The 45,234-nt window shown below is 65.0% G+C and carries 48 protein-coding genes; 18 read left to right on the plus strand and 30 right to left on the minus strand.

The window, feature by feature from the left end:
• Both G474_RS23710 and G474_RS0118615 read left to right on the plus strand, forming a co-directional pair.
• A partial coding sequence (locus tag G474_RS23710; protein ID WP_211228163.1) for a transposase occupies positions 1 to 161 on the plus strand: 161 nt, incomplete at its 5' end.
• A gap of 281 nt (positions 162 to 442) precedes the next feature.
• Positions 443 to 826 (plus strand): nuclear transport factor 2 family protein, encoded by a 384-nt coding sequence (locus G474_RS0118615; RefSeq protein WP_043465380.1) that lies wholly within the window; start codon positions 443 to 445, stop codon positions 824 to 826.
• Between the two features lie 218 nt (positions 827 to 1,044).
• Here the strand turns inward: G474_RS0118615 and G474_RS23715 are convergent, their stop codons facing one another.
• The 11 genes from G474_RS23715 to G474_RS21685 all read right to left on the minus strand — a co-directional run bounded on the left by G474_RS23715 (position 1,045) and on the right by G474_RS21685 (position 8,225).
• A complete protein-coding gene (locus tag G474_RS23715) occupies positions 1,045 to 1,257 on the minus strand; it encodes a hypothetical protein (protein WP_156919352.1) in 213 nt (70 codons plus the stop codon).
• A gap of 115 nt (positions 1,258 to 1,372) precedes the next feature.
• Positions 1,373 to 1,657: a hypothetical protein gene (locus tag G474_RS0118620; protein WP_026688257.1), complete on the minus strand. Its 285-nt coding sequence runs from the start codon at positions 1,655 to 1,657 to the stop codon at positions 1,373 to 1,375.
• A gap of 65 nt (positions 1,658 to 1,722) precedes the next feature.
• Entirely contained in the window at positions 1,723 to 2,316 is a 594-nt protein-coding gene (locus tag G474_RS0118625; protein WP_026688258.1) for a hypothetical protein, read from the minus strand.
• A 53-nt stretch (positions 2,317 to 2,369) separates the two neighbouring features.
• Positions 2,370 to 2,822, minus strand: a complete 453-nt coding sequence (locus G474_RS0118630; protein ID WP_026688259.1) for a hypothetical protein — start codon at positions 2,820 to 2,822, stop codon at positions 2,370 to 2,372.
• Between the two features lie 91 nt (positions 2,823 to 2,913).
• Positions 2,914 to 3,429 carry an ureidoglycolate lyase gene (locus G474_RS0118635; protein WP_026688260.1) on the minus strand — a complete coding sequence of 172 codons (516 nt, stop codon included), beginning with the start codon at positions 3,427 to 3,429 and terminating at the stop codon, positions 2,914 to 2,916.
• On the minus strand, positions 3,426 to 4,451 hold the full coding sequence (gene alc / locus G474_RS0118640) for an allantoicase (protein ID WP_026688261.1): 1,026 nt from the start codon (positions 4,449 to 4,451) through the stop codon (positions 3,426 to 3,428). Before alc ends, G474_RS0118635 begins: the two co-directional genes overlap by 4 nt.
• A gap of 130 nt (positions 4,452 to 4,581) precedes the next feature.
• Positions 4,582 to 5,319, minus strand: a complete 738-nt coding sequence (locus G474_RS0118645) for an amino acid ABC transporter ATP-binding protein (RefSeq protein ID WP_026688262.1) — start codon at positions 5,317 to 5,319, stop codon at positions 4,582 to 4,584.
• Entirely contained in the window at positions 5,306 to 5,959 is a 654-nt protein-coding gene (locus G474_RS0118650; protein WP_026688263.1) for an amino acid ABC transporter permease, read from the minus strand. The genes G474_RS0118645 and G474_RS0118650 overlap by 14 nt, the downstream gene beginning before the upstream one ends.
• Positions 5,959 to 6,645, minus strand: coding sequence for an amino acid ABC transporter permease (locus G474_RS21680; RefSeq protein ID WP_043465384.1), 687 nt, complete (start codon positions 6,643 to 6,645; stop codon positions 5,959 to 5,961). The genes G474_RS0118650 and G474_RS21680 overlap by 1 nt, the downstream gene beginning before the upstream one ends.
• Before the next feature lie 50 nt (positions 6,646 to 6,695).
• Positions 6,696 to 7,496: a transporter substrate-binding domain-containing protein gene (locus G474_RS0118660; RefSeq protein WP_043465387.1), complete on the minus strand. Its 801-nt coding sequence runs from the start codon at positions 7,494 to 7,496 to the stop codon at positions 6,696 to 6,698.
• A gap of 24 nt (positions 7,497 to 7,520) precedes the next feature.
• A complete protein-coding gene (locus tag G474_RS21685) occupies positions 7,521 to 8,225 on the minus strand; it encodes a FadR/GntR family transcriptional regulator (protein ID WP_043465390.1) in 705 nt (234 codons plus the stop codon).
• A 431-nt stretch (positions 8,226 to 8,656) separates the two neighbouring features.
• On the opposite strand from G474_RS21685, the gene G474_RS0118670 reads away from it, so the two are divergent.
• From G474_RS0118670 to G474_RS0118680, 3 genes are all read left to right on the plus strand, one after another.
• Entirely contained in the window at positions 8,657 to 9,481 is an 825-nt protein-coding gene (locus G474_RS0118670; RefSeq protein WP_026688265.1) for a DUF3592 domain-containing protein, read from the plus strand.
• Positions 9,482 to 9,529: 48 nt separating this feature from the next.
• The gene (locus G474_RS0118675) at positions 9,530 to 10,240 is read left to right on the plus strand and encodes a hypothetical protein (RefSeq protein ID WP_026688266.1); all 711 of its coding nucleotides are present in this window, start codon (positions 9,530 to 9,532) and stop codon (positions 10,238 to 10,240) included.
• 104 nt (positions 10,241 to 10,344) lie between these two features.
• Positions 10,345 to 10,764 (plus strand): hypothetical protein, encoded by a 420-nt coding sequence (locus tag G474_RS0118680; RefSeq protein ID WP_169729558.1) that lies wholly within the window; start codon positions 10,345 to 10,347, stop codon positions 10,762 to 10,764.
• Positions 10,765 to 10,789: 25 nt separating this feature from the next.
• Here G474_RS0118680 and G474_RS23720 read toward each other — a convergent pair whose 3' ends face one another.
• The 3 genes from G474_RS23720 to G474_RS21690 all read right to left on the minus strand — a co-directional run bounded on the left by G474_RS23720 (position 10,790) and on the right by G474_RS21690 (position 12,326).
• Positions 10,790 to 11,272 carry a hypothetical protein gene (locus G474_RS23720; protein ID WP_156919354.1) on the minus strand — a complete coding sequence of 161 codons (483 nt, stop codon included), beginning with the start codon at positions 11,270 to 11,272 and terminating at the stop codon, positions 10,790 to 10,792.
• A gap of 257 nt (positions 11,273 to 11,529) precedes the next feature.
• Positions 11,530 to 11,700: a hypothetical protein gene (locus G474_RS23725; RefSeq protein ID WP_156919355.1), complete on the minus strand. Its 171-nt coding sequence runs from the start codon at positions 11,698 to 11,700 to the stop codon at positions 11,530 to 11,532.
• Between the two features lie 80 nt (positions 11,701 to 11,780).
• Entirely contained in the window at positions 11,781 to 12,326 is a 546-nt protein-coding gene (locus G474_RS21690; RefSeq protein ID WP_043465393.1) for a DUF2059 domain-containing protein, read from the minus strand.
• A 226-nt stretch (positions 12,327 to 12,552) separates the two neighbouring features.
• Between G474_RS21690 and G474_RS0118695 the strand changes: the two genes are divergently transcribed.
• The 6 genes from G474_RS0118695 to ureE all read left to right on the plus strand — a co-directional run bounded on the left by G474_RS0118695 (position 12,553) and on the right by ureE (position 17,032).
• A complete protein-coding gene (locus G474_RS0118695) occupies positions 12,553 to 13,428 on the plus strand; it encodes an urease accessory protein UreD (RefSeq protein ID WP_026688268.1) in 876 nt (291 codons plus the stop codon).
• A 10-nt stretch (positions 13,429 to 13,438) separates the two neighbouring features.
• The gene (gene ureA / locus G474_RS0118700) at positions 13,439 to 13,741 is read left to right on the plus strand and encodes an urease subunit gamma (protein ID WP_026688269.1); all 303 of its coding nucleotides are present in this window, start codon (positions 13,439 to 13,441) and stop codon (positions 13,739 to 13,741) included.
• 134 nt (positions 13,742 to 13,875) lie between these two features.
• The gene (locus G474_RS0118705) at positions 13,876 to 14,181 is read left to right on the plus strand and encodes an urease subunit beta (RefSeq protein WP_026688270.1); all 306 of its coding nucleotides are present in this window, start codon (positions 13,876 to 13,878) and stop codon (positions 14,179 to 14,181) included.
• Positions 14,181 to 15,887, plus strand: coding sequence for an urease subunit alpha (gene ureC / locus G474_RS0118710; protein WP_026688271.1), 1,707 nt, complete (start codon positions 14,181 to 14,183; stop codon positions 15,885 to 15,887). The genes G474_RS0118705 and ureC overlap by 1 nt, the downstream gene beginning before the upstream one ends.
• Before the next feature lie 2 nt (positions 15,888 to 15,889).
• On the plus strand, positions 15,890 to 16,480 hold the full coding sequence (locus G474_RS0118715; RefSeq protein WP_051282442.1) for a hypothetical protein: 591 nt from the start codon (positions 15,890 to 15,892) through the stop codon (positions 16,478 to 16,480).
• Positions 16,481 to 16,483: 3 nt separating this feature from the next.
• On the plus strand, positions 16,484 to 17,032 hold the full coding sequence (gene ureE / locus G474_RS0118720) for an urease accessory protein UreE (RefSeq protein WP_026688273.1): 549 nt from the start codon (positions 16,484 to 16,486) through the stop codon (positions 17,030 to 17,032).
• A gap of 15 nt (positions 17,033 to 17,047) precedes the next feature.
• Here ureE and G474_RS21695 read toward each other — a convergent pair whose 3' ends face one another.
• The 11 genes from G474_RS21695 to G474_RS0118775 form a co-directional block, all read right to left on the minus strand.
• Positions 17,048 to 19,153, minus strand: coding sequence for a TonB-dependent receptor plug domain-containing protein (locus G474_RS21695; RefSeq protein ID WP_084513862.1), 2,106 nt, complete (start codon positions 19,151 to 19,153; stop codon positions 17,048 to 17,050).
• Between the two features lie 19 nt (positions 19,154 to 19,172).
• Entirely contained in the window at positions 19,173 to 19,874 is a 702-nt protein-coding gene (locus G474_RS0118730) for an urease accessory protein UreH domain-containing protein (protein ID WP_026688274.1), read from the minus strand.
• A gap of 2 nt (positions 19,875 to 19,876) precedes the next feature.
• Positions 19,877 to 20,689, minus strand: a complete 813-nt coding sequence (locus tag G474_RS0118735; protein ID WP_026688275.1) for an acyl-CoA dehydratase activase — start codon at positions 20,687 to 20,689, stop codon at positions 19,877 to 19,879.
• Positions 20,686 to 21,969, minus strand: coding sequence for a double-cubane-cluster-containing anaerobic reductase (locus G474_RS0118740; protein WP_043465396.1), 1,284 nt, complete (start codon positions 21,967 to 21,969; stop codon positions 20,686 to 20,688). The genes G474_RS0118735 and G474_RS0118740 overlap by 4 nt, the downstream gene beginning before the upstream one ends.
• Entirely contained in the window at positions 21,966 to 22,937 is a 972-nt protein-coding gene (locus G474_RS0118745; RefSeq protein WP_026688277.1) for a 4Fe-4S binding protein, read from the minus strand. Before G474_RS0118745 ends, G474_RS0118740 begins: the two co-directional genes overlap by 4 nt.
• Positions 22,930 to 24,279: a hypothetical protein gene (locus G474_RS23730; RefSeq protein ID WP_156919356.1), complete on the minus strand. Its 1,350-nt coding sequence runs from the start codon at positions 24,277 to 24,279 to the stop codon at positions 22,930 to 22,932. The genes G474_RS0118745 and G474_RS23730 overlap by 8 nt, the downstream gene beginning before the upstream one ends.
• 18 nt (positions 24,280 to 24,297) lie before the next feature.
• The gene (locus G474_RS0118755) at positions 24,298 to 26,397 is read right to left on the minus strand and encodes a TonB-dependent receptor (RefSeq protein WP_084513864.1); all 2,100 of its coding nucleotides are present in this window, start codon (positions 26,395 to 26,397) and stop codon (positions 24,298 to 24,300) included.
• A 111-nt stretch (positions 26,398 to 26,508) separates the two neighbouring features.
• Positions 26,509 to 28,584 (minus strand): TonB-dependent receptor, encoded by a 2,076-nt coding sequence (locus G474_RS0118760; protein WP_084513865.1) that lies wholly within the window; start codon positions 28,582 to 28,584, stop codon positions 26,509 to 26,511.
• 42 nt (positions 28,585 to 28,626) lie between these two features.
• Complete coding sequence (locus G474_RS0118765) at positions 28,627 to 29,043, minus strand: ExbD/TolR family protein (RefSeq protein ID WP_026688281.1); 417 nt, start codon at positions 29,041 to 29,043, stop codon at positions 28,627 to 28,629.
• Between the two features lie 10 nt (positions 29,044 to 29,053).
• Positions 29,054 to 29,740: a MotA/TolQ/ExbB proton channel family protein gene (locus G474_RS0118770; RefSeq protein ID WP_043465399.1), complete on the minus strand. Its 687-nt coding sequence runs from the start codon at positions 29,738 to 29,740 to the stop codon at positions 29,054 to 29,056.
• Between the two features lie 16 nt (positions 29,741 to 29,756).
• A complete protein-coding gene (locus G474_RS0118775; protein ID WP_084513868.1) occupies positions 29,757 to 30,368 on the minus strand; it encodes an energy transducer TonB in 612 nt (203 codons plus the stop codon).
• Positions 30,369 to 30,690: 322 nt separating this feature from the next.
• Between G474_RS0118775 and G474_RS0118780 the strand changes: the two genes are divergently transcribed.
• From G474_RS0118780 to G474_RS0118795, 4 genes are read left to right on the plus strand one after another with little or no spacing between them, the layout of a single operon-like run.
• Positions 30,691 to 31,386: an urease accessory protein UreF gene (locus G474_RS0118780; protein ID WP_043465402.1), complete on the plus strand. Its 696-nt coding sequence runs from the start codon at positions 30,691 to 30,693 to the stop codon at positions 31,384 to 31,386.
• A gap of 1 nt (position 31,387) precedes the next feature.
• Positions 31,388 to 31,885 (plus strand): endonuclease domain-containing protein, encoded by a 498-nt coding sequence (locus G474_RS0118785; RefSeq protein ID WP_084513866.1) that lies wholly within the window; start codon positions 31,388 to 31,390, stop codon positions 31,883 to 31,885.
• Positions 31,882 to 32,529 carry an urease accessory protein UreG gene (gene ureG, locus G474_RS0118790; protein WP_043465405.1) on the plus strand — a complete coding sequence of 216 codons (648 nt, stop codon included), beginning with the start codon at positions 31,882 to 31,884 and terminating at the stop codon, positions 32,527 to 32,529. The genes G474_RS0118785 and ureG overlap by 4 nt, the downstream gene beginning before the upstream one ends.
• 9 nt (positions 32,530 to 32,538) lie before the next feature.
• Complete coding sequence (locus tag G474_RS0118795; protein ID WP_043465408.1) at positions 32,539 to 33,420, plus strand: spermine/spermidine synthase domain-containing protein; 882 nt, start codon at positions 32,539 to 32,541, stop codon at positions 33,418 to 33,420.
• Here G474_RS0118795 and G474_RS0118800 read toward each other — a convergent pair.
• Positions 33,417 to 34,739 carry an MFS transporter gene (locus G474_RS0118800; RefSeq protein WP_026688288.1) on the minus strand — a complete coding sequence of 441 codons (1,323 nt, stop codon included), beginning with the start codon at positions 34,737 to 34,739 and terminating at the stop codon, positions 33,417 to 33,419. The two genes, G474_RS0118795 and G474_RS0118800, sit on opposite strands and share 4 nt — an antisense overlap.
• Before the next feature lie 128 nt (positions 34,740 to 34,867).
• Between G474_RS0118800 and G474_RS21700 the strand changes: the two genes are divergently transcribed.
• Positions 34,868 to 35,188, plus strand: a complete 321-nt coding sequence (locus G474_RS21700) for a hypothetical protein (protein ID WP_043465410.1) — start codon at positions 34,868 to 34,870, stop codon at positions 35,186 to 35,188.
• A 24-nt stretch (positions 35,189 to 35,212) separates the two neighbouring features.
• On the opposite strand, the gene G474_RS0118810 is transcribed toward G474_RS21700, so the two are convergent.
• The 4 genes from G474_RS0118810 to G474_RS0118825 form a co-directional block, all read right to left on the minus strand.
• A complete protein-coding gene (locus G474_RS0118810) occupies positions 35,213 to 36,052 on the minus strand; it encodes a M48 family metallopeptidase (RefSeq protein WP_051282444.1) in 840 nt (279 codons plus the stop codon).
• 55 nt (positions 36,053 to 36,107) lie between these two features.
• Positions 36,108 to 37,970, minus strand: a complete 1,863-nt coding sequence (locus tag G474_RS0118815; protein ID WP_026688290.1) for a GGDEF domain-containing protein — start codon at positions 37,968 to 37,970, stop codon at positions 36,108 to 36,110.
• Between the two features lie 125 nt (positions 37,971 to 38,095).
• On the minus strand, positions 38,096 to 38,827 hold the full coding sequence (locus G474_RS0118820) for an LrgB family protein (RefSeq protein ID WP_026688291.1): 732 nt from the start codon (positions 38,825 to 38,827) through the stop codon (positions 38,096 to 38,098).
• Entirely contained in the window at positions 38,824 to 39,201 is a 378-nt protein-coding gene (locus G474_RS0118825; RefSeq protein WP_026688292.1) for a CidA/LrgA family protein, read from the minus strand. Before G474_RS0118825 ends, G474_RS0118820 begins: the two co-directional genes overlap by 4 nt.
• Positions 39,202 to 39,556: 355 nt before the next feature.
• On the opposite strand from G474_RS0118825, the gene G474_RS21705 reads away from it, so the two are divergent.
• Together G474_RS21705 and G474_RS22330 are read left to right on the plus strand one after the other, a co-directional pair.
• The gene (locus G474_RS21705) at positions 39,557 to 42,502 is read left to right on the plus strand and encodes a type VI secretion system Vgr family protein (protein WP_211228161.1); all 2,946 of its coding nucleotides are present in this window, start codon (positions 39,557 to 39,559) and stop codon (positions 42,500 to 42,502) included.
• 2 nt (positions 42,503 to 42,504) lie between these two features.
• Complete coding sequence (locus tag G474_RS22330; protein WP_026688293.1) at positions 42,505 to 45,027, plus strand: phospholipase D-like domain-containing protein; 2,523 nt, start codon at positions 42,505 to 42,507, stop codon at positions 45,025 to 45,027.
• Positions 45,028 to 45,234: the final 207 nt, after the last annotated feature.

Here is a 45,234-nt window from a genome sequence, read left to right on the forward strand (position 1 = left end):
AAGAGGCGTTTGGCTGGATCAAGACCGTGGGCGGCTTGCGGAAGACCCGCCACAAGGGCGTGGCCAAACTTGCCGGCCAGGCGCTTCTCTGCTTTGCCGCCTACAACCTGACCCGGCTGCAAACCCTGCTGGCGCCGAGGATGAAATTGCTGCCCACATAGGGCGAGGTGCGCCCGCTGCCGGCCCGGTGGCGGGGAAATGGGGCCGAAAGCCCCGTGACAAAGGGCGAAAAGGCCCGAAAAACCGGGCCGTCGGGGCTGCCGCCCCGTAAAAAATCTCGGCAGGGAAAGAAAATCGGGAATCACGATGAGTTTCTCACCAGCCTGCTAGCATTACGGTCGAGAGGGACAGTCTGCAAGCTGCGCTTCTCGGTTCCCCTTCGGCTTCGCCGCCGGGCGGCCCTTCAAGCTAGACGTTATGCAGCATTTCACGGAGGTAGCAATTGAGCCCCACTGATATTCGCGCACTTGTCGACCACTACATCGACGCTTACAACCGCAAAGACATTGACGATATGCTCAAGGGCGTTCATCCGCAGGTAGAGTTCAAGAACATTTCTGCTGGGGTGGTGAACGCAAGCACAAATGGAGTCGCGGAACTTAGAGCACTTGCGCAGCAGTCGTTATCGCTGTTCTCGGAACGGCATCAGGAAATTGAGTCCTTCGAGCTTCAAGATCATGTAGCGGTCGCCACTATCGCTTTTCGTGCCGTCGTTGCTGCCGATCTGCCAAACGGCCTGAAAAAGGGGCAGGTTCTGAATTTCTCTGGCCGCTCCGAGTTCGAGTTCAAAAACGGTGCTATCTCCAAGATCACGGACATTAGTTGAGTGTCCCCATGCTGCATAGCCCGGCGCTTAACCTTTCTCCCTTCTGTCACTGGGCGCTGCGCGATAAAGCCATGCATCGTGGCGGGCGCTGAATACATTCAACTTCTACCTGGACAATCGCAGCCAGGGGGCGAGGCGAAGACTCTATTTCGCGTCCACCACGGCAAACCCAAAACCTTCAGTGCTTACACCACTCGGCGGGGCACGATCCAGGAAGTCTATGCACCATTTCCTTTTCCGCTTTCAGTCTTAGATCCGGGAGTCTCGCGAAACAGGAAATTCAGCAGCAACAGCATGATAGGGACGCCAAGCACCACACCCCACGAAACGCTTTGTAGATCAAATACATATTTCAAGAGGGCTCCAACGAGAGCGGCTGTCAAAGCGCGAAGCACCATCCCGGCGGTGTTTTTGTTCGAATACCAGCGCATGTTTTCCCTCTGTATCCAATGTCCGTAGGCGAGCTGCCCGAGTGAGGTTGTGACCTCCCAAGGGCGGAAGCCAGGGGCTGCTGACCAGGGAAGTCTCGGCGAACCGAGGGCTTAGCTACAGGTCCGCCGGGTTTCCATCCTTGAGTGTTCTGCCGACCAGCCGCAGGGCGAGGGCGATGCTCCGGAACGGCAGTTCGATGATGATGTCCAGGATATCCCAGATGTACAGGCCCTCATCCTGGTGGCTGGGGCCGGGATTGAGGTAGTGGGTCAGCACGAAGCAGCCCACGGCCGTCAGCAGGACCACCAGGTTGAAGCCGGATACGAACAGGTCAAAGACCAGGTAGGCCCCCAGGCAGAACAGGGTAAGGGCGCCGAACCGGCGCAGGGCGTCAAGCATGGGGACTCCTGGAAAGATGGACGGGCGGCCGGGTTTCACGGGGTACGGCTGGGCCAGGACGACCCTCAGCAGTGCTGAAGGATGTTTGTACATTTCCCCTCCGCCGGATCATGGAATACGTAAGCGGCTGCTTTGTCATGGAGATAGCCGTCTACCGGGAGCTGCCCCAGGAACACCAGGGGGCCGCTGGGCCCAATCGGCCAAGCTGGAGCCTGCAGCCAGCGTGGTGGCTGCCGGATGTAGCGGAACGCGCTCAGGAGTGCGTCCTTCAGCCATTTCTTTTTCTCCCTGAGATTACTGTCCGGGGGAGCATTTAGCAGGAGCGAAGCCGCATAGCTCAGGTCCACATCCAGCCATTTCGGCTGGGCTGTACTCAATAGCGCCATAAGCTCGGTGGTACCGGCGGATATCTCGGCGTGGATGCCAAGGGTTAGCAGGAAATCGGACAGGGTGCTTTGGGCGTTGAGGATGTCCCCCGGATTCCGGTAATCCAGATTGATCAGGTAGTGGTAGAGCGTAGGCCAATGGGCGTGTCTGGGGGCTTGCTGCTCGCTCAGGAGCTGCTCCAGGGCTGCATCCTGATAGAGCTTTTCTTCGAATGCGCTGATGTCCAGGCGACCTTCGGTGAAATCGGCAAGTAGCTGTAGCAGTGGGTTCATGGCTGTGTCGCTCGACGGGGACAGTGATGACGAAGGGCTGGAGCAGGTGGCCGTCACGGCACATCGATGCATTCCAGGCTGGCCGGCAGGATGTGGCGGTTGGCGCTGTCGTACTGGAAGTGCAGGGAGCGTTGCCAGCTTTCTTCGCCATGGCCTTCCCCGAACATCCAGGTGCAGGTCTTGATGGGGTTGCCTGTGCAGGAAAAGCTGCTGTAGGACTGAGCCCGGGGATTGAGGGACCAGAGCAGATGGCTGGCGATGACGTGTTCCACCCGGGTGGGTGGAAGCCGCGCTGTTTCCTCATCCATGTACGGGCCGGCGGCTTCGCAGTGCACCTGGTCCTGGGGAATGGGCAGCCGGGCAGCCTGCACCAGGGCCTGCAGGATGGGCCCGGCTTCAGCTTCCGTGGGCTCGTGGGGCTGCGGTTGGGCCAGGTGATGGCCCCCCAGGCCGCCCAGCAGGAAGGCGGTGCTGGCGGCGAGGAGGACGGCGGTGCCTTGTTTCATGAATCTTCCGGTGGCGGGGGAGGGGGCCAGAAATACCGGAATGTCATGGATGTGGCAAGGGGGATGCCGGTGTTCCCGGAATCCGGTCGGCTCAAGCCCTTCCGGCGGCAATGGCGCAGGGTTGGTCCAGGGCCCTTTCTTCGCAGTTGTTGCCGGGGCCTTCCCGGTCGATGACGAGGAAGTCGCTGGGACCTTCCAGGGCCAGGAGGGGGTGGTGCCAGGTGCCCGGGTTGAAATTCACGCCCTGACCGGGGGCCGCCAGAAAAAGCTGCAGGCTGGCGGCGCGCAACTCCTCGCCGGGAGCGGCCACCAGGACCAGATAGGGGCGGCCGGACAGGGGCATGAAGGCCTGGCTGGCCAGGGGGTGGCGCTCCATCAGGGTGACCAGCAGGGGAAGCTGCCGGGGCTCGGCCTGGAAGATGGAGACCAGGACCCGCCCCTCCGGACCCGGTTCGATGCGGGCCAGGTCGTGGAAGCGGCGGGCGGTGCCGCCATTGATCTCCAGGACCCGACGGGCCGCGCCCGGTTCGATCACCTGCCCGTAGGGCGCGAAGGCGGCGGCTTCCAGGGGCCGGGGGGAGAGCAGCAGGGGCGCCGGACCGTTCATGCAGCCACCTTGCCCCACAGGCGCAGGCGGGAGACGCCTCCGTCCGGCAGGATGTTGAAGCGCACATGGGTCACGGGTCCCAGAGCGGCCAGGCCGTCGAAACGCTGGATGCAGTCCATGGCCAGGGGCTGTTCTCCCATGAGGATGGGCCAGAACATGCTTTGGGCGACGATGGAGCCCTCGGTGGCACCCTCCACACGGGCGGCCTGGAGGGAGCAGCGATCCGGGAAATTGCCCTTGAAATGGGCGGTATCCACTTCCACCGCCTCGATGATTCCCGGCGCTCCCAGGGCCAGGATGCACCAGTCGTGCCCCGGCTCCCGGCGGCGGCGGGTTTCCCAGCCGTCGCCCATGTCCACGCCCCGGCCGGGCAGGATCAGGTTGGCGGCGGCGCCGAAGTGGGCGTCGTTCCAGGCCAGGGCCCGGCCGCCGTTTTCCAGGGCCACCAGATCGTAGGTCTGGGCCGGATCGGCCAACGCGCCCAGGGGCCGGCCGTACACCCGCAGGCGGGCGATGCCGCCATCCGGGTAGATGTGCAGGCGCAGGTGGGTCCAGCCCTGCCGGCCGGCGGCCAGGGCGGGCAGCAGGTGGTGCCGGTTGCCCTGGAGGTCGGTGGCCGGCAGCAGAGGGGTCCAGGCGGCCTGCTCCAGGGCGGCCGGATCATCGCTGGCCGCATCCGTGGCCTCGATGGCGATGGCCGGCGCATAGTTGCCGGTGAAATGGCTGGTATCCACGTCGAAACCCAGGATTTCCCCCCGGCGTCCCAGGCGGATCAGGCTCCAGTCGTGGCCGGCCACCCGCTTGCGGCGGGTTTCCCAGCCGTCCATCCATTTGCCGTTGGCGTCGTAGCGGCCGGGGATGAAGCGGGCGGGGGCCGGGTCCAGCAGGCGCTCCAGGGGCGCAAAGAACTGGTCCGAGGCGGCCAGGGCCCGGGCCCCGAGCCGGGGGTCGGCGAGATTGGTGGCCTGCCGGGCCCAGTCGGGCAGTTCGGCGGGCGGGGCGATGATGATGTTCTGCTGCATGTCGAAATCCTGTCGCTGGCCGGCACGGGCGTGCCGGCGAAAAAACTGTCTGCAAAGGTAATGGCCTGAGGGGCACCTGCCAACCCGGCCAGCCGAATAAGCGCTATTCAGATCCCTGATAGTTCCGGTCTCACATGACGCTGCTGATGAAGCTGGCCAGTTCCGGCGTCCGGGGCTGGGCGAACAGTTCCCTGGGGTCTCCGTATTCATGCACCAGGCCCTGGTACATGAACACCAGCTTGTCGCCCACTTCCCGGGCAAAGCGCATTTCGTGGGTGACCATGATCAGGGTCATGCCCTCGGCGGCCAGCTGTTTCACCACTGCCAGGACTTCATTGACCAGTTCCGGGTCCAGGGCCGAGGTGATCTCGTCGCAGAGCAGCACCCGGGGCGACATGGCCAGGGCCCGGGCGATGGCCACCCGCTGCTGCTGACCACCGGAAAGCTGGTCCGGATAGGCGTCAAACTTGTCCTGCAGGCCCACCTTGAGGAGCATGGCCTTGGCCGTGTCCCGGGCGCTTTCCTGGTCCATGCCCTGGACCACCGTGGTGGCCAGCATGATGTTCTCGCCGGCGCTCAGGTGGGGGAACAGGTTGAACTGCTGGAATACCATGCCCACCTTGAGGCGCAGGGAACGGAGCTGTTCGGCGCTGTCCTGGTGCGCTTTCAGGGCCGTGCCATCCACCTCAATCTCCCCGGCGTCTATGCTTTCCAGCCCGTTCAGGGTGCGCAGCAGGGTGCTTTTGCCGGAGCCGCTGCGGCCGATGATGGCGACCACTTCGCCGGGTTCGACGGCCAGGTCTATGCCCTTCAGCACATGGTTGCTGCCGAAATGCTTGTGTACGCCGCGGATATCAACGAGAGACATGGAGCTTCCTTTCCAGGTATTGCGCGTAGAGGGAGAGGGGATAGCAGAGGAGGAAATAGCTGGCCGCCACCAGGCCGTAGATCAGGAAGGGCTGGAAAGTGGCATTGGCCAGCATGGAGCCGGTTTTGGTGAGTTCGATGAAGCCGATGATGGAGGCCACGGCCGTGCCCTTGATCACCTGTACCGAGAAACCCACGGTGGGGGCGATGGCCAGGCGCAGGGCCTGGGGCAGGATCACGTGGCGCATCTGTTCCAGGTAGCTCATGGCCAGGCTGGAGGAGGCTTCCCACTGGCCCCGGGGCACGGCTTCGACGCAGCCGCGCCAGATTTCCGCCAGATAGGCGCTGGAAAACAGGGTGAGGCCCACGGCGGCCGCCAGCCAGGGGGAAACCTCCAGCCCCGCAAGGGAAAGGCCGAAGAAGATCAGGAACAGCTGCATCAGCAGCGGGGTGCCCTGGAACACCTCGATGTAGACCCGGGTGGCCTGGCGCAGCAGGCGGGAGCGGGACATCCGGGCAAACAGGATCAATAGCCCCGTGGCGCCGCCGAAGAGGAAGGCCAGGGCAGACAGGGCCACGGTCCACTTGGCGCCATCCGCCAGGCTTTGCAGCAGGGCCCAGAGGGAGAATTCGACGGTCATCAGCGCACCTCCGGGGAGCAGGGGCGGCGGGGCGCCACGAAGCGGCGTCCCACCCAGTTGAGCAGCTGGCGGGTGAGCAGGGCCAGCAGGAAGTAGAGGAAGGTGACCACCAGGTAGGTTTCAAAGGCGCGGAAGTTCCGGGACTGGATGAAGTTGGCGGCAAAGGTCAGGTCTTCCGTGGCGATCTGGGAGCAGACCGCAGAGCCCAGCATGACGATGATCACCTGGCTGCTCAGGGCCGGCCAGACCCGCTGCAAGGAGGGGCGCAGCACCACATGACGGAAGGTCTGCCAGCGGTTCATGGCCAGGGACTGGGCTGCCTCGATCTGGCCCCGGGGCGTGGCTTCGATGCCGGCCCGGATGATTTCCGTGGTGTAGGCTCCCAGGTTCACCACCATGGTCAGGATGCTGGCCTGCCATTCGTTGATCTGCACCCCCAGGGAGGGCAGGCCGAAAAAGATGAACAGCAGCTGGACCAGGAAGGGGGTGTTGCGGATCACCTCCACGTACAGGCGGAAGGCCCAGTCCAGGGGATGAATCCGCCAGGCCCGGACCACGCCCCCCAGGGTGCCCAGGGCGCCACCGAGGAGCGCCCCCACCAGGGTCAGGCCCAGGGTCACCCCGGCGCCCGTGACGAGGGCGTCGGTGTAATCGAAGACGGCGGGAAAATCGAATTGATAAGCCATGGCTGGCCTCTCCTGCTGGGGCCCCCGGCCTGGCCGGGGGCGGGTCGGAATCAGAGGTTCTTGGGCAGCGGGCTTTGCAGCCAGCGCAGGGAAAACTCGTTGAGCCGGCCATCCGCCTTGGCCTTGGCCACGATCTCGTTCATCTTCGCCAGCAGGGCCGGTTCACCCTTGGCCACGCCGATGTAGCAGGGGGTGTCTTCCACCGGGAACTTGGCCGACAGGCGGCGCAGCTTGGTCATGGCATTCACCGAGTTGGCGACGATGTTGCCCAGGGTCACCAGCTGCACCTGGCCGGTGAGGTAGGAGGAAATGGTGGCGTTGTTGTCCTCGTAGCGCTTGATGATGGTGCCGGCGGGGGCCAGCTTGGTGAGGGAAAGGTCCTCGGTGGAACCTCGGGTGACGCCTACCACCTTGCCGGTCAGATCCGCCGGTCCGGCGATCTTCGCGTCCTCGGGACCGAAGACGCTCTTCACGAAGGGCACGTAGGGGGCGGAAAAGTCGATGACCTTGGCCCGCTCGGCGTTCTTGCCCAGGCTGGAAATCACCAGGTCAGCCTTGCCGGTGGTCAGGTAGGGAATGCGGTTGGTGCTGGTGACCGGGATCAGTTCCACCTTCACGCCCAGCTCCTGGCCCACCAGGTTGGCCATGTCGATGTCGTAGCCACGCAGCTTCAGGTCGGGCCCCAGGGAGCCGAAGGGAGGAAAGTCCTGGGGAATGGCGATCCGGACCACGCCATTCTTGTGGATGTTGTCCAGCACATCGGCACGGGCGACCAGGGGCTGGGACAGGACGGCACCGGCCATGAGGCCGAAGGCAAGTTGCTGCAGGAAGGAACGGCGAGGGGTTTTCATGATGACTCCTGGGGTTGGGGTAGGTCAGAGGGCAAAGGAAGGCAGGCGGGCGGGCAACTCCAGCCCGACACGGTGCGCGGCGGAAAGCAGGTGGGCCTGCATGGCCCGGGCGGCGGCCTGGGGATCGGCGGCGGCCAGGGCCTGGAGAATCAGCTGGTGTTCGTCGGCGGGGGCCCAGACCTGGCGGGAGTTGGAAAAGGGCAGGCGCAGGCTGTGGGCGATCTGCCCCCGGTACTGGGCGGCGATGGCGACCAGGCCGGGGTTGCCGGAGAGCTCGGCGATCCGCAGGTGAAACTGGAGGTCCCATTCGGAGGCCATGACCAGGTCTCCGCTCTGCAGGGACTGCTGCATGCTGGACTGGATTTCCTGCAGTGAAGCCAGGGCGGCCTGATCCACCCGTTGGGCTGCCAGGGCGGTCCAGGTGGGCTCCAGGGCCAGGCGGAATTCGATCAGGGCCGCCGGGGACATGCTGCCCCCGGTGGTGTGGGATTCCGGCAGGGAGGCGGGGTCCGGGGTTGCGCCCACGGTGACGAACACTCCTTTGCCGGGTTGGGAACGGACCAGGCCCAGGGCTTCGAGCATGGAAATGGCCTCCCGCAGGGAAGCGCGGCTGATCCCCAGGGATTCGGACAGTTCCCGCTGGGGCGGCAGGGTGTCTCCCTGACGGAATTCACCGCCGACGATCCTGCGTTGCAGGGATTGGGCAGCGATACTGGAAAGGCTGGGCATCTTCGGGCTCCTGGTGGTCTAACTGGTCTGACCGGTACGAACACTTAGGCAACAGCCGTGCCAGCTGCTGAAGGGTTTCTCTAAGGCATTGATTTGAATGTTTTTGTGCGCTGAAAACGGCGGCGGGGCCCGTTTCCGGTGTGGGGCGGGCGCGGCGCAACAAGCACCAGGGCGGTGCCCTCTGGCACTTGCCATGCGCCAAACTGGCGCGCGGGAGCTCAGGGGCGAAATGCTGCTCCCGGCGGCGGCGGGGATATCGGCGGGGCGCCGGGCCCGGCTAGGGGCACTGGGCGGCGAGGCTTACCTCCAAGGCATTCTTTTTCGGGTGATGAGCGCCGCTTGCCAAGACCTGGCAAGGCTTGATCCCATTGGATTATTCCTTCGGAATGGTGCAGAATTTAGCCCCTTTGCATACTCATGGTGGATTGAACATGGAGCTGTTTCCCGCATCGCGCCCCCTCAAGCTGGATGCCCGCGGGCTGGGCAAGGAGGGCCGCAAAATCCTGCTCGCGATTGTGCTCACCCTGATCGTGGGGCTGGCCGTCCTGGGTTTTGCCGGTTTTCTGGGCAAGACGCTCCTGCAGGAGCGGGACCTGTGGAAACGGGGTGAGGCCGGAATCATCACCAGCCTGTCCGGCGAGGTGAAGGAGACCCGGCGCCTGATTCCCGATTACGACTACAAGCTCAACGTCGGCTACAAGGACGCCGAGGGCAAGGCCCATCGGGGTACGGCGAAGTTCGACTACCTGATCGTGAAGCTGGACGAGGATAGCGACGTGGAGCTGCGCTACGATCCCCAGTCACCCGATCAGTTCGTGCTCAACTGGCAGGCCGAAGGAGGGCTGCCCCGCTGGGGCATGTTCCTGCTCATCGCCGCCGTGGGCCTGTTTTTCGTGGGTTCCGTGCCTTTTACCCTGGGCAAGCGCCGCAAGCGCAAGGCCCTTTTGCAGCAGGTGGCCCGGGATGGCCGGGAGCTCTGGCTGGAAGTGCTGAAGCTGGAAAAGCAGTACGGCAGCTTCATCCTCACCTATCTGCAGCCCGCGGGCGGGGAACAGGCGGGCAAGAAGAAGCAGGAGTCGCTCCAGGTGGCGCCCCTGATCGTCCAGCGGGAAGGCAAGGACTACGCCCTGGCCCTCAGTTCCCCCCAGGCGCCCGGCAAGTGCTTCTTCGTGTACGAGGACCTGGGCCCCTTCTCCTTCAGCGACGCAGAGCGGACCGCCATCGCCCAGAAGCTGGCGGCGAATCGGGGCAACTAACCCGGTTCCGCCCATCCTTTCCTTGAACCTCCACCAGGAACACATGCCATGGTCGCCTACGTGATAGAAGAGGTGGTGGCTGCCCGGGAAAGCCAGCCGGAGCTGATCTGTCCGCACTGCAAGACCCAGGGAAAGCTGGAAATCATCCTGCTGCGGATCCAGGTCACCATGGCCTTCATTCCCATGATGGGGCTGATCAAGGGCGGTTGGGCCAGCTGCGCCCACTGCGGCCTGCCGATTCGGGTCGATGCGGAGGATGGCCCCATCCGGCAGGCTTACCGGGCCTTCCGGCGCCGGACCTGGACGCCCCTGCGTTACCAGAGCGGCATGATCGGCCTGCTCCTGGTGCTGTTCCTGATCTTTGCCCAAATGTTCTACCAGACGCATCACAACCCCTGGGACCAGCGGCCCGACCCGGCGATCCTGGCCAATCCCCAGGTCGGCGACATCTACCAGGTCGCTATCACGAGGATCGTGCATGAGCCTGGCGCTGACAGGGTGGATACCCTGGGCTACACCCTGGCCCGGGTGGAAGCCGTCGGAGAAAAGGTGGTGACCCTGCGTTTCCGGGACAATCCCGCACCCGGCTCAAGCCCGCCCATGCTCGACGATCTCCTGGACCGGCCCGGCAATTACGCCGGAGAGCCTGTCCTGGTGAAGCGCGGGGCGCTACGGAGCAAATCCCTGGACATTCCCGGCACCACCTATCGGGACGAGCATAGGTCCCTGGGTTCCATCTTCGCGGCCCGGCGGCCGTGAGCCTGGGGGCGGGGCTGTCCTGGCGGCAAGCCGTCCCGTTTTCTGGACATGCGCCGGCCCGCGCCTGGCGCCGTCTCTGCCACCTGTCGGGCTTGCCGGGGCTGTTGCTCGCTGTGTTGGCAGTCCCACCGGCTCTGGCCCAGACCGGAGTGCACTGCGCTCCCGATCTCATCAAGGCCCATGGCCTCAAGCTGCCCCAGGCGGTACTGCTCCGAAGCCGGAGCCAGGAGGACATGGCGCAACCCAGCCAGCTGCTTTGTGAGACGACTTACGTGGTTCCGGGGCCGCAGGCCCGGGCGATGGAGGCCCTGTTGAGGCGCCGGTACGGCATGGGCAAGCTGGTCTTCGAGTGCTGCGGCTGGGCGCCGGAAAAAGGCAGGAGCGGATATTTCCGCCGCTCCCATCCCATGGCGGATGGGGCCGAGGCGGTGTACGCGATCACCCTGTCTTCGGAAGAAACCCTGGAACGGCGCTGGGACAGGATAGGGAAGTTCTACCTGACCCTGAGCATTTACGCCCTTTGAGTCGAGGCAGCGCCTGGCGCGAGGCTCAGGGCTGCTGCGAGCTTTTCTGATAAGCGGACTCGAAGTCCTCTCCATCATTTAGCCTCGCTATGAGAGCAAGAAGCCCTGGGCTGCCCACTTCCGCTAGCCAATGTCGTAACTCGTGCCCCGCCGCTGAATAGACCGGCCGAATTTCAGGTTCCCCTTTGGCTTTGCGTTGAACATTCTTGTCCTCACCATATCGGTGAACTGCGTCGAGCCATTGCCTCAATGATTTGAACGTATGTAGTTCTTCACGCGTTGGGCGTGGAACATTGGCTGCTACGAGAAATTGCCAGTGACTTTCAGAATGCTCTGGCGCCTCGCTTATCGCGACTGCCACGCCTTCATCAAACCACTGCGGCAAATGCCATCCTGCGTGAAGGGTTAGCCGGGAGCGCATTTCAGCGTGCGACCATTCGTGAGCCAGAAAATGCCAGTTCAGACCACGCGGCGAAAGCAGGATCCGATCACCGTAGACCTTCGCCACAGAACCTCTCCCTCCGAATGCTTCGTAGCATTCCTCTGTGATACAGGCATGGACTACGGGATGTGAGTTCACAGTACCGTATGCTAGGCGTATGGCCTCTTCCGCTTTATTCACTGCCGCACGGAGATTGCTACCTGCCGTTTTGTCTGCGCCAGCCTCTACGTAGATGCTGGGGGCGACCTGGGTAAAACCAAAACTCTCTGGTGCGAGGAGTTTGCCTCCTTGAAGAACGCTGCACCCACAGAGGAGACTTACGGCTAGAAGAGCAATGATCCAAGACTGACGCATGATTGGCTCAGCCAGAAGACGGGTAACTCGGCGGTATAGGGCGGGATGCTCTCGATCCTGTCGTTCAGGTCGATGAAAGCGGCCCAGGCGGGCCAGGGCAGAAGGAGCAGGGCCAGCCAGGTGGCGCAGCGGCGTTTCATCCTGAAAACCTCACTTCAAGTCCGGGGGAAAACCAGGTCTGGCATCGGCCAGCGGTCTCCCCCTGCTCAAGCCAACCGGATCAGGGACGCGCTTGTCCGGCAGCAGGGGCCGGATCGGTCGTTTCCAGGGCGGCCTTGAGCTCGGCCATCAGTTGCCCGATGGAAGCATCCAGGCGGCGTTGCATCTCGAGGCCCATGACCTGGGAGAAGCCAAGCATTGCCGCCTGGGCTGCCGCCACATCCTTTTTGCCGGTGGGCGAGCGGTAGTAGGCGAGTATCTTGTCCAGTTCGGCATCGGTGAGCTGTTTGCCGTAGAAGCCGGCCCAGATATCCACCAGCTCCCTGGCGGTGAACATGCTGGAGCAGCGTTCCAGGTAGCGGGTGAATACCTGTTCCAGCTTCTGGTGTTGTGCGCCTTCCGGCATGCCGCTCTCGGCAATCATCTTCTGATACAGGCTTTGTCCCAGTTCGCTGGCCTGGGCCCTGGACTGGTCGAGCTGTTGCTGGAACATTTGTTCCAGGCCCTGGGCTTCGATGATCCTGGCGACCTTTGCCTGTCGGGCCGATGTATCGGCCCAGGCATGGGCGGAAACCAGGAAGGTCAGGGCAATGAGCAGATATTTCATGGGGGGCCTCGTGGAGTGGGGAGATTCGGCGGAGCGGGATTGGCGGAGCGCGGATCAAGCCCGGTCTGCCTGGGCCGGTCCGGGACTGTGCTGCAGGGGCCCAGACCTTATGCCAGGGGGGATGCCGTTGTCAATGAAGAGGCCGGGTGCGGTTGGCGTCTGGCGGCCGGGTACGTCATCCTGCGTATGGTCAGGGAGCGGACAAAACGGCTACAGTAGCCGCGCCATGGATCGCCTGCCTGATTCCTCCTCCCCGGCTTGCCCCGTTGCCGCGCCCACCTGGCACGCCGAGTTGCATCTCGGCTTCGCCCATCGCGCCGGCCGCACGGTGCTGCGCGAAAACCGCCACCGCGGTCCGCTGCGCGTGCAGAAGGCGCTCTACCCGGAAGGCGACGGAGTCTGCCAGGCGCTGCTGCTGCATCCGCCCTCGGGCATTGCCGGCGGCGATCATCTGGCGATCGACATTGCCGTCGACGACAACAGCCACGCCCAGATCACCACGCCGGGCGCCGGCAAGTGGTATCGCTCGGGCGGCGCGGCGGCGTCGCAGACGGTAACGCTGAACGTCGCTGCCGGCGCGACGCTGGAATGGCTGCCGCAGGAGAGCATCGTCTTCGACGGCGCGATTGCCCGCATGGATACCCACGTCACGCTTGCCGCCGACAGCCGCTACCTCGGCTGGGACATCCTCTGCCTGGGCCGGGCGGCGGCTGGTGAGCGCTTCGACCACGGCCGTTTCGACCTGCACTGCCGCATCGAGCGCGCCGGCAAGCCGCTGTGGATCGAGCGCGGCAGCGTCGCCGGCGGCGACGCCATGCTGCACAGCCCCGCCGGCTGGGCCGGCGCGACGGTATGCGGCACGCTGCTATGCAGCTTTCCGGAACTGCCGCAACAGGCCGCCGCCCTGCTCGAAGCGCTGCGTACATTGACGCCCGGCGATGGTGCCCGCCACGGCATCACCGCCCCGCCCGGCTTGCTGATCGCCCGTTACCTCGGCGACAACAGCGAAGCCGCCCGGCTGTGGTTCGCCGAACTGTGGAAAATCCTGCGTCCGGCCTGCTGCGGCCGGCCGGCCGTGCTGCCCCGAATCTGGAATACCTGAAGGAGTCGTTATGGAACTGACACCGCGTGAGAAAGACAAGCTCTTGATCTTCACCGCCGGCCTGCTCGCCGAGCGGCGACTGGCCAAGGGCCTGAAGCTGAACTACCCGGAAGCCGTCGCGCTGATCACCTGCGCCATCATGGAAGGCGCCCGCGAAGGCAGGACGGTGGCCGAGCTGATGCACGCCGGCACCCAGGTGCTGACCCGCGCCGATGTGATGGACGGCATCGCCGAGCTGATCCCGGAAATCCAGGTCGAGGCCACCTTCCCGGATGGCACCAAGCTGGTCACGGTCCATAACCCGATTGTTTGAGGAGTGGAGAGTGGGGAAGTGGTGAGTGGAGAGTTTTCGGCGGCGCGACAGCCTCACCTCCGCCCCCCTCCCACTCCACTCTCGACTCCCGACTCTCAACTCTCAACTCTCCTCCCCCCTTTCGGAGCTACGCCATGATCCCCGGAGAACTCCTCGCCGAACCCGGCGAACTCGAATTGAACGTCGGCCGGCCGACCATCACACTGGTCGTCGCCAATACCGGCGACCGGCCGATCCAGGTCGGCTCGCACTACCACTTCTTTGAAACCAACGCCGGTCTCAGCTTCGACCGCGACGCCGCCCGCGGCTACCGCCTCGACATCGCCGCCGGCACCGCCGTGCGCTTCGAGCCGGGCCAGAGCCGCACCGTGCAACTGGTCGCGCTGGCCGGCGAACGCAAGGTCTATGGTTTCCGCGGCCTCGTTCAGGGAGCACTGTGATGGCGAACAAGATTACCCGTCAGGCTTATGCCGAAATGTTCGGCCCGACGACCGGCGACCGCCTGCGCCTGGCCGATACCGAGTTGATCATCGAGGTCGAGAAGGACTACACGATCTACGGCGAGGAAGTGAAATTCGGCGGCGGCAAGGTCATCCGCGACGGCATGGGCCAGAGCCAGCGGGTTTCCGCCGAGACCGTCGATACCGTGATCACCAACGCGCTGATCGTCGATGCCGTCACCGGCATCGTCAAGGCCGACATCGGTCTCAAGGACGGCCGCATCGCCGCCATCGGCAAGGCCGGCAACCCGGACATCCAGCCTGGCGTGACTATCGTGGTCGGCCCCGGCACCGAGGTCATCGCCGGCGAAGGCATGATCGTCACCGCCGGCGGCATCGACAGCCACATCCATTTCATCTGCCCGCAGCAGATCGAGGAAGCGCTCAATTCCGGTGTCACGACGATGATCGGCGGCGGCACCGGGCCGGCCACCGGCACCTTTGCCACCACCTGCACGCCGGGGCCGTGGCACATCCACCGCATGCTCGAAGCCGCCGAAGCCTTCCCGATGAACCTCGGTTTCCTCGGCAAGGGCAACGCCAGCCTGCCGGAAGCCCTGCGCGAGCAGGTCGAAGCCGGCGTCATCGGGCTGAAACTGCACGAGGACTGGGGCACGACGCCCGCTGCCATTGACTGCTGCCTGTCGGTGGCCGACGAGATGGACATCCAGGTCGCCATCCACACCGACACGCTGAACGAATCGGGCTTCGTCGAAGCGACGATTGACGCCTTCAAGGGCCGCACCATCCACACCTTCCACACCGAGGGCGCGGGCGGCGGCCACGCGCCGGACATCATCAAGGCAGCTGGCCTGCCCAATGTCCTACCCAGCTCGACCAACCCGACCATGCCCTACACGGTGAACACCATCGACGAGCATCTCGACATGCTGATGGTCTGCCACCACCTTGACCCGAGCATCGCCGAGGACGTGGCCTTCGCCGAAAGCCGCATCCGCCGCGAAACCATCGCTGCCGAGGACATCCTGCACGACCTCGGCGTCTTCTCGATGATGTCTTCCGATTCGCAAGCCATGGGCCGCGTCGGCGAAGTCATCATTCGCACCTGGCAGGCAGCGCACAAGATGAAGCTGCAGCGCGGCGCGCTGCCTGAGGACAACGCGCGCCACGACAATTTCCGGGTCAAGCGCTACATCGCCAAATACACGATCAACCCGGCGCTGACGCACGGCATCGCGCACACCGTCGGCTCCATCGAAGTCGGCAAGCTGGCCGACCTCGTGCTGTGGAAACCCGCCTTTTTCGGCGTCAAACCGAGCCTGATCCTGAAGGGCGGCATGATCGCCGCCGCTGCCATGGGCGACCCCAACGCCTCGATCCCGACGCCGCAACCGGTGCATTACCGGCCGATGTTCGGCAGCTTCGGCAAGGCGCTGAAGACTTCGGTCACCTTCGTTTCGCAGGCGGCGCTGGAGAATCCCGCCGTCGCCGCGCTCGGACTGTCGAAGCCGTTGGTCGCCGTCTCCGGTTGCCGTGGCGTGCAAAAATCCGACATGGTGCACAACGGCGCCACCCCGGAAATCACCGTAGATCCCGAAACCTACGTGGTCAAGGCCGATGGCGTGCATCTGGTCTGCGAACCGGCGACCGAACTGCCGCTGGCGCAACGTTACTTCCTGTTCTGATCATGGCACGCCATTTCCGACACCTTGTTTCAGGCCTGTGCGCAGCACTCGCCGCCTGCATGACCCATGCCGCCCCGAGCGAAACACCAGAGGAACTCGTACCGTTGATTCCTGCCCGCTCGACACTGTTTTTTCATGATTACGCCGATCTCAATGGCGACGGCAGGGAGGATGCGCTGCTGGTCGTCGAATCGGCCACGGGCAAGGAGGATGACGACGGTCAGCGCACGTTGTTGATCGCCGTTCGACAGTCGGACGGCAAGCTCAAGATCGTCAAGCGCAACGAAAAAGTGGTGTATTGCCGGACCTGCGGCGGCACCATGGGTGACCCGCTGACCGAAATCTCAGTCAAAGCGCGGACAATCACCGTCGAGCATTACGGCGGGAGCGGCTGGCGCTGGGGAAACAGCTTCAAATTCGCCTATTCGCGCCGCGATGACACCTGGCAACTCGTCCGGGTCGAAGAGTATTCGTTTCACTTTTCCCAGCCCGACAATGTCAAATCCCACAGCTACAAACCGCCGCGCGACTTCGGCAAGATCGACATCGCGGATTTCGACCCCGACAAATTCCAGGGCGTTGGCCCCAAATAATTCATGCTGATACTCAACCAACGCAGCACCTCCGCCGCCACCGACTCGGTGGCGCTCGCCTACGACGAACGCAAGCGCAGCCGCCTCAAGGTGACGCTGGCTTCCGGCAGCGAGGCCGGCATTTTTCTTGAGCGCGGCGACCACCTGCACGGCGGCGACAGGCTGGCGGCAGAAGACGGTTCGGCCGTCGTCGAAATCCTCGCTGCCCCGGAAAAGCTGATCGAGGCCGTCGCCGACAGCCCGCTGCTGTTCGCCCGCGCCGCCTACCACCTGGGCAACCGGCACGTGCCGGTGCAGATCCTGCCGACCGACAACGGCGGCAAGCTGCGCTTCCAGACCGACCACGTGCTGGCCGACATGGCGCGCGGCCTGGGTTGCGCGATCAGCGAGACGGAAGCGCCCTTCCAGCCGGAGTCCGGGGCCTATGGGGCCCACGGCGGCCACCATCACCATGGCGACGATGACCACGGGCACGAGCATGGCGACCTGCACGACCCCGGCCACGGCCCGCACCGTTCCGTGCCGAAAATCCACGAGTTCAAGCCGCGCTAAGTCCGGCGGACGGGCTTACAGGCTCCCTTCCAGCGTCAGCATGTAGCTGGGAACGTTGCGGCTGCAGGTTTCCAGTTGCCAGGCGTCGGCCGCCGCGCTGGCGCGGGCGAGCTTGCAGGTGTCGGCGCGCAGCAGGTTGTTGGCATTGAAGCGCAGGTTGAGGCCGGGCTGCAGGCGGTAGACGGCGAACAGGTCGAGGACGGTGCGGTCTTCGGTACGCTCCTGGCGCTCGCCCGGGATGCTGGTCTTCACTTCGGCGAAATGCTGGACATCGAAGCCGGCCGTGACGCGCTCACCGAACGGCCGCTCGTAGCCGAGGCTGAGCTGGTAGCGCGGCGATTCGCGGGCTTCCCGGGTCAGGTCGAGGCGCTCGTCGTGTACCCGGCTGCGCGGCACGGTCAGGTGGCCCTTGAGGGTGCCCGGCACCACGCCGAGCTTGGCGAGGTTGAGCTTGGCGTCGAGTTCGGCGCCCCAGTGCTCGGCGTCGCCTTCGTTGTACGGCCGGTCGACCCAGCGCGCGCCTTCGAGCGCCACCCGGCGTTCGACGAAATCGCTGGTCTGGCGGGCGTAGAGATTGAAGCCGACCACACCGGCGTCGGCCGGCAGGTAGTGTTCGAGCACCACTTCGAAGTTGGTGCTGCGCTCCGGCCGCAGGTCCGGATTGCCGCGCTGGTCGGCTTCGAGCGGCGTGTTGGCGCTCAGGCTGAGGACCGGCCGGTTGCTCAGTTCGTCGAGGCGCGGCAGCTTCAGGCCGCGGCCGATGGAACTCCTGAACACCCAGCGCTCGGCCGGCTCCCAGCGTAGTGCCAGCGACGGGGCGACGATGCCGTGACGGCGGCTGTCGCCCTCCACGTCGAGGCGGAACTGCTCGCCACGCAGGCCGAGGGTCAGGGTGGTACGCGGATCGAGGGCGAATTCGTCCTGGACCCAGGCAATCGTCTGCCGCTCGCCGGTCTGGTAGCGGCTGGTGGCGCCGGAGAGGTCCTGGCGGTCTTCCCGTTCGAGGCGGGCGCCTTCCAGCGCCAGGGAAAGGAAGTGACTGCCCAGGCCCCGGTCCAGGCGGACCATGCCGTTCAATTCATCCTCGTCGCGCGCCAGGTTTTCGTCGGCCTGGGTCAGGACGCCGCTGGCACTGCGATAGTCGCGCCGGGTATCGGTGTCGCGCTGCCCTTTCATCCAGGCCAGGCGTGAACTCAGCTTGCCGCCGTCGAGCTTGCGCTCGCCTTCGAGGCGCAGGCGGTAGAGGCGGGTCTTGCCGCTTTCCCGGTCGGCGCGGCTGCCGTCGGCGGCGAGGCCGGTGCCGGCCAGCGGGTCGGCGTAGCTGGAGCGGTCCATGTTGCCCCAGCGTCGGGTGTCGCCGCGAAACAGGGTTGGCCAGATCGAGAAACTATCCCCGTCGCGCCGCCAGTTGAGGCGTGGGCTGAACACCAGCTCGTTCATGGTGAAGCGGCCGTCGTTCTCGTCCCGTGACCAGGCGTTGCGGGCGCCGCCGGTAAAGGCCTGGCGGTCGCTGTCGCTGCCGGAGACCATGACGTGATGGTTGATGGTCAGCGGCAGCACCCAGGAGAACTCGCCAGCATTGCCGCGCCGGGTCACCGTGCTCTGGCCGAAGACCCGGCCGTCGCGGGTGCCGGTGGCGAGCTTGACGGTCGTGTCGGACTTCTTCGCCGTCTTCTTCATCACCAGATTGACGGTGACCGAGGCGCCGCCGCCAAACTCGGCCGACGAACCGCGCAGAATCTCGACCCGCTCCAGCTCGCCGGACGGCAGGCGGCCGACCGAGGCCGCCGCCATGCGCGAATTGCTGCCGACCCGTTCGCCGTCGATCAGCAGTTGCACCGAGTCGCGCACCATGCCCCGGGCCCGCATCGACTGGCCGCCGTGGGCATCCTGGCTGCCGGCGTCGATGCCGGGCAGCTTGCTGATCACTTCGCTGACCGTCGTCGCGCCGAGGTTGGCGATTTCCGCCTGATTGAGGATCACCTTCTGCGTCACCGCCTGGCGCCGCTCCTCCAGCGCATCGGCCCCCGCCGTCACGGTTACCGTGGACAGCACCTGCTCTTCGGCTGCCGCCTGCCCCCCCAGCACGGCCAGCAGGCCGGCCATCCAAAGCTTGTTCATGTTGTTCTCTTCTCCCGTTTCATACGATGCCGCTGGCGCTGGCCCCTTGCCAGAGCTGGACGAGGCCCGTTCCCAGCAACAGGAACGCGCTCAATGCTTCGATGCGCGGTTGCCAGCGCCCCAGTTGTTCGCGCAGTTGCTGGCCGACGTAGGCAACGACGGTGCCATACACCAGCCAGGGCGCGGCGATGGCGCCGAGGCCGAAACTGAGGCCGAGCGCGGCGCCGCTCCACGCCGTGCCGCTGGCCGCCGCCGCGACCAGTACCGCGCCCTGCGGCGCGCAGGGCGTCAGCGCCATGCCGACGCCCATCAGGTAGAGCCCGGACGGCATCGCCTGGGCTGCCGCCTGGCGCGGTCGCCAGCTGATTTTCTGTTCATTCTTTGGCGCGCAACTGCCGCAAGCCGGACGCCGCCGGCCGAGCAGCGCAACGCCGACCAGCACCAGGGCGACGCCAACCGTCAGATGGACGACCCAGCCATTCACCCCGCCAACGTAGCGGCCGCCCCACCAGCCGCTGACCGCGCCGAAGCCGCCATAGACGGTGAGCCGGCCAAGCGAGACCGGCAGCAGGATACGCCAGGAACGGGCGATGCCCTGATCGGCGTTGACGAAGAGCGGCCCGAGGTAGGGCAGGCAACTGAGCAGACAGGGGCCGAGCCCATAGACCAGCCCCAGCCCGAGCGCCATCGGCAGGCCGATGGCCACCGCCTCGACTGGCATCGTCAGTGGCCTTCCTGCTGTTCGGCGAGGAACTCGCTGCGCGCCAGCACGGCGGCGCCGTAAGCGGTGGTCGTCTGCGGGTACTGCGGCACCACCAGCTCGCGCTGCAGCTCGTCCTGGATCGCCGCCACCAGCCCCTTGTTGAGCGCCGGGCCGCCGTCCATGTACACGCGGTCCTCGATGCCGACCCGCTTGGCCAGGCGCACCGTGCGTTTGGCGATGGAATAGTGGATGCCGGCGACGATTTCGGCCTTGCCGTGGCCGTTGGCGAGCAGGCCGATGATCTCGGATTCGGCGAAGACGGTGCAGGTACTGTTGATCGACAGCGGCGCGCCGCTGCCGGTGAAGTGGATGTCGCCCAGGTCTTCCAGGTCGAGGTCGAGGTTGCGCGCGGCGACGTCGAGGAAGCGGCCGGTGCCGGCGGCGCATTTGTCGTTCATCACGAAGTTGCTGACGTTGCCGCTGTCGTCGATCTGGATCGCCTTCGAATCCTGGCCGCCGATGTTGATGATGGTGCGCACGCCGCCGTAGGCCTTGCCGGTCTCGTGGGCGCCGATGGCGTTGGCGGTGATCTCGGAAATCGAATCGTCGGCTTCCTTGAACAGCTTGCGGCCGTAGCCGGTGGCGATCAGGTATTTCAGTTGCGCCCGGTCCACGCCGGATTTCTCCAGCAGCACGCGCAGCGCTTCCTTGGCGTTTTTGTGGAAGAGGCTGCCGGAGTCGGTGACGTGGATGCCGACGATCTCGCCGCCCGCGTTGATCAGTACGGTCTTGATGGCGGTGGAGCCGATGTCGATGCCTGCGAAGTAAGTCATGCGCGAGCCTGTCTTTTACGGGTCTTGATGGATTCGAGGAAGGCCTCGACGCGGGTCGACAGCTGGCCCATGTCGTCCGGGCTGTAGTCGGTTTCGATGTAGAGCATCGGGATGCCGGCCTTGTTCAGCGCTTCGGCGACGCTGCGCTGCTCCATCTCGTACACCTGGCAGCCGGCGAAGGACTGGTAGACGACGCCGTCGGCGTTGAAGGTGGAAACGAGGTCGAGCAGGCGCCGGATGCGGTCGTCGTTGCGGGTGAAGATCGGGCAGGTGCAGGGCTTCAGGTACTTGTCGGCAATGCTCTCGATCATGTGGCTGAGCAGCCATTCGTCGACCGCCGTCATGTCGTAGAGCATGCGGTTGGCCGAGCAGGTTTCGTCGGCGACGACGACGCCACCCGCCTCCTCGATCAGCAGCGGCAGCTTGATGTTGGGGAAGATCGGCGGCGAGCCGGTGAACACGATGCGCGGCGCCTTCTTCTGCACGGCGCTGAACGCCTCGGCCTCGCGCTGCGCGAGTTCGGCGTTGAGCGCCTCGACGGCGGCGCTCCAGCGCTCGATATCGTCGAAGAAATAGGCGTTGGTGACGAGGAAGACGTCCTTGCCGAGGATCAGCGACGGCGCCTTGCGGCGGAAGTTGTGCAAGGTGCGGAAGGCGGCCTGGGCGCGCGAGGTCTTGGCCATCGCCTCGCGCAGGCGCTGCCGGGTCAGCTTCTTGCCGGTGACTTTCTGCAGGCGCGCCGCCAGTTGCTTGACCACCCGCCGCCAGTATTCGCGCGCCGCCTCGTTGTCCTTGGCGCTCGGCAGGTCCAGGTCGTAGACCTGGTAGCCCATGCCTTCCATCATCTGGGCGGCTTTCTTCTTCTGGTCGCAGGTCGTCGGATTGACGATCAGCTCCAGCTTGCCGACGTCGGGCACGGCCTTTTCCGAATGCAGGCGGCCGAGCGTCGCCTTGACCAGCGAGCAGGACTTGGCCGGCATGAAGTCGGCGCCGACCTGATCGTAATGGTAGGCCCCGTTGCACAGGCGGACCGGCGTGCCGCCAGCGGCGTAGATCAGCTCTTCCGGCACCTGGATGCAGGTGGTGCCGATGCCCGGCCCTTCCCGGTCGAGCGCTTTGCCCTCGATGAAGGCGTGGCGGAAGAGGTCGTAGAAATAGGTCATCGCCGCCGGGTTGTCGATGAAATCGTCGACGATGTGGTTGAGCATGACCTCGGCTTCGCGCGCCTGGCGGCTCTGGTTGAACGCCGGCTTGAGCGGCACTTCGCGGATTTCACTCACTTGCGGATTCCCTTGTTCATGCGCTTGATGAAACCTTCCTCGGTCGATTCGAAGAAGGTGATGTTGGCGAAATCGACCTTCAGCGCGCCCTTTTCCGGGCAGGCGGCGACGCACTTCAAACACAGCGTGCAGTCGTCGGTCATGATTTCCTTGCGCGTCACGTCATCGGCGATCTCGCGGATTTCCATGTCGCAGGCGGTGTAGCAGTCGCCGCAGCGGGTGCATTTGCTGCCGTCCTTGCGCAGGCGCAGCAGCGCCGGCTTGGAAAGCAGGTAATGCAGCGCGCTCATCGGGCAGAAGAAGCAGAAGAAGCGCTTCTTGACGAAGGCGCCGACGATGAACAGGCCGGTGATGCCCATGCCCAGCGCGGTGAGGACGATCTTGCCGGGGCTGGAGAAATCGATCGTCCACTGCGAGAAGTCGCCGACGAACAGCGGCAGCACCATCCGCCCCGGGCAGATCTGGCAGAACGGCGCGCCGACCTCGTGCGACCACAGGCCGCCGCCGATGCCGAGCGGAATCAGCAGCAGCAAGGCGAGCAGCACGTACTTGATCCAGGTCAGCCGGCGGAACTGTTCGTGCGTATAGCCCGACTGGCGGATGCCCAGCTTCTGGCGCAGGCTGGTCAGCCAGTCCTGCAAGGTGCCGAGCGGGCAGACGAAGCCGCACCAGCCCTTGTTGAGGACGATGAACCACAGCGCAAAAATGGCGAAGCCGGTGAGCACGGCGACCCCGGCATAGCTGAACAGTTGCGGCCAGGGCCGCGCCAGCTGGTGCTGCAGCGGCAGCAGGTAACAGACGCCAGCGCGGCCGTCGCGGATGTAGCCGCAGCTGAACATCGGCAGGCTGTTGCCGAGGTTGATCGCCAGATAGCCGCCATAGACGAAGAGGACGAAGGCGGCGAGCTGGAACCAGAAGCGGAAACGCTTCAGGTCGACGTTGTTGACCGCGTCGCGCAGCTTACTCATCGAAGCTCACCTCGCGGTAGGGCCGCACCCGGCGCCGCCGGTAGAGGTAGACCGCGGTGCCCGAGAAGAGCAGCGCGACGACGGCGATGCCCAGCCCCCAGGCGTAGGACTCGTAGTCCTCGATCGCCGGATAGTAGGCGCCGGCCAGCGTCGTCGTGTAGCGCACGCTGTGGTAGGGACTGCCCTGCCATTCGCCGGCCTGGTCGACCGGGAAGCTGGCGCTGACCACGAAGGTTTCGCGGTGGCGGCGGTCGAACTCGCGCCATTCCGGGAAATAGTCGCGGATGACGACAAAGCCGGCGCGGCCGTCCTCGTCGGACTGCACGCTGTTGCTCCAGCCCTGGCCGCTGGTGAAGCTGACGCGGGCGTTCTGCACCGGCTTGCCATCGCGCAGCACCTGGAAGCGGATGGTGTCGCCGTAGTTGATGCGGGTGAACAGCCCCTCCCCATCCTTGCGCTCGCGGACGATCTCGACCGGCACCCGGGAATCGGTGCGCGGCACCATCAGCTGCGCCTCGCCCTCAACCTTGGAATGGCCGGCCGAACGCATCACCTCGGCCTTGGCGACGGTCACCGCCAGGGTTTCCTGATCGACCGCGCGGCGCACGAAATAGGCGTTGTAGACGCCCGGTTCGGGCATCGGGAAAGTCACGTTGTAGGGGCCGCCGTGCGCTTCGACGTCGATGGACGACGCCTGCTGCTGCGCATCGAGCAGCAGCACCGGCTCGCTCGCTGGCACGCTGCCCGCCGTCAGCGGGTTGCTGCCGCTGCGCAGCCACAGGCGCTTGTTCGGGATGCGGCCGGGCGCGCCGCCCATGCCGCTGTCGTCCATGCCAGCCATCCCGCCCATGCCGGCCATGCCGCCGCGGGCGCCGCCCGGACGTCCACCGCCGTCGCGGCGCGGTGCCTGGTCGCTCAACCAGAGCACGCCGTCGCCGCCACCGCGCATGCCGCGCGGTCGGCCCGATGCGGCGGCTGGTGCCGGCGGTGCGGCCATCGGCATCGTGTGCCCGGCATGCGGATCGACCGCCTGGGCACGAGCGGCCGGCGCCTGGCCGGCTGCCGGCTTGCCCGGGCGAGCATCAGCCGCCGGCGGCGCCTTTTCGGCAACCGGCGCAGCGACTTCTACAGCGACCGGCGCCGCCTCGGCCTGGCGCCGCTCGGCCGCCCGCGCCCGCCAGAAGGCCCGCTTTTCTTCGTCGGAAGCATCGGCCGGCGGCCGCGGCCCGGCGTAATCGCCACGACTGACGCCGGGCGGCGGCCCGCGCCGCTCGCCGGTCTCCTGCGCCGGCACGCTTGCCGCGCAGAACAGCATCGACAACAGAACCAGTTCTTTCACCATGCGCACGATCCGCTCCCGTCAGAAGTTGTAGCTGACGCCGGCGCGCAGGGTCAGCGGTTTGTAGCCTTCGTCGTAAGTCGCCTTGCCGGCGGCGGTCATCCAGGCGCGCTCGGCGTATTTCTTGTCGAACAGGTTGAGGACGTGCAGCCAGGTGCTCCAGGTTTTGGTCTTGTAGGCGATGCGCAGGTGGAACAGGTCAGGTCGCTTGTAGGTGCCGCCGACGTTCTCGTTGTTGCGGTAGTAGGAAGTGATGTGGTCGTACTCCAGCTCCGCGCGCAGGTGCTCCATGGGCTTGACCCCGACGCGCAAGTTCAAGTGGTGCTCGGGCGCGCCTTTCCAGGTATTCCCGGAGTAGTCGTAGGTCGGCGTCTTGTAGTCCTTGTATTTGACGACACTCCAGGTATGGGACAGGCCCGCATCCAGCCAGCGCGTGACGTCAAACGCGATGGAGGTTTCCAGGCCGTGCAGGCGGGCCTTGCCGGCATTGACGTTCCTCTGGTAGCACGGCTCGCTCGGCGCGCAGTCTTCGCGGACGATCATGTTTTTCAGGTCGGTATCGAAGTACGCCGTATCGAAGCGCAGGCGCTTCGCCAGCAACTGGCCGCGCAAGCCCAGCTCGTAGGTCATCGACTCGATGGGCTTGAGGCTCATGTTCATCGGCACATAGGTGGTTTGATTCGGGGTTCCGCCAGTGCCCAGCATGTCGCTGATGCTGGGGGCCAGGAAGCCTTCCGCCGCCCGGGCCCAGAGCAGGTAGCCTCCGGAAAACTCATAGGTGGCGCCGAGTTTCTTGACTAGTCGGGAAAAACTTTTCTGGCCGTCGCCCTTGTCGCCCAGCTTGTTATTCGTTTCCAGCTCGAAATCGTCCTGGCGGATGCCCATGGACAGCCTCAGCGCGTCAGCCGGAGAAAATTCGTAGTGCAGGAACGGTGAGGTGTGTTTTTCCGTGCCCAGGGTGTAGGTATTCAATGCACCTCTGGAGAAATCGCCATCCAGGGCCTGGGCATAGGAAGTCGTGTTCTTGTAGTTCTTGGATTCGGCATCCATCCAGGTCGTATCCACACCCAGATACAGCGTGGACAGGGCAAAGGAAAAGTCGTGGCGATACATGGACTGAATGCTGTTTTCCGTCGTATCCCCCTCACTGATGCTCATGGCGTTGGCCGCAGTGGCACTGAGGCTTTTCGTGCGGGTGGCCCGGTTCAGGGCCGCGATATTCAGCTCGCCGTGCTCACCAATACGCCGCTTGTACTGAAGTGAGGGCGTGACGTAGGTGGTGTCGGTCTTCTTGTACTGGGTGGCCAGCTCGCCCCGCCAGTTCCTGACAAACTGCTCCTCCGAAATCGAGCCGGGGTCCCGGGCGATGTCGTTCAGGTATTCCAGCCGCGCGGTCAGTTTCGAGAATTCGTCCGGGCGATAGACCAGCTTCCCGCTCAACGCGCCCTTCTTTTGCGAGGCGCTTTCGTTCTCCCGCCAGCCCTTGTTATCCATGTAATTCAGGTTGAAGAAGTAGCCCAGATCCTTGTTCACCGAGCCGCCCTGGGAATAGTCCGTCCGGTAGAGGCCGAAATCGCCCACTTCCTGTGAAATCCGGCGTTCCAGTTCCCGGGGTGGATCGCGCGTGATGACGTTGATGGTGCCCCCGAAGGCGTTGCTGCTGCTCAGCACGGAGCCCGGGCCGGTGATGACTTCGACCCGCTCGACATCCGACGGGCTGGTCTCGTCGAGGGCGTTGAAGTTGCCGGTGCTGTAGGTATTCACCCGCATCCCGTCGACCCGCTTGTCGGTGTAGCTCTTGCTCCCGTCGGGAATGCGGATGTTGCGGATCATGGTCATCCCGGGAACGCGCCAGAGCAGCTCACGCCGGGGATCGACGAACTTCACCGTGTCCAGGACCTCGGGCGAGATCGTCGTCCCGGACATGGGCGAATACGGGCTGAAGGTCTCGATTGCCGATTTTTCCTGGACACTCAGGTCGGCATCGGCGGTTGTCTTGACCGGCGCCAGGAATTTTTCCTCGCTCTGGGCATTGGCCAGGTGGCAGAACAGACCGAGCACCGCAACGGCCATGGACCGGGGAATATGCGGTGCTGCGCCTTGAACGACTTTTAAGGACATGAACTCACCCTGTGATCTTGTGATCGATAAGCTTGCCCGGGCCGTGCTGGACGGAGGGGCGAAAATCGGCGTCCGTCTGGGCGCCGCACGGTGTTGGTCGGTGTGGCCGCATCAGAACTGGTAGGAAACGCCGACCCGGACCAGGCGCGGCGTGTAGCCTTCGGTGTAGGAATTGCGTACCCCGGCGTCAGTGGAGCCGACCCGTTCCGCGTACTTGCTGTCCCTCAGGTTGAGTACGTGCAGCCAGGTGCTCCAGGACCTGGCGCTGTAGCTGGCGCGCAGGTTGTAGAGGTCGGGGCGGCTGTAGCTGTCGCTGTTGGCCTGGTTGGTGTAGTAGCTGTCGAGGTAGTCGCCCTCCAGCTCGACCCGCCAGCCGGCGGCCGGCTTGACCACGAGGCGCAGGTTGTAGTGGTTGCGCGGCGTGTAGTAGCGCCGGGTGCCGCTGTAGTCCGCCGTCGCCGTCTTGTAGTTGTCGTAGCGGTAGCGCGCATAGGTGTGCGAGAGGCCGACTTCCAGGTAGCGGTTGATGTCGTAGGAAAGCGCCGTTTCGAAGCCGTGGGCGCTGGCTTTGGCGGCATTGACGTTGCGGGTGCGGCAGAACTCGACGTTCTGGATGCAGGCCTGGGAGACGATCAGGTTCTTGAAATCGGTCTCGTAGTAGCCTGTGTCGTACTTGAGGCCGAAATCGAAGCTGCCGCGCACACCGATTTCGTGAGTCATTGACTCTTCCGGCTTCAGGTCCATGTTGGCCGGCACGTAGCGGGAGGCCCAGGCCGCCGCCGGGGTGGCCGGGGTTGGCGTGCCGCTGCCGAGCAGGGTGCTGACGCCGGGACCCATGAACCCTTCGGCGACGTTCGCCCAGATCAGGGCGCGCGGCGAGATTTCATAGACAGCGCCGAACTTGCGCACGGTCTTCTGGTAGCTGGTGCTGCCGTCCTTGTTGTCGTTGAATTTGTCGTCGACCCGGTAACGGATGTCGTCGCGCCGCACGCCCAGGGTCAGGCGCAGCGGATCAAGGGGCGAGAACTCCACCTGCAGGAAGGGGGACTTATTCTTTTCGTAGGACTTGGAATGCGAGGTCAGCGCCCCGCGGGAAAAACGGAAGCTGTTCGGGCTGAGATCCTCGAATTTCCGGCTGTCGCTGACGGTATCCAGGTAGTCGAAACCGCCGGTCACCGAGGTCTTGGCCAGGCTGAAGTTGTGCTTGTACATCAACTGCAGGTTGGTTTCGTCGGAGTCCGTATCGCCCAGCGTAGCTCCGCCGCTGGTGAACCCGGAGGAGCGTGCCGTCTGCTCGGTGTGGCGCTGCTGGCCGTACAGGTTCAACTCGCCGAAGTCGCCGAACATCTTGCGGTAGTGCAGGGACGGGGTCGAATACTTGACCGCGGTGCGCAGGTAGCTGCCCGGCTCGGCCTGCCGCCAGTTGGCGCGAAATTGCGCTTCGTCAAGGGAACCGGCGCTCTGGTAGTCGTCGTCGATGTACTCGTAGCGCAGGGCCAGTTTGGAGCTGCTGTCCGGGCGCCAGACCCACTTGGTGCTGAAGGAAGTCTTCTTCTGGTCGGTGTGCTCGCGCCAGCCGTCCTTGTCCAGCTGGTTGATGTTGAAGAAGTAGCCGAGGCTGTCGCTGATCCGGTCGCCACCGCTCAGCCCCATGCGGTAACCGCCGTCCTCGAAGGCTTCGCCGGTCACCTGGTATTCGCGCTTGGCCGGCGGGTCGCGGGTGATCACGTTGATCGTGCCGCCGATGGCGTTGCTGCCGCTCAGGACCGAACCGGGCCCGCGGATGAACTCGATGCGCTCGATGTCGCCGGAGTTCACCTGGTCGATGAAGGTATAGGTGCCGGTGCTGCGCGCGCGCATGCCGTCGATGCGGTTTTCGGTGTAGTTCTTGCCGCCGTCGGTGAAGCGCAGATTGCGGCTCATGCTGACGCCGGGCACCCGGGGCAGCAGCTCGTGGAAGGAATCCACGAAGCGTACCGTCTCCAGCTCCTCCCGCTCGACGACGCTGCCGGCGAGCGGCGTGTACTCGGTCAGCCGGCCGAGTTCGGTGCGCGACTGCACTTCGACTTCCCGTTCGGCCTCGGCCTTGACCGGCGACAGGACGCGGTCATCGTCATCGGCGCCGAATACCGGTTGGACGAACGCGGCCGCCACGGCGACGGCCATCAGGCGTTGCCTGTGTTTCATGAACTACCCCCCTGGTGTTTTTTTATGGAATGGATGTCTGCTTTACTTCGCCTCGCCCTTGGGCTGGGTGACGAAGGCGATCTTGACGATGCCGCTGCGCTGGGCCGCCGCCATCACGTCGGCAACGGCTTCGTAGCGCACCTGGCGGTCGGCGCGCAGGTGCAGCTCGGGCTGGCGGGCGCTGGCCTCGGCGAAACGGGCGTCGAGGCTGTCCCGGTGCACCGCCTCGCCGTTCCAGTAGGCGATGCCGTCGGCGTTGATCGCCAGCTGGATGACCTCGGGCTTGTCGTCGAGCTTGGTGGCGCTGACGCGCGGCAGGTCAATGGGAATCGCCTGGTGGAAGAGCGGCGCGGTGATGATGAAGATGACCAGCAGGACGAGCATGACGTCCACCAGCGGTGTGGTGTTGATGTCGGCCATCGGGGTGTCGCCCCCCTCGTTGAAGGAACCGAAGGACATGGCGCGCTCCTCAGGCCGCCCGCGCCAGCGCGATGCGGGTGCCGGTGGTCAGGTAGGCGTGCAGGTCGTGGGCGAAGCCGTCCAGGTAGGCGGTGACCAGCCGGTTGGCCCGGTTCAGCGCGTTGTAGGCGAGCACCGCCGGAATCGCCACGAAGAGGCCGGCGGCGGTCATGATCAGGGCTTCGCCGACCGGGCCGGCGACCTTGTCGAGCACCACCTGGGTGGCGCCGGAAAGGCCGACCAGGGCGTGGTAGATGCCCCAGACGGTACCGAACAGGCCGATGAAGGGGGCGGTGGAGCCGACCGAGGCGAGCAGGGTCAGCCCCGATTCATTGCGCGCCTGGGCATGCACCATGTAGTTGCGCAGCGCCCGGGTCAGGGTTTCGCTGTGCGACACGCCGCTGCCCATGCTCTGCCCCTGGCGGCGCTCCTGGGCTTCCATCACCTGCGCCGCGGTCTGGGCCATGCCGGCGAAGATGCCGCTCTTGTCCTGGGCGCCGATGGCGGCGACGCCGCTGGCCAGGTTGGGGGCGTCCCAGAAGGCGTCGAAGGCGCGCTCGATGCCGCGATTGACCCGCAGCTGGGCAAAGAAGCGGCTGCCGATGATCATCCAGCTGAGGACCGACAGTATCGCCAGCAGGATGGCGATACCGTGGGTCACCCAGTCGCCCTGATTCCAGAAATGCATGATCCCCATGGAGGACTCCTTTTCGTCAAGAAAGCTCAAATACGATGGGTACGACGACCCAGGCGGCGACTGCTTCGTCGCCCCGGCGGGCAGGCACGAAGCGCCAGTGGGCGACGGTTTCCAGGGCCGAGTTGTCGAGGCGCTCGAAGCCGCTGCTCTTCTTGAGCTGGACCTTGATCGCCTCGCCGCTGGCGCTGACATGGACGCGCAGATGCACGACACCGGTCTCGCCCAGGCGGCGCGAGGCGGCCGGGTAGGGCGGCTTCGGGTTGGACAGGTAGTCGGCGTCGAAACGGGCCTCGACCAGGGCCGGCGCGGCCGGTGCCGGCGGCGCCTGGACCGGCGCCGGGGTGGCGACCGGCTGCTCGGCGACGACAAAAGTACTGGGAGCGGCGGGCGCCGGCGCGGCGGCCAGCACCGGCTGTGCCACCGGCTTGACGGTGCGCTGTACCACCTTGGGCGGCGCTGGCGGCGGCAGGGGCTGGGGCGGTGTTGCGGGTGCTTCCTGGAGCAGGCGCACGGCGATGGGCCTGGCCGCTTCCACGAGGCGTTCGCCCTGGGTTGCGCCGAAGGCGATCAAGGCGAACAGGATGCCGTGCACCAGGATGGCAGAGCCGATCCCACTGGCAGAGCGCATCCCGCCCGGAACCCCCCGGCCCTGCGGGAAAAACAAAGACATCGGTAACTCCCCCCGAACTTCACCGATTGCCCGGCCTCTTGGCGGGTGGGTCAATCTCCAGAAAATGGCGCCGCTGCGGCGCGACGCGCATTCTGGTGAAAGGTTCCGGGGGGGAGAAGTGACAAATTGCCGCACCCCCCGGGGTGAGACCATTAGCCGCAGTTTCCGGGGGGCTGCCCATCCGCCGTTTTCCCCTTGCAGGTCCAGCTTCCGGGAAGCTGTTTCCTGTTGCGTCAAATGGCGTATTGGTCAGTCGGCCGGTCCGGGAGACAATCCGGGCATGCGCATCCTGTCTTCGTCACTGCAGCTCGCCCGCCTGCTCCAGCTCGCCAGCCCGGCCCTGCCCGTGGGGGCCTACACCTATTCCCAGGGCCTGGAATGGGCGGTGGAATCCGGGGTGATCCGGGACGAGGCGAGCGCTGGCTGCTGGATCGCCGATCTGCTGGCGCACGGCATCGGCCGCTACGAGGCGCCGCTACTTGTGGCCCTGATGGCGGCGTGGACCGGGGGAAATCGGAGCGAAATCGCCCGCCTCAACGGCGAATTCCTGGCCAGCCGCGAATCCGCCGAGCTGCGCGCCGAAACCGTGCAGATGGGCTTTTCCCTACACCGGCTGGTGCGCGACCTGCGCGACCCGGCCTTGGCCGATGTCGAAGCAACGCTGGCCGGACTCGGCGAAATCGCTTTTCCCACCGGCTGGGCCGGCATTGCCGCGGCCTGGCAGATCGTCCCGGAAGCGGCACTCACCGCCTACCTCTGGGCCTGGGCGGAGAACCAGGTGATGGCCGCCCTGAAAGCGGTGCCCCTGGGCCAGGCCAGCGGCCAGCGCCTGCTCGCCGAACTCGGCGGGCGCATCCCCGCGGTTGCCGCCGCTGCCCTGACCCTGCCGGAAAGCCAGTGGTCAAACTTCACCCCAGCCTTCGCGATTGCCTGTGCCCGGCATGAAACCCAGTATTCGCGGCTGTTCCGGTCTTGAGATGGCGGAAAAGACCTTAACCCCCCCTAGCCCCCCCTTGTCAGGGGGGGAACGCGCGAGCGGAAAATCGACCGCCACTCCCTCCCCTGACAAGGGGAGGGCCGGGGAGGGGTTTGCGGCCGTTACCCGAAAGAACAAATTCATCGCCTACGACCAGCGCCTGACTACCTTCGCCCGCGCCAACCGCCAGGAACCTACGCCCGCTGAAAATCTGATCTGGCAGAAAGTCCTGCGCAACCGCCAGCTTTGCGGCCATAAATTCCTCCGCCAGAAACCCATTGGCCCCTACGTCGTCGACTTCTACTGCGCCGAACTCCAGCTGGTCGTCGAAATCGACGGCGACAGTCATGCCGAACAGCAGGACTACGATGCCCAACGCACGACCTTCCTTGAAAGCCATGGCTTACGCGTCCTGCGCTACGCCAACCGCGACATCCTGAACAATCTCCCCGGTGTGTACGCACACCTCCAACAGCAACTGGAACAAAGCCCACCATGAGCAAACAAGCCCTGCGCGCCGCAAACTCACGCCCCGCCGCATTACGCGTCGGGATAGGCGGTCCCGTCGGTTCCGGCAAGACCGCCCTGACCCTGGCCCTGTGCCAGGCCCTGCGCGACAAGATCGACATGGCCGTGGTCACCAACGACATCTACACCGCCGAGGATGCCAAATTCCTGGTCCATCACTCGGCGCTGGCCCCCGAGCGCATCATCGGCGTCGAGACCGGCGGCTGCCCGCACACCGCGATCCGCGAGGACGCCTCGATCAACCTGGAAGCCGTGGACCGCCTGCAGCGCGCCTTTCCCGGCGTCGAGCTGATCCTCGTCGAATCCGGCGGCGACAACCTGGCGGCGACCTTCTCGCCCGAGCTTTCCGACCTGACCCTCTACGTGATTGACGTCGCCGCCGGCGAGAAAATCCCGCGCAAGGGCGGGCCCGGCATCACCAAGTCCGACCTGCTGATCATCAACAAGATCGACCTGGCGCCCCTGGTCGGCGCCTCCCTGGAGGTCATGGCCCACGATGCCAAGGCGCAGCGCGGCGAGCGGCCCTTCGTCTTTTCCAACCTGAAGACCGGCGAAGGGCTGCAGGCCATCATCGATTTCATCCGGGATAGGGGAATGCTCACTTTCGCCCCATAATCCGGGCCCATGAAATCCGCCACCCCCTATTTCGAGCTGCCCAGCCCCTTCGAAACCGAGCTGGGCACCCTGAAACTGCTGGAGCCTCCCGGCAGTTCCGCCAGCGAGCTGCGGGCCCGGCTGTTGGATGAAAGCTACGACAAGCCCTTCGTCCTGGACGACGGGGAGCTGCGCTACCTCTATTTCAATACCCGCCTGATGCAGAGCGCCATGCGGCTCAAGTCCCCGGACAGCCTGGACCTGCGCTACACCCAGAAGATGATGGCCTTCCTTCTGTTCCTGACCCGGCCTAAGCGTCTGGCCCTGATCGGTCTGGGGGGCGGTTCCCTGATCAAGTTCTGCTACCGGCGCCTGCCCGGCACCCACCTCACCGGGGTGGAGCTGGACCCCCATGTGCTCGCCTACCGGGAGCTGTTCCTGGTGCCCGGGGACGACGAGCGGCTCAGCATCGTCCAGGCCGACGGGGCCGAATGGCTGGAGGGGGTGGAGCGGGGCCTGGACGTGCTGCTGGTGGATGCCTTCAACAAGGACGGCTTCGCCCCCGGGCTGGCCCGTCGGGAATTCTTCCAGGAGGCCTGGAACAAGCTGTCCGGTAACGGGGTGCTGGTGGTGAACTTGGCCGGGGAGCCGGGCACCTATGCCGGTCTGGTGGGGGCGGTGATGGAGGTGTTCGACGACCAGGTGCTGGTGGTTTCCGTGCCCGAGGACGGCAACCACGTGCTGTATGCCTTCAAGGCCCGGCAGTTCGAGCCCCGCTGGCGGGTGATCCACAACCTGGCCAAGGAACTGAAGGCCCGGCACGGCCTGGATTTTCCCCGCTTCGCCGAGAAGCTGGAGCGGGCCAGCCGCCAGGGCGTGGCCCGGCGGCTGCTGGAGGGGGAACTGGTCTAGTCGCTCAGCACCGCGTCCCGGGTTTCCGGCAGGAACAAAAGGCCCACCACCAGGCCCAGGGCCAGGATCCCGGTGGGGTACCAGAGGCCGGCCAGGGGATGGCCGCTCCAGCTGGAGAGCAGGGTCACCATGAAGGGGGAAAGGCCGCCGATCCAGCCCGCCGCCAGGTTGTGGGGCAGGGCCACGGCGGAGTAGCGGGTGCGGGCCGGGAACAGTTCCGCCAGCACCGCCGTCTGGGGGCCGGTGATGCCGGCCAGGGCCAGGGTGGGCAGGAGCAGCAGGGCCACCACGGCCAGATCCTGGCCTTGGGCGCCGAAGTGCAGCAGGCCCTGGAAGACCGGCAGCAGGCTGCCCACCCCCAGGGCCAGGCCCGCGAGCAGCACCGGGCGGCGGCCGATCCGGTCCGAGAGCCAGCCGGCGCCGATGGTGAGGGGGAACAGGGCCAGGGTGGAGATCAGCACCAGCAGGCCGGCGTGGGCCGGTTCCAGGCCCACGCTGCTCTTGAGGAAGATGCCCGTGTAGACCTGGGCGGAGAAGAACAGCAGGGAGCCCCCGGAGGAAATGCAGAAGAACAGCAGGCCCATGCGCCCCAGGGTGCGCCGGTCGGCGAAGCATTCCCGCAGGGGCGTCTTGCTCACGGCCCGCTGTTCTCGCAGCAGGCGGAAGATGGGGGATTCGTGCAGGTTGAGGCGGCTCTTGATGGAAATGGCCAGCAGTATCAGGGAGACCAGGAAGGGCACCCGCCAGCCCCAGGCGGCGAATTCGGCCGGGCTGAGCCAGGTTTGCAGGGCCACCACCTGGGCGCTGGAGACCATCATGCCCAGGGGGCCCATCAGCTGCAGCACGCTGGTGTAGGCGCCGCGCCTGCCGCCCGGGGCGTGCTCGGTGAGATACACGGCGGCACCGCCGATCTCGCCCCCCACGGCCAGGCCCTGGGCCAGACGCAGCAGCACCAGCAGGGCCGGGGCCAGCAGACCGGCCTGGGCGTAGGTGGGCAGCAGGCCCACCAGGAAGGTGGCGCCGCCCATCAGCACGATGGTGATCAGGAACACGGTGCGGCGGCCGATCCGGTCGCCCAGGGAGCCGAACAGGGCTGCCCCCAGGGGGCGCACCACCATGCCCACGCCGAAGGTGGCGAGGCTGGCCAGCAGGGCTGCCACCGGGTCGGTCTGGGGAAAGAAAAGCTGGGCCAGGTGGGAGGCCAGGGCGGCAAAGGTGAGGAAGTCGTACCACTCCAGGAAGGTGCCGAAGCAGGCCGCGGTGGCCACCTGGCGGTAGCTGGCGGAGTCGGCCACGTGGGGAAGGGGGGCTGCGGACATGGGCGGGATGACAGGAGACGGAGGCCGGATTCTACCCAGATTCGCCCGCCGGCCGGGCGTTGCGGGAAAACGTTGCCTGATCCCGGGGCTCTGATGCAGACTGGCGGCAGTTCATCGAGGGAGTTTCCATGCCTTACATCAAGCGGGATGCGGCCGGCCGTATCTTGAGCCTGCACCGGGAAGCGGAGCCGGGCGCCGACACCTACCTGCCCGCCAGCCACCCGGACGTGCTGGCCTTCGTGGGCCAGGAGGGCAATGCCATGGAGAAGATGGACCTGGAGTTCATCCGGGTCATCGAGGACGTCATCGACCTGCTCCTGGAGCGCAACGTGATCATGTTCACCGACCTGCCTCCGGCCGTGCAGCAGAAGCTCAATCTGCGCCGCTCCACCCGTAGCAACGGTCAGGGGGAGGACCCCTTCGACGGGGACGTGGTGCATCTGCCCTGAGCCGGGCAGTGCCGGCTCCGGGGGTTACGGTGCCGGGCGCCCGGCCTGTTCGTAGAGGGGCAGCACCTTGGGCAGCTGGGCCTCGATTTCCTTGATCCGGTTGCGGCCGGAAGGGTGGCTGGAAAGCCAGGTCAGGGGGGCGCCCTGGTTGGCCTTTTCCATCTTCTTCCACAGGCTGATGCCGGCCCGGGGGTCGTAGCCGGCCCGGGCGGCCAGGTCCAGGCCCACCACGTCGGCCTCGGTCTCGTCATCCCGGGAGAATTTCAGGGTGAGCATGTTGCCGCCGAAGCGGAAGGCGTCGGTATAGCGGCCGTCGCTGATCATGGCCCCGAGCAGACTGGCGCCCAGCTGGGTCATCTGGCTCTTGGCGATCCGTTCCCGGGCGTGCTCACGCAGGGCGTGGGCCACCTCGTGCCCCATCACCATGGCGATCTCGTCGTCGCTCAACTGCAGTCCCTCCACCAGTCCCGTGTAGAAGGCGATCTTGCCGCCGGGCATGCAGAAGGCGTTCACCTGCTTGGAGCCGATCAGGTTCACCTCCCATTTCCAGCGGCCCGCATCCTGGTTGAAGCGGTTGGCATGGGGGATGATGCGGGCGGCGATGGCCCGCAGCCGGCGTACCTGGGGATGGTCGGCGGGGGCCAGGGCGCCCTTGGCTTTGGCTTCCTGCAGCAGTTGCCGGTATTCCTGGGTGGCCTGCTGTTCCAGCTGGGCGGCTGGCACCAGCTTGCGCAGCACCGAGGGTTTTTCCACCTCCACCCCGGTCTGGGCCTGGGCGGCCGGGGCCAGCCCCAGGCTTAAGGCCAGCAGCAGGCCAGCCAGGGGGTGAGGCGGGCGGGATGTGGGGCGGGTGTGGGCGGACATGGGGCGCAGGGTTCCGGAGGCGACATGCATCAGATGGGGATGCCTGCCTCCGGGTTCAATATTCGTGCTTGTCGGTCCACATGTCCGGGGTGAAGCGGACCACCCGGTTGCGGCCCGTTTCCTTGGCCCGGTACAGGGCCACGTCGGCGAACTTGACCGCCTGCCAGAAGGTGTCGCTGTCGTCCGGATAGTCGGACAGGCCGATGGAGATGGTCTTCTGCAACACCGTGCCGCCCACGTTCACGCGCAGTTTCTCCACCGCGTGGCGGATGTTCTCCGCCACCTGGTCGGCGGCGGGGCCGCTGGCGTCCTGGAGCACGATCAGGAATTCCTCGCCGCCGTAGCGGATCACCATGTCGGAGGCCCGTACCGCCTGCTTCAGCACCTGGGCCAGGGATTTCAGCACCGCATCGCCGGCATCGTGGCCATAGGTGTCGTTCACCATCTTGAAGAAGTCCAGGTCCAGCATCAGGATGGCCAGGTGGCTCTGCTTGCGGCGCACGTTGGCCACCAGGGTTTCCACGTACTCTTCCAGGAAGCGGCGGTTGCTGAGGCCGGTCATGGGGTCCCGCAGGGTGGATTCCTTCAGGGTCTCCATCAGCCGCCGGGCTTCCAGCACCGGTGCGGCTTCGCGCAGGTATACGTTGATGTAGGGCAGGGCAGCCTGGACACGCTCTTTGTCGTCTTCCTTGACCACCAGCTGCACGATGCTGCCCACCACGCCGGACTGGATGATGGGGAAGCACAGGTAGCCCCGCTGCTGGGTGTCGTTGGGCGGTTTGAAGGCGTAGCAGATGTCGGGCTGGATGAGGCCGTCCACCACATGGCCGGTGCGCCGGGCTCGGCAGGTTTCCGGGCGTTCGAGGATCTGCGGGTTGCACCAGCGGCAGGGGGCCGCCAGATTGCCGTCGATGATCACCGTGCTCATCTCGTTCTTGTTGTGCGAGACCTCGTAGATGGAAAACTCCCCGAGGCTGAATTCATCCTGGAGGGTGGTGGACAGGCGCTGGTAGATTTCCACCTTGGCCTCGTCTTCCTCGATGGCCTGCTTGAAGTGGGAGGCCTTGGTCAGGCCTTCCACCATGTCGATGGTGGCCGTGAGCAGGTTTTCATCGGGCTTGGGCTTGCGTCCCGTGAGCATGGCCACCTGGCTGCCGATGCGGTTCAGGCCCGTGTCCAGGAAGGTGAGCAGGCGGTTCATGTCGGAAGCGATCTGACCGATTTCGTCCTCGGTCTTCTTCGAGACATGGCCCTTGAAATTGCCGTCTATGGCCTGGTGCACGGCCTCTTCCACGGCATTGGCGGTATCGGAAATGGGACGCAGCAGGTGGCGCAGCAGCACGAACAGGACCAGCACGAACAGGGTCACCGCGCCGACGATGCCCGCCACGGTGAGGATCGCCTGCTGGCGCAGGGGGGCGATGGACATGGTCATGGTCACCGCGCCCAGCACATCCCCGTCACGCACCTGGTGGCACTGGAGGCAGTTGGGGGTGCCCCGGGCATTGGCGATGTAGGGAATGGTGCCCCGGAAGATCAGGTCGTCATTGCTTTCGATGACCTTGAACATGGGCTTGCCTTCCTGCAGCACCTTCTTCTCGATTTCGTCCGGGGGCACCTCGCCCTTGGTGGCCTTGCCGAACTGTTGATCCACCAAGGGCGAGCGCACCACGTAGGCGGACTTGAGACCCTGGACCTCGGTCAGGCGGCGCAGGAACTGCTGCCGCTGGTCGATGACCCCGGTGATCATGGCCTCGGTCAGATGCACCCGGACCACCTCCGCCGCCGTGCGGATATGGTCCGTGGCCGTGGCGATGGAAAAACTGCGGAAGGCGTAGAGGCTGATGGCGACCAGCACCGCGATCAGGGCCGCGGCAATGGCGCTGAAGAACAGCGAAATCTTGGAATTGAGCCGCATGAGTCCCACTCCTCCCATTGAGTGGCTTATTTTTGCTATTGAGGCCGGATTATGCCGTGTAAGAGGAAGGTGGGGAACCCTGTCAAGCTCAGCTTCTCACCGGGCGGCTGGCCTCTCCGGGGCGTTCAGGCCAGCCAGCTGCCCAGCAGGGGAATCAGCAGCGGCACCAGGAGGGCGGTCAGGAGGCCGTTGAGGCTCATGGCCAGGGCGGCGAAAGCGCCGCTCTGCTGATCCACCTGGATGGCCCGGGCCGTGCCGATGCCGTGGGCCGCCAGGCCGATGGCAAAGCCCTGGGCGGCCGGGTCCCGCACCCGCAGCAGCTGGAACAGGTAGCGGTAACCCACGGCGCCGATGATGCCGGTGACGATCACCACCCCGGCGGTGAGGGAGGGAATGCCCCCTATGGTCTCGCTGATCCCCATGGCGATGGGCGTGGTGACCGACTTGGGCGCCAGGGACAGCACCGTGGGCAGGCTGGCCCCGAGCAGCCGGGCCACGGCCATGGCGGACAGGATGGCGGTCAGGGAGCCTGCCAGCAGGGCGACCAGCAGCGGCAGCAGCAGGGCCCGGACCTTGCGAAACTGGGCATGGAGGGGAATCGCCAGGGCCACGGTGGCGGGGCCGAGCAGGAAATGCACGAACTGGGCCCCGTCGAAATAGGTCTGGTAGGAAGTACCCGAGAGCTGCAGCAGGATGATCACCAAACTTACGGACAGGAGCACCGGGTTGGCCACCGGGTGATTGCCCGAACGCCGGTAGATCCAGCAAGCGCCCTGGTAGGCCAGCAGGGTCAGGGTCAGGCCCAGGAGCGGCGAGGCCGCCAGGTAGACCCAGAGGGTTTGCAGCTGGGGGGTCATGGCCGCTCTCCTGCAGCAGTTTCCTGATGCCCGTGCTGCTGCCGCGGGGACAGGAGCTGGATCAGGAGGGCCGTGACGGCCATGGCCAGCACCGTGCTCACCACCATGGCGACGCTGATGGGCAGCCACTCTCGTTCCAGGGTGGCGATGTGCAGCAGGATGCCGGTGCCCGCCGGAATGAACAGCAGGGAGAGATGCTGGAGCAGGTTCTGGGCCGCCTGCTGCAGCTCCGGCCCGGGGCCGCCCCGCCAGAGCAGGAAGGCGAACAGCAGCAGCAGACCCAGCACCGGGCCGGGCACCGGCAGCCCCAGCCCCCGGGCAATGACCTCCCCGGCAAGCTGGAACAGCAGGATCTGGGTAAAGGCGGCGAGCATGGCAATTCCCCTGACGATGAGGCCGCCAGTGTATTACCCCGGCCACCCCATGATAAGTGGCGGCCAGGTGTGTTCATCTTTTACTTTTTGTCAGGGCTGGGGGTGGGCTTTCCGGTTGTTGGACATGCATTCCCGACTGCGGGGGTGATGCTGCTGGCGTAGAATTCCGCCTTTCCCTTCCCCGATGGGTATGTCCATGTCTGCCCTGGCCTCTGCCTCCGCTCTGGAGTCCCTCCGCGCTGCTGGTGCTTCCCTGTTTGCGCAACATGCACGCTTGTTGCGCCTGCGCTTTGCTGCAAATGCCCGGATCGACGGAGAAATGCTGCTTCCCCACCGGATTCATGGGGAGGAAGGTTTGTCCGCCAATTATCGCTATGTTCTGGATTGTCTGTCCCCGGATGCGGGGCTGGAGCTGAAGGCCCTGCTTGGTCAGCCCGTGGAGGTGGGGCTGCTGCTGCCGGATGGCGGTGAGCGCCTTTACAGCGGCCTGGTCACCCGTGTCGAACAGCGAGGAGCTGATGGGGGCTTCGGGCTTTTCACCCTCACCATTGAACCCGCTTTGGCGTTGCTGGCCCATCGCAGGAACAGCCGTGTGTTTCAGGACAAGACCGTACCCGAAATCGTCAAGGCCATCCTGCAGGAGCACCAGTCCAGCAACCCGGCCTTTTCCCACAGCTTTCTGCTCCGTGATGACACGGTCTTGAAGTACCCCCAGAGGTCCTACTGCCTCCAGTATCGTGAAGCGGACCTGGCATTCATCGAGCGCCTGCTTGCCGAAGAAGGGATTGCCTGGCGCTATGCTCATGGCGGAGGAGAGGGGGGCAGCAGGAATGGGCCGTCGGGCAGTGCCACTTCCCTGGTCCGTAGCGGTGCCGCCGAGGCTGACGGTGTGCCCACCCATACACTGGTCCTGTTTGATGACAGTGCGGTGCTTCCTGTCCTGACGGGGGAACACGAGCTGGGACGTACCGGTCGTACCCGGCCGGCCGGGATACGCTTTCACCGCACCGCCGGGGTGGAGCGCGATGACGGGATGGATGTCTGGCTTGGGGAGCGTCAGATCGACAGCGGTCGGACCACGCTGCTTGCCTATGACTACAAGGCAGTGGATGCCCACCTGGGGAGTGCCGAAGCATCGATCCTGCAGGGGGATGCCGGGGATTCCTGTTGTGCCGGCCTGGAGGATTACGATCCCCAGACGCTCTATTATGGCCAGGACCCCCGGGAAATGAGCCGCTATGCCGCTTTGCGCCAGCAGGCCCGTGACCGGCAAGGCAAAGTCTTCAACGGGGAAGGCAGCGCCCGTTGCCTGGCGGCCGGGGGCTGGTTTCCCCTGGCAGACCATCCGCTCCATGATCAGGATTCAGAAGAGGACCGGCAGTTTCTGGTGACCCGCCTGAGCTTTGCGGCGCGCAACAATCTCCTGCCCGAAACCGAGGACCCCTTTCCGCTGCCGGCAGGTAGCCTGCTGGAAGGAAAGGACGGTAACAGCAAGGGACAAAGCGCGACGCCCTACCGGGCCAGGATGGAAGCCATCCGCAGACACATCCGCTTCGTGCCGGATTACAACCGTAGCGCCCATCGCAAACCCACGGCTCCCGGAGGGACCACTGCAACCGTGGTCGGTCCCGATGGCGAAGAAATTCATACTGACCAGCACGGCCGCATCAAGCTCCAGTTCCACTGGCAGCGTCGGGAGGATCATCCCGATGGGGGCGCCGACCTGGACGAGCGCTCGTCCACCTGGGTGCGGGTGGCCTATCCGAGTGCCGGCGCAGCCTGGGGAACTCAATACATACCCAGGATTGGCCAGGAAGTTCTGGTCAGCTTTCTTGAAAACGACATCGATCGTCCGGTGGTGACCGGCGTCCTTTACAACGGCACTCATCGTCCTCCCGAGTTCAGCGCTGCCGGACGGCTTCCTGCCAACCGGATGCTGTCGGGCCACAGGAGCAAGGAGCACAAGGGCCAGGGCTGGAATGAGCTGGTGTTCGACGACAGCACTGGAGAACTGCGCACCAGACTCTCCAGCGAACACGGCAAGACCCAGCTGAACCAAGGTTATCTGATCCACCCGCGCACCGATGGCAAAGGGGAAGTGCGGGGCGAGGGCTTTGAGTTGCGTAGCGACAAACACGGTGCCATCCGGGCTGGTCAGGGCTTGTTTCTCACCACCGAAGCCCAGGCGGGCGCCAGTGGCAGACAGCTTTCCCGGGATCACGCTCAAGCCCAGCTGGAGGCCGCTTACCAGCTGACGAAAAATCTGGCGGAGGTTGCCACCAAGCAAGCCGCTGATGCCCTCGAGCACGGCCCGGAACAGGTCAGCACGGACAATCAGCCGGAAGGCAAAACCCAGTCTGGCCATCTGGATCATCATGTCCAGGCCCTGAGGGCCTGGGAGGCCGGCAGCAACACGGACAAGGATGGCAAGACGGCCAAAGAGGAGCCGGGCCGGCAGCCGATCATGGTCATGTCCGCCCCCGCAGGAATTGCCGGGGTGACCGGGCAGAACCTCTCGCTCACGGCTGGCACCAATCTCGATTTCACCGCCCAGCGCGACAGTAATCAGAGCAGCGGTCGAAGATGGCTCCATAACGTGGGGCAGCACATCAGCCTGTTCGTAAACGGGGTCAAGGGCAAGATCGCCATGAAGCTCATCGCAGCTCAGGGGAAGGTACAGATTCAGGCCCAGCATGGTGAAGCCGAGATGACGGCGGAGCAGGACCTGAGCATCACTTCCACCCAGGGAAAGGTCCTGGTGGTCGGGCGAAAGGAAATCCTGCTGACCTCCGGTGGGGGGTATATCCGGCTGAAAGACGGGGACATCGAGATTCACTGCCCCGGCACTGTATCGATCCGGGGGAAAGCCCATACATTCAATGGGCCGGATGCAATGCATGTCGGACATCCGGCTTTTCCGGAAAACCTGCCCAAAGCCCCGCTCATCTTCAATTTCGATCATGCGCCCCAGGGGGTTGGCGGGGGCTGGGCGCGCATGCCCTACAAGCTCTTTGCCGATGGAGCGCCGATCAAGGAGGGGGTTCTCGACGGAACAGGTCCGCTTCAGGTGGATCATGAGGTCGTGACCCGGGAATACCAGCTGGAACTAGCCAATGGCATGATCTACAAGATCCCGGTGGCCTCCCAGTACTCCAATGCTTCCCAGGGGGAGGGGGCCAATGGCGGCATCCACAAGCATGAAGCGGGCGCTCCTGCCGATACCGGGGCGACTCCCCAGCCCGCCACGCCCCGGGAAGATTATGCCGAGATACTGTACGGCTCTGTCGTGAAAGGAGGCTGAGCATGGCGCTCAAAGTGGTGGTACCCATTGCTCAAAGTCAGACCAACCAGTGCACATTCACCCCCGCCTGGTTTGTGCAGAAATCCGAATATCGTGTCCTGCCGGGGAGTTTCGAGCTGCTGAAAAATGGCGAAGAGGCTTTCCGCTCGGTTTATTACGCCCTGGAAAAAGCTACGAAATCCATCTCCATCATCTGCTGGGGCTTTCAGCCATCCATGTATTTCCTGCGTGGCGGGCAGAAAGGGCTGCGCATTGGCGAACTTCTGGAAAAGAAGGCCCTGGCAGGTGTCAAGGTGAGGGTCCTGTGCTGGTCTTTTGAAGTGAGCAATATCAGCCTGACGGATTCCATAGAAGCAAACATCCCAGGACGCCGCGCCCGTAATGAAGGTATGGCCGAGTTGGGCCGAAGGACAGGGCGGGATGAGCTGGAAAAAATGGGCAGGCCCAATACCCTGGCGGATCAGGACTATCTTTACGACATCGAATGGTTCGGGCGTTATGACCGTGATCAGGGCTTCGTTTCCGACACCCTGCCCCGGCGCGCAGCGGGCATCGATACAAAACCGCGTACCAAGAACCTGGTGTTTGCCGGACGGGGGTTCAATGCTGCCGACCGGGCAGTGATCCTCGGTAGTGAGCGGGCCGATCCCAATACCAGTCTGGATACCCGTGGTGTGCAGGCGGCGTCAGCCAGCCATCACCAGAAGACGGTACTGGTGGATTTCGAGCTGCCGGAGCATGCCGTCGGTTTTGTGATGGGACACAACACCCTTGATGAGTACTGGGACACCAATCAACACAGCTGCCGTCGCCAACGTGATCCCCGTCTGGGGCGTAACGGCAATCGCCCCCGGGAGGACTTCTCCAGTCGGGTGACGGGCCCCATCCTGGGCGATCTGTTTCATAACTTTCACGCCGCCTGGAAGAAGGAGGTTGGCGAGGATCTGTTTGCCGAAGTGGGTGCTCCTGCCTTTGAGCACTATCCGCACTCGGGCGCGACCCGGCAGTGGAGGAAGCGGGAAATTGCCCGGTCCGAGGCGGTGATCCGCCGGGAAACCGCGCTGCAAACGGGGCTCTCCGATCCCCAGGCGGGGAGCGACCCCAGCCTGCTCGGGGGGGCCGGGAAAACCCGAGAAGCCCAGCTGGCGGCCTCCCGGCAGCGGCAACAGGCGGCGGAGGTGGCGCGAGACAGGCATCGCAAGAAGCTGGCCAGCGATCGCACCGATGCGCCCAGCCAGGCCCAGAGCAGCACCGCCGTGATGGCCCAGATCCTGCGAACCCAGCCCCAGTACGGGGTACGCGATATTGCCGCAAGTTATTTGCAGGCAGTAAAAAACGCCACCCACTACATTTACATGGAGAACCAGTATTTCCGCTGGAAACCCCTCGCCGAGGCCATCACCGAGCATGCCGAGAAGCTGGCCCAATGTGGTGCTGCTCCGGAGAAATACGGCTCCCTCAACCTTTTTGTCATCACCAATGCGGACAAGGATGGGATGGGGCTCGGCACGGTCTCCACGGCACGCATGCTCGATGCGCTGGGGCGTGCCGATGTGATTCCCGAGGTCTCCCGCCAGCAGCGGGCCGAAGATACCGAGGCTGAACTCAAGGCCGCGCGTCAGCAGGTTGCCCAGGAATCGGCGCAGCAGAAAAAGCTGGAAAAACAGGCGGTAAGCACTTCTGCAGCCCAGGGGGCGCTCGAAGCCTCCCGGGAGCGGCAGCAGGCAGCCCAGGCCCGGATACCGGAACTGGAGCAGAAGCTTGCCACCCAGCAGCGCGAGAAAAAGGGCCATGCCCCGATTCCGATGCAGTCCGTGCCTGGATTGAGGGTACATGTCTGCACCCTGGTGGCCCCCGATTCGCCTGGCCGCTCAGGCAGCACTTGCAACCATGGCGACCGGGCGCTGACCCCAGATGAGCGGCGCGAGCGGGTTCAGGCGGAACTGGCCCAGGCGGAAAAGACGGTTGCCCGGCTGGAGGCCCAGCGCGCCACCCTGGATGGCGAGGCGGCCCAGCTGAAAGGGATTCCCAACGCATCGGCCAGCGTCACGGCCAGATACGAAAGTCTCAACCAGCAGCTGCAACAGGCGCAGGCCCGTCGCGATGCCCTCAGGCAGGAGTTGCGTGGGCTGAACAACCTGAACGCCCCGAACAACAGCCGCCCGGAGGATTTCGCCGATTGGGTCGACGTCTATGTGCATGCCAAGCTGACGCTCATCGATGACAGCTTCCTCTCCCTGGGCAGCGCCAACATCAACAGCCGCAGCATGGAGACGGACTCGGAGCTCAATATCGCCCTGGCCAACCACAAGGTCACCCAGCCGGCAAGAAAGTTCCTGTGGCAGCTGCATACGAACAGCAGGAGTGGGGGTGAAGAACTGGCGGTTCAGGGGATGAAGAAGGCATGGGACGCTTGGCAGGACGTGATTAACGTGAATAAAGCTCGCCGCAAGGATAAATATCCTCCCATGGCTTCCCTTGTCGAATTCTTCAGCGGCACCAAAGAGCGCACCAACCTGGATTGAGCGAGTTCGATGATGATCTTCCGCATCTGGGTAATCACCTTTTTTCTGACCGTCGGGCTGACTGCCTGTGATGACATTTCCCCCTCCAAGGACCGTACCATGCCCGATCTTCCCGGCATCCACACCCGTCTATCCTTCAGCTGTGTCCATGAGCAGGCGCACATCCCGCCCCGGGACCCGGAGGCGGATCAGCTCTACGTCCATGCC

Source organism: Azovibrio restrictus DSM 23866 (genome assembly GCF_000429665.1).
GTDB lineage: Bacteria > Pseudomonadota > Gammaproteobacteria > Burkholderiales > Rhodocyclaceae > Azovibrio > Azovibrio restrictus.

Bases quoted from the DNA above. Each gene is read 5' to 3' on its own strand.
- G474_RS23715 (WP_156919352.1), bottom strand. From the start codon at position 1,257: ATGCGCTGGTATTCGAACAAAAACACCGCCGGGATGGTGCTTCGCGCT.
- G474_RS0118620 (WP_026688257.1), bottom strand. From the start codon at position 1,657: ATGCTTGACGCCCTGCGCCGGTTCGGCGCCCTTACCCTGTTCTGCCTG.
- G474_RS0118625 (WP_026688258.1), bottom strand. From the start codon at position 2,316: ATGAACCCACTGCTACAGCTACTTGCCGATTTCACCGAAGGTCGCCTG.
- G474_RS0118630 (WP_026688259.1), bottom strand. From the start codon at position 2,822: ATGAAACAAGGCACCGCCGTCCTCCTCGCCGCCAGCACCGCCTTCCTG.
- G474_RS0118635 (WP_026688260.1), bottom strand. From the start codon at position 3,429: ATGAACGGTCCGGCGCCCCTGCTGCTCTCCCCCCGGCCCCTGGAAGCC.
- alc (WP_026688261.1), bottom strand. From the start codon at position 4,451: ATGCAGCAGAACATCATCATCGCCCCGCCCGCCGAACTGCCCGACTGG.
- G474_RS0118645 (WP_026688262.1), bottom strand. From the start codon at position 5,319: ATGTCTCTCGTTGATATCCGCGGCGTACACAAGCATTTCGGCAGCAAC.
- G474_RS0118650 (WP_026688263.1), bottom strand. From the start codon at position 5,959: ATGACCGTCGAATTCTCCCTCTGGGCCCTGCTGCAAAGCCTGGCGGAT.
- G474_RS21680 (WP_043465384.1), bottom strand. From the start codon at position 6,645: ATGGCTTATCAATTCGATTTTCCCGCCGTCTTCGATTACACCGACGCC.
- G474_RS0118660 (WP_043465387.1), bottom strand. From the start codon at position 7,496: ATGAAAACCCCTCGCCGTTCCTTCCTGCAGCAACTTGCCTTCGGCCTC.
- G474_RS21685 (WP_043465390.1), bottom strand. From the start codon at position 8,225: ATGCCCAGCCTTTCCAGTATCGCTGCCCAATCCCTGCAACGCAGGATC.
- G474_RS0118670 (WP_026688265.1), top strand. From the start codon at position 8,657: ATGGAGCTGTTTCCCGCATCGCGCCCCCTCAAGCTGGATGCCCGCGGG.
- G474_RS0118675 (WP_026688266.1), top strand. From the start codon at position 9,530: ATGGTCGCCTACGTGATAGAAGAGGTGGTGGCTGCCCGGGAAAGCCAG.
- G474_RS23725 (WP_156919355.1), bottom strand. From the start codon at position 11,700: ATGAAACGCCGCTGCGCCACCTGGCTGGCCCTGCTCCTTCTGCCCTGG.
- G474_RS21690 (WP_043465393.1), bottom strand. From the start codon at position 12,326: ATGAAATATCTGCTCATTGCCCTGACCTTCCTGGTTTCCGCCCATGCC.
- G474_RS0118695 (WP_026688268.1), top strand. From the start codon at position 12,553: ATGGATCGCCTGCCTGATTCCTCCTCCCCGGCTTGCCCCGTTGCCGCG.
- ureA (WP_026688269.1), top strand. From the start codon at position 13,439: ATGGAACTGACACCGCGTGAGAAAGACAAGCTCTTGATCTTCACCGCC.
- G474_RS0118705 (WP_026688270.1), top strand. From the start codon at position 13,876: ATGATCCCCGGAGAACTCCTCGCCGAACCCGGCGAACTCGAATTGAAC.
- ureC (WP_026688271.1), top strand. From the start codon at position 14,181: ATGGCGAACAAGATTACCCGTCAGGCTTATGCCGAAATGTTCGGCCCG.
- G474_RS0118715 (WP_051282442.1), top strand. From the start codon at position 15,890: ATGGCACGCCATTTCCGACACCTTGTTTCAGGCCTGTGCGCAGCACTC.
- ureE (WP_026688273.1), top strand. From the start codon at position 16,484: ATGCTGATACTCAACCAACGCAGCACCTCCGCCGCCACCGACTCGGTG.
- G474_RS21695 (WP_084513862.1), bottom strand. From the start codon at position 19,153: ATGAACAAGCTTTGGATGGCCGGCCTGCTGGCCGTGCTGGGGGGGCAG.
- G474_RS0118730 (WP_026688274.1), bottom strand. From the start codon at position 19,874: ATGCCAGTCGAGGCGGTGGCCATCGGCCTGCCGATGGCGCTCGGGCTG.
- G474_RS0118735 (WP_026688275.1), bottom strand. From the start codon at position 20,689: ATGACTTACTTCGCAGGCATCGACATCGGCTCCACCGCCATCAAGACC.
- G474_RS0118745 (WP_026688277.1), bottom strand. From the start codon at position 22,937: ATGAGTAAGCTGCGCGACGCGGTCAACAACGTCGACCTGAAGCGTTTC.
- G474_RS23730 (WP_156919356.1), bottom strand. From the start codon at position 24,279: ATGGTGAAAGAACTGGTTCTGTTGTCGATGCTGTTCTGCGCGGCAAGC.
- G474_RS0118755 (WP_084513864.1), bottom strand. From the start codon at position 26,397: ATGTCCTTAAAAGTCGTTCAAGGCGCAGCACCGCATATTCCCCGGTCC.
- G474_RS0118760 (WP_084513865.1), bottom strand. From the start codon at position 28,584: ATGAAACACAGGCAACGCCTGATGGCCGTCGCCGTGGCGGCCGCGTTC.
- G474_RS0118765 (WP_026688281.1), bottom strand. From the start codon at position 29,043: ATGTCCTTCGGTTCCTTCAACGAGGGGGGCGACACCCCGATGGCCGAC.
- G474_RS0118770 (WP_043465399.1), bottom strand. From the start codon at position 29,740: ATGGGGATCATGCATTTCTGGAATCAGGGCGACTGGGTGACCCACGGT.
- G474_RS0118775 (WP_084513868.1), bottom strand. From the start codon at position 30,368: ATGCGCTCTGCCAGTGGGATCGGCTCTGCCATCCTGGTGCACGGCATC.
- G474_RS0118780 (WP_043465402.1), top strand. From the start codon at position 30,691: ATGCGCATCCTGTCTTCGTCACTGCAGCTCGCCCGCCTGCTCCAGCTC.
- G474_RS0118785 (WP_084513866.1), top strand. From the start codon at position 31,388: ATGGCGGAAAAGACCTTAACCCCCCCTAGCCCCCCCTTGTCAGGGGGG.
- ureG (WP_043465405.1), top strand. From the start codon at position 31,882: ATGAGCAAACAAGCCCTGCGCGCCGCAAACTCACGCCCCGCCGCATTA.
- G474_RS0118795 (WP_043465408.1), top strand. From the start codon at position 32,539: ATGAAATCCGCCACCCCCTATTTCGAGCTGCCCAGCCCCTTCGAAACC.
- G474_RS0118800 (WP_026688288.1), bottom strand. From the start codon at position 34,739: ATGTCCGCAGCCCCCCTTCCCCACGTGGCCGACTCCGCCAGCTACCGC.
- G474_RS21700 (WP_043465410.1), top strand. From the start codon at position 34,868: ATGCCTTACATCAAGCGGGATGCGGCCGGCCGTATCTTGAGCCTGCAC.
- G474_RS0118810 (WP_051282444.1), bottom strand. From the start codon at position 36,052: ATGTCCGCCCACACCCGCCCCACATCCCGCCCGCCTCACCCCCTGGCT.
- G474_RS0118815 (WP_026688290.1), bottom strand. From the start codon at position 37,970: ATGCGGCTCAATTCCAAGATTTCGCTGTTCTTCAGCGCCATTGCCGCG.
- G474_RS0118820 (WP_026688291.1), bottom strand. From the start codon at position 38,827: ATGACCCCCCAGCTGCAAACCCTCTGGGTCTACCTGGCGGCCTCGCCG.
- G474_RS0118825 (WP_026688292.1), bottom strand. From the start codon at position 39,201: ATGCTCGCCGCCTTTACCCAGATCCTGCTGTTCCAGCTTGCCGGGGAG.
- G474_RS22330 (WP_026688293.1), top strand. From the start codon at position 42,505: ATGGCGCTCAAAGTGGTGGTACCCATTGCTCAAAGTCAGACCAACCAG.